This is a genomic window from Dyella sp. BiH032 (assembly GCF_031954525.1).
Lineage (GTDB): Bacteria > Pseudomonadota > Gammaproteobacteria > Xanthomonadales > Rhodanobacteraceae > Dyella_D.
Map to the genome: position 1 here is coordinate 3651055 of NZ_CP134867.1, position 56386 is coordinate 3707440.

The 56386-nt window shown below is 68.4% G+C and carries 50 protein-coding genes and 1 pseudogene (2 of these 51 running past the window's edge); 29 read left to right on the forward strand and 22 right to left on the reverse strand.

Annotated elements, in window-relative coordinates:
- Positions 1-3, forward strand: the 3' end of a protein-coding gene (locus tag RKE25_RS16080; RefSeq protein WP_311839104.1) for a DUF1737 domain-containing protein. The gene continues 186 nt to the left of window position 1, outside the view; 3 of the gene's 189 nt are visible here — the last part of the coding sequence; its start codon lies beyond the left edge, outside the window; the stop codon is at positions 1-3.
- A gap of 203 nt (positions 4-206) precedes the next feature.
- On the opposite strand, the gene RKE25_RS16085 is transcribed toward RKE25_RS16080, so the two are convergent.
- Entirely contained in the window at positions 207-458 is a 252-nt protein-coding gene (locus tag RKE25_RS16085; RefSeq protein WP_311839105.1) for a hypothetical protein, read from the reverse strand.
- Positions 459-821: 363 nt separating this feature from the next.
- Between RKE25_RS16085 and RKE25_RS16090 the strand changes: the two genes are divergently transcribed.
- Entirely contained in the window at positions 822-2399 is a 1578-nt protein-coding gene (locus RKE25_RS16090; protein ID WP_311839106.1) for a beta-xylosidase, read from the forward strand.
- 254 nt (positions 2400-2653) lie between these two features.
- On the opposite strand, the gene RKE25_RS16095 is transcribed toward RKE25_RS16090, so the two are convergent.
- Positions 2654-2974, reverse strand: a complete 321-nt coding sequence (locus tag RKE25_RS16095) for a hypothetical protein (protein WP_311839107.1) — start codon at positions 2972-2974, stop codon at positions 2654-2656.
- Between the two features lie 64 nt (positions 2975-3038).
- Positions 3039-3494, reverse strand: a complete 456-nt coding sequence (locus tag RKE25_RS16100; protein WP_311839108.1) for a helix-turn-helix domain-containing protein — start codon at positions 3492-3494, stop codon at positions 3039-3041.
- A gap of 195 nt (positions 3495-3689) precedes the next feature.
- Between RKE25_RS16100 and RKE25_RS16105 the strand changes: the two genes are divergently transcribed.
- Both RKE25_RS16105 and RKE25_RS16110 read left to right on the forward strand, forming a co-directional pair.
- Positions 3690-4610 carry an alpha/beta fold hydrolase gene (locus tag RKE25_RS16105; protein ID WP_311839109.1) on the forward strand — a complete coding sequence of 307 codons (921 nt, stop codon included), beginning with the start codon at positions 3690-3692 and terminating at the stop codon, positions 4608-4610.
- 222 nt (positions 4611-4832) lie between these two features.
- The gene (locus RKE25_RS16110) at positions 4833-5225 is read left to right on the forward strand and encodes a VOC family protein (protein ID WP_311839110.1); all 393 of its coding nucleotides are present in this window, start codon (positions 4833-4835) and stop codon (positions 5223-5225) included.
- Here RKE25_RS16110 and RKE25_RS16115 read toward each other — a convergent pair whose 3' ends face one another.
- On the reverse strand, positions 5226-6581 hold the full coding sequence (locus RKE25_RS16115) for a serine hydrolase (protein ID WP_311839111.1): 1356 nt from the start codon (positions 6579-6581) through the stop codon (positions 5226-5228).
- 142 nt (positions 6582-6723) lie between these two features.
- On the opposite strand from RKE25_RS16115, the gene RKE25_RS16120 reads away from it, so the two are divergent.
- From RKE25_RS16120 to RKE25_RS16135, 4 genes are read left to right on the forward strand one after another with little or no spacing between them, the layout of a single operon-like run.
- Positions 6724-7065, forward strand: a complete 342-nt coding sequence (locus tag RKE25_RS16120; RefSeq protein WP_311839112.1) for a metalloregulator ArsR/SmtB family transcription factor — start codon at positions 6724-6726, stop codon at positions 7063-7065.
- Entirely contained in the window at positions 7062-7553 is a 492-nt protein-coding gene (locus RKE25_RS16125; protein ID WP_311839113.1) for an ArsI/CadI family heavy metal resistance metalloenzyme, read from the forward strand. The genes RKE25_RS16120 and RKE25_RS16125 overlap by 4 nt, the downstream gene beginning before the upstream one ends.
- A gap of 26 nt (positions 7554-7579) precedes the next feature.
- Complete coding sequence (locus RKE25_RS16130) at positions 7580-7963, forward strand: arsenate reductase ArsC (protein ID WP_311839114.1); 384 nt, start codon at positions 7580-7582, stop codon at positions 7961-7963.
- Entirely contained in the window at positions 7960-8658 is a 699-nt protein-coding gene (locus tag RKE25_RS16135) for an aquaporin (protein ID WP_311839115.1), read from the forward strand. Before RKE25_RS16130 ends, RKE25_RS16135 begins: the two co-directional genes overlap by 4 nt.
- A gap of 44 nt (positions 8659-8702) precedes the next feature.
- Here the strand turns inward: RKE25_RS16135 and RKE25_RS16140 are convergent, their stop codons facing one another.
- On the reverse strand, positions 8703-10286 hold the full coding sequence (locus RKE25_RS16140) for a hypothetical protein (RefSeq protein ID WP_311839116.1): 1584 nt from the start codon (positions 10284-10286) through the stop codon (positions 8703-8705).
- Between the two features lie 234 nt (positions 10287-10520).
- Positions 10521-11717: an aminotransferase class V-fold PLP-dependent enzyme gene (locus tag RKE25_RS16145; protein WP_311839117.1), complete on the reverse strand. Its 1197-nt coding sequence runs from the start codon at positions 11715-11717 to the stop codon at positions 10521-10523.
- Between the two features lie 211 nt (positions 11718-11928).
- On the opposite strand from RKE25_RS16145, the gene RKE25_RS16150 reads away from it, so the two are divergent.
- A complete protein-coding gene (locus RKE25_RS16150) occupies positions 11929-12480 on the forward strand; it encodes a hypothetical protein (RefSeq protein WP_311839118.1) in 552 nt (183 codons plus the stop codon).
- 85 nt (positions 12481-12565) lie between these two features.
- Here the strand turns inward: RKE25_RS16150 and RKE25_RS16155 are convergent, their stop codons facing one another.
- The 5 genes from RKE25_RS16155 to RKE25_RS16175 all read right to left on the reverse strand — a co-directional run bounded on the left by RKE25_RS16155 (position 12566) and on the right by RKE25_RS16175 (position 18364).
- Positions 12566-14005, reverse strand: a complete 1440-nt coding sequence (locus tag RKE25_RS16155; protein ID WP_311839119.1) for a nitrilase-related carbon-nitrogen hydrolase — start codon at positions 14003-14005, stop codon at positions 12566-12568.
- Positions 13989-14570 carry a TetR/AcrR family transcriptional regulator gene (locus RKE25_RS16160; protein WP_311839120.1) on the reverse strand — a complete coding sequence of 194 codons (582 nt, stop codon included), beginning with the start codon at positions 14568-14570 and terminating at the stop codon, positions 13989-13991. Before RKE25_RS16160 ends, RKE25_RS16155 begins: the two co-directional genes overlap by 17 nt.
- A gap of 126 nt (positions 14571-14696) precedes the next feature.
- Positions 14697-15089 (reverse strand): STAS domain-containing protein, encoded by a 393-nt coding sequence (locus RKE25_RS16165; RefSeq protein ID WP_311839121.1) that lies wholly within the window; start codon positions 15087-15089, stop codon positions 14697-14699.
- 13 nt (positions 15090-15102) lie between these two features.
- Complete coding sequence (locus RKE25_RS16170) at positions 15103-17403, reverse strand: SpoIIE family protein phosphatase (protein ID WP_311839122.1); 2301 nt, start codon at positions 17401-17403, stop codon at positions 15103-15105.
- 124 nt (positions 17404-17527) lie between these two features.
- Entirely contained in the window at positions 17528-18364 is an 837-nt protein-coding gene (locus tag RKE25_RS16175) for a helix-turn-helix transcriptional regulator (protein WP_311839123.1), read from the reverse strand.
- Positions 18365-18503: 139 nt separating this feature from the next.
- On the opposite strand from RKE25_RS16175, the gene RKE25_RS16180 reads away from it, so the two are divergent.
- Positions 18504-18989 (forward strand): hypothetical protein, encoded by a 486-nt coding sequence (locus RKE25_RS16180; protein WP_311839124.1) that lies wholly within the window; start codon positions 18504-18506, stop codon positions 18987-18989.
- A 156-nt stretch (positions 18990-19145) separates the two neighbouring features.
- The gene (locus RKE25_RS16185; protein ID WP_311839125.1) at positions 19146-20432 is read left to right on the forward strand and encodes an MFS transporter; all 1287 of its coding nucleotides are present in this window, start codon (positions 19146-19148) and stop codon (positions 20430-20432) included.
- A gap of 113 nt (positions 20433-20545) precedes the next feature.
- Here the strand turns inward: RKE25_RS16185 and RKE25_RS16190 are convergent, their stop codons facing one another.
- The gene (locus RKE25_RS16190; RefSeq protein WP_311839126.1) at positions 20546-23503 is read right to left on the reverse strand and encodes a triple tyrosine motif-containing protein; all 2958 of its coding nucleotides are present in this window, start codon (positions 23501-23503) and stop codon (positions 20546-20548) included.
- Positions 23504-23662: 159 nt separating this feature from the next.
- Between RKE25_RS16190 and RKE25_RS16195 the strand changes: the two genes are divergently transcribed.
- Positions 23663-24097, forward strand: coding sequence for a GNAT family N-acetyltransferase (locus RKE25_RS16195; protein WP_311839127.1), 435 nt, complete (start codon positions 23663-23665; stop codon positions 24095-24097).
- Positions 24098-24208: 111 nt separating this feature from the next.
- Here RKE25_RS16195 and RKE25_RS16200 read toward each other — a convergent pair whose 3' ends face one another.
- The 3 genes from RKE25_RS16200 to RKE25_RS16210 form a co-directional block, all read right to left on the reverse strand.
- Entirely contained in the window at positions 24209-27673 is a 3465-nt protein-coding gene (locus RKE25_RS16200) for a methylmalonyl-CoA mutase family protein (RefSeq protein WP_311839128.1), read from the reverse strand.
- Positions 27674-27770: 97 nt separating this feature from the next.
- A complete protein-coding gene (locus RKE25_RS16205; RefSeq protein WP_311839129.1) occupies positions 27771-28892 on the reverse strand; it encodes a PepSY-associated TM helix domain-containing protein in 1122 nt (373 codons plus the stop codon).
- Positions 28893-29789: 897 nt separating this feature from the next.
- Positions 29790-30770 (reverse strand): transporter, encoded by a 981-nt coding sequence (locus RKE25_RS16210; RefSeq protein ID WP_311839130.1) that lies wholly within the window; start codon positions 30768-30770, stop codon positions 29790-29792.
- A 118-nt stretch (positions 30771-30888) separates the two neighbouring features.
- Here RKE25_RS16210 and RKE25_RS16215 point away from each other — a divergent pair, with 118 nt between their 5' ends.
- Positions 30889-32367: a PLP-dependent aminotransferase family protein gene (locus RKE25_RS16215; RefSeq protein WP_311839131.1), complete on the forward strand. Its 1479-nt coding sequence runs from the start codon at positions 30889-30891 to the stop codon at positions 32365-32367.
- A 1-nt stretch (position 32368) separates the two neighbouring features.
- Here RKE25_RS16215 and RKE25_RS16220 read toward each other — a convergent pair whose 3' ends face one another.
- The gene (locus RKE25_RS16220) at positions 32369-32980 is read right to left on the reverse strand and encodes a YceI family protein (RefSeq protein ID WP_311839132.1); all 612 of its coding nucleotides are present in this window, start codon (positions 32978-32980) and stop codon (positions 32369-32371) included.
- A gap of 165 nt (positions 32981-33145) precedes the next feature.
- On the opposite strand from RKE25_RS16220, the gene RKE25_RS16225 reads away from it, so the two are divergent.
- Positions 33146-34018 (forward strand): energy transducer TonB, encoded by an 873-nt coding sequence (locus RKE25_RS16225; protein WP_311839133.1) that lies wholly within the window; start codon positions 33146-33148, stop codon positions 34016-34018.
- 19 nt (positions 34019-34037) lie between these two features.
- On the opposite strand, the gene RKE25_RS16230 is transcribed toward RKE25_RS16225, so the two are convergent.
- Both RKE25_RS16230 and RKE25_RS16235 read right to left on the reverse strand, forming a co-directional pair.
- Positions 34038-34811, reverse strand: a complete 774-nt coding sequence (locus RKE25_RS16230) for a LytTR family DNA-binding domain-containing protein (RefSeq protein ID WP_311839134.1) — start codon at positions 34809-34811, stop codon at positions 34038-34040.
- Positions 34808-35899: a histidine kinase gene (locus RKE25_RS16235; protein WP_311839135.1), complete on the reverse strand. Its 1092-nt coding sequence runs from the start codon at positions 35897-35899 to the stop codon at positions 34808-34810. Before RKE25_RS16235 ends, RKE25_RS16230 begins: the two co-directional genes overlap by 4 nt.
- Before the next feature lie 185 nt (positions 35900-36084).
- Between RKE25_RS16235 and RKE25_RS16240 the strand changes: the two genes are divergently transcribed.
- The gene (locus RKE25_RS16240; protein WP_311839136.1) at positions 36085-36414 is read left to right on the forward strand and encodes a hypothetical protein; all 330 of its coding nucleotides are present in this window, start codon (positions 36085-36087) and stop codon (positions 36412-36414) included.
- Between the two features lie 14 nt (positions 36415-36428).
- Here the strand turns inward: RKE25_RS16240 and RKE25_RS16245 are convergent, their stop codons facing one another.
- Both RKE25_RS16245 and RKE25_RS16250 read right to left on the reverse strand, forming a co-directional pair.
- A complete protein-coding gene (locus tag RKE25_RS16245; protein ID WP_311839137.1) occupies positions 36429-37370 on the reverse strand; it encodes an alpha/beta fold hydrolase in 942 nt (313 codons plus the stop codon).
- 20 nt (positions 37371-37390) lie between these two features.
- Positions 37391-37993: a TetR/AcrR family transcriptional regulator gene (locus RKE25_RS16250; RefSeq protein WP_311839138.1), complete on the reverse strand. Its 603-nt coding sequence runs from the start codon at positions 37991-37993 to the stop codon at positions 37391-37393.
- A gap of 109 nt (positions 37994-38102) precedes the next feature.
- Between RKE25_RS16250 and RKE25_RS16255 the strand changes: the two genes are divergently transcribed.
- From RKE25_RS16255 to RKE25_RS16265, 3 genes are all read left to right on the forward strand, one after another.
- Positions 38103-38921, forward strand: a complete 819-nt coding sequence (locus RKE25_RS16255; protein ID WP_311839139.1) for a M48 family metallopeptidase — start codon at positions 38103-38105, stop codon at positions 38919-38921.
- 138 nt (positions 38922-39059) lie between these two features.
- Complete coding sequence (locus RKE25_RS16260; protein ID WP_311839140.1) at positions 39060-39389, forward strand: hypothetical protein; 330 nt, start codon at positions 39060-39062, stop codon at positions 39387-39389.
- Positions 39390-39507: 118 nt separating this feature from the next.
- On the forward strand, positions 39508-39861 hold the full coding sequence (locus RKE25_RS16265) for a YXWGXW repeat-containing protein (protein ID WP_311839141.1): 354 nt from the start codon (positions 39508-39510) through the stop codon (positions 39859-39861).
- A gap of 144 nt (positions 39862-40005) precedes the next feature.
- Here the strand turns inward: RKE25_RS16265 and RKE25_RS16270 are convergent, their stop codons facing one another.
- Entirely contained in the window at positions 40006-40749 is a 744-nt protein-coding gene (locus RKE25_RS16270; protein ID WP_311839142.1) for an AraC family transcriptional regulator, read from the reverse strand.
- A gap of 140 nt (positions 40750-40889) precedes the next feature.
- Between RKE25_RS16270 and RKE25_RS16275 the strand changes: the two genes are divergently transcribed.
- From RKE25_RS16275 to RKE25_RS16315, 9 genes and pseudogenes are all read left to right on the forward strand, one after another.
- Positions 40890-41825 carry a 4-hydroxyproline epimerase gene (locus tag RKE25_RS16275; RefSeq protein WP_311842413.1) on the forward strand — a complete coding sequence of 312 codons (936 nt, stop codon included), beginning with the start codon at positions 40890-40892 and terminating at the stop codon, positions 41823-41825.
- Positions 41822-42928, forward strand: coding sequence for an FAD-dependent oxidoreductase (locus RKE25_RS16280; protein ID WP_311839143.1), 1107 nt, complete (start codon positions 41822-41824; stop codon positions 42926-42928). The genes RKE25_RS16275 and RKE25_RS16280 overlap by 4 nt, the downstream gene beginning before the upstream one ends.
- Complete coding sequence (locus RKE25_RS16285; RefSeq protein ID WP_311839144.1) at positions 42925-43170, forward strand: (2Fe-2S)-binding protein; 246 nt, start codon at positions 42925-42927, stop codon at positions 43168-43170. Before RKE25_RS16280 ends, RKE25_RS16285 begins: the two co-directional genes overlap by 4 nt.
- The gene (locus RKE25_RS16290) at positions 43163-44452 is read left to right on the forward strand and encodes an FAD/NAD(P)-binding oxidoreductase (RefSeq protein WP_311839145.1); all 1290 of its coding nucleotides are present in this window, start codon (positions 43163-43165) and stop codon (positions 44450-44452) included. Before RKE25_RS16285 ends, RKE25_RS16290 begins: the two co-directional genes overlap by 8 nt.
- Positions 44449-45354 (forward strand): dihydrodipicolinate synthase family protein, encoded by a 906-nt coding sequence (locus tag RKE25_RS16295; RefSeq protein WP_311839146.1) that lies wholly within the window; start codon positions 44449-44451, stop codon positions 45352-45354. The genes RKE25_RS16290 and RKE25_RS16295 overlap by 4 nt, the downstream gene beginning before the upstream one ends.
- A 1-nt stretch (position 45355) precedes the next feature.
- Positions 45356-46966 (forward strand): aldehyde dehydrogenase (NADP(+)), encoded by a 1611-nt coding sequence (locus tag RKE25_RS16300; protein WP_311839147.1) that lies wholly within the window; start codon positions 45356-45358, stop codon positions 46964-46966.
- Positions 46963-48168, forward strand: a complete 1206-nt coding sequence (locus RKE25_RS16305) for a Xaa-Pro peptidase family protein (RefSeq protein WP_311839148.1) — start codon at positions 46963-46965, stop codon at positions 48166-48168. Before RKE25_RS16300 ends, RKE25_RS16305 begins: the two co-directional genes overlap by 4 nt.
- A 91-nt stretch (positions 48169-48259) precedes the next feature.
- Positions 48260-49951 (forward strand): annotated as a pseudogene (locus RKE25_RS16310) (DUF885 family protein); the annotation flags it as partial.
- Between the two features lie 33 nt (positions 49952-49984).
- The gene (locus RKE25_RS16315; protein ID WP_311839149.1) at positions 49985-51400 is read left to right on the forward strand and encodes an amino acid permease; all 1416 of its coding nucleotides are present in this window, start codon (positions 49985-49987) and stop codon (positions 51398-51400) included.
- Positions 51401-52035: 635 nt separating this feature from the next.
- Here the strand turns inward: RKE25_RS16315 and RKE25_RS16320 are convergent.
- Positions 52036-52449: a universal stress protein gene (locus RKE25_RS16320; protein WP_311839150.1), complete on the reverse strand. Its 414-nt coding sequence runs from the start codon at positions 52447-52449 to the stop codon at positions 52036-52038.
- A 288-nt stretch (positions 52450-52737) separates the two neighbouring features.
- On the opposite strand from RKE25_RS16320, the gene RKE25_RS16325 reads away from it, so the two are divergent.
- Complete coding sequence (locus RKE25_RS16325) at positions 52738-55095, forward strand: twin-arginine translocation signal domain-containing protein (protein ID WP_311839151.1); 2358 nt, start codon at positions 52738-52740, stop codon at positions 55093-55095.
- Positions 55096-55432: 337 nt separating this feature from the next.
- Positions 55433-56386, forward strand: the 5' end (the start) of a protein-coding gene (locus RKE25_RS16330; RefSeq protein WP_311839152.1) for a glycoside hydrolase family 127 protein. 999 nt of this gene lie beyond the right edge of the window; only the first 954 of its 1953 coding nucleotides appear in the window; its start codon is at positions 55433-55435; its stop codon lies beyond the right edge, outside the window.

Genomic DNA, 56386 nt, shown 5'->3' on the forward strand with positions numbered 1-56386 from the left:
TGAATGGCTCGGCGGCTCCGCCTTCCTCGTCTTGATGCTCTGGATCAGCTGAGCGTGCACCCACAGCCTCGTGAAGGCGCGCATGCCGTCCTCGCCAATCTCCATTCGCGGAATCCGTCGTCGTAGTTCCGCATTCCCGCGAATGCACTTTCACCGGGGCGTTATGCAGGCGCCGTCGCCACGCGGCGGCTCAGGCGAAACCAACCTTACAGCAGGCCTAACGCGCTCGCGGCGGACTCGGCCGCGCGCATCGCCGACGCGCGGCTGCGCGCGACATCGCCGCGAATATATGCGTCCGCACCGGAAGCCAGCACCTCCCATTCCCAGGCGGACTGGTCGCGCGCCGGCCATACCGCCAGCGACAATGCCTCGCCCGGACGCGTCGCCGCATTCAGTTCGCGCAACCACACCTCATACCCGGCCATGCTGGCCGCGCGCCAATCGATGTTGCCGCTCATCGCTCACCTCCACGGAATGGCCGAGGCGATTCACCGGCTTCGGCCGACCGCCAAGTTAACCATGGCTCTCCATCACGACTAGCCGGCCATGCGTACATGGACTTGTTAGCGTGGCTCATCAATCCGCGCGGATGGCGGCCGGCCGGTTCACTGCCACGGCATCCCTCCGGTCACATCGTCGAGGGCCGCCGATCATGCCATTCGTGACGGGTGGCGGTCATGCGGCCTTTCCGTCGCGCGGCATTTTTTTGCGATATCCGCCGCGCCGCTTTACGTTTTGCGGTGCTTGCGCCTGTGCCCTGCTCTTCAACGATGACGGCACCGATACGATCCTTCGATACCAACACCGGGAGAGGGTTCGCGATGACATGGAGCAAACCATGGGCCACTGCGGCGGCGCTCACGCTCGCACTGGCGCTGCCGGGCCAGCCTCGCGCAGCCGATGCGGCTATCCGCGCGATTGCCATCGACGTCACCAAGCCCACCACGCTGCGCAGCGGTTTCGAGACCTTCTCCATCGGTTCGGACTACCCCGGCACCTTGCTGCGCGATGACAGCCTGGCACAGCTCAAGACGGTGCAGGAGGAACTGGGTTTCCGCTACATCCGCTTCCACGCAATCTTCCATGACGTGCTGGGCACGTACCGGGAGGAACACGGCAGGCCCGTCTACGACTGGGCGAAGATCGACGCGCTCTACGACCGCCTGCTCGCCATGGGCATCCGTCCCTTCGTCGAACTCGGCTTCACGCCGGAAGCGATGAAGACGTCGGATCAGCACATCTTCTACTGGAAGGGCAACACTTCGCATCCGGATCCGACGAAGTGGGCCGCTCTGGTCGAAGCCTTCGCGCGCCATCTCGAACAGCGCTACGGCCGCGACGAGGTACGCCGCTGGTATTTCGAAGTCTGGAACGAACCGAACCTGGCCGGTTTCTGGGAAGGCGCCGATCGGGCCGCCTATTTCGCGCTCTACGACACCACGGCACGCGCACTCAAGCAGGTCGATCCGCAACTGCGGGTGGGCGGCCCCGCCACCGCAGGCGCCGCCTGGGTGCCGGAGTTCATCGCTCACGTGACGAAGGCTGAGGTGCCGATCGATTTCGTCACCACACATACCTATGGCGTCGACGGCGGTTTCCTGGACGAGAACGGCAAGGAGGACACCAAGCTCTCGACCTCGCCCGACGCCATCGTCGGCGACGTTCGGCGCGTGCGGGAACAGATCCAGTCGTCCGCACGCCCCGGACTGCCGCTGTATTTCACTGAGTGGAGTACCAGCTACACGCCGCGCGATGCGGTGCACGACTCGTATGTGAGCGCGGCCTACATCCTCAGCAAGCTCAAGGCGACCGACGGCCTCGCGCAAGGCATGAGCTACTGGACGTTCAGCGACCTGTTCGAGGAACCCGGCCCGCCCACGGCACCGTTCCAGGGCGGCTTCGGCCTGGTCAATCCGCAGGGCATCCGCAAGCCGGCGTACTTCGCCTACAAATATCTCCACGAACTAGGGAAGCGCGCGCTGCCGTCGAGCGACGACGAAAGTGTCGTGACCTGGGACGGGAAAACGCTCAAGGCGCTGGTGTGGCACTTCCGGCAACCCGAACAGGCGCAGAGCAACCGTTCGTTCTACACGCGCGTGCAACCCGCCGCGCCCGCGCCGGACGTCCGCCTGGAATTGGGCGGGCTGCCACCCGGCCATTATCGGGTGTCGATCCGGCGCACCGGCTTCGATGCCAACGACGCCTATACCGCCTACCTGCGCATGGGTTCGCCGTCGGCATTGAGCGCGGCGCAGCTGCGTCAGCTAAGTGACTTGACCACCGACAAACCGTCGACGAGCGAACTGCGCGTCGGCAAGTCCGGTACCGCCAAAGTCGCGCTGCCGATGCGCGACAACGACGTCGTGCTATTGGAATTGGCACCCGTGGCCCGGCCGTGAATTGCTGCCGACTGATCCACGCATGGCCGACCCGGCCGGCAAGCAGCCAAAGTCCGTATCCGATGGTGTGCGACGCCCCCCACTTCTCCTTCTCCCCTCCGGGGAGAAGGCCGGGATGAGGGGCGGGTGCTCGCGGGAACGCGGCTAAATCCATAGCGCCCGCAGTTGGGCCGAAGCCGCAGGTCGCCCAAACAGATACCTGGCGCGTAGCCGGCACCGTCGGAGTTCGCTGACGCTTACCCAACCTCGATCGCTCAAGACGCAAAGTCCGAATAGATCGATAGCGCGAAGAGCACCATGGAAAGCTGAAGAAGCAGCTTCTCGGCAAACCCCATGCCGGTGCCACGCCGATGGAAATCCGTGGCGATCTGCCCCGGTGTCCATCTGAGGAATTTCCAGCGGCGGCCGATCGACATGCCGCCAATCCAGCATGCCACTCCCGCCAAGGCGAACAAGCGGCCACGCACGGCACCCGTTCGCGCCCAGGCCAGGGACACGAAAACGACTGCACACCCGATGGCCACGATGAACAGGCCGACGCTACGCCGGTCGTAAAGGCCAAGCCATTCCCGCATTGTCATGCTCCGCATTCGGCGACTGGCGGATCATAGGCCATACGCATCCACGGTCACCCTCGCTTCACCGGCTCCTTGCAGGCATCCGAATCTCGGCGTCCTCCGGCTTCAATGCACGGCCGTCCTGCGCCGTGGGCACCATGCGCTGCAGGGCTCGGCCGGTCTGCCGGTCCACCAGCCGCACATGCGGCTCGCCGCGCGCGAAGAAAAACGCCTCGCCCCACTGCCGCAGCGCCACCAGCACGGGAAACAGACCGCGCCCTTTCTCGGTCAGCACGTATTCCTGATACGGACTCCCGTCGACGGCCGGCAATGCTTCCATGATGCCGTGCGCGATCAGATGCCGCAGGCGCGCCGCGAGGATGTTCTTGGACAGGCCCAGGCTCTTCTGGAATTCGCCGAAGCGGCGCAGGCCATCGAAAGCGTCGCGCACGATCAGCAGCGACCAGCCGTCGCCGATGGCGTCCATGGGGCGGGCGACGCCGCACAGCGAGTCTTCCTGGGTGACGCGTTTGACCATGTTCGTGTTCGCCGGCTCGAATGTGGTTGCAAGATAGAACCACGCCTGATACAAAGGCAACAGGTTTCAACATGAAACCGATGTGACCGCCTGCAATCTCCGGCGGTCGCATACCGACCTTCGCAACCGTGAGCGCCTGCGCTGGGCGAGGGCAAGTCGCACCCGCATGCCGGCCCCTCTCTTCGAGAACAGACCATGGTCCAACCAGACGAAACCTTCGACGGCAGCTTTCCCTTCGCCCCGCATTTCACCCAGGCGCCGGGCTTCGCCATGCATTACGTGGACGAAGGCTCGCATGACGGTGAGGTGCTGCTGTGCCTTCATGGCGAACCCACCTGGGGTTATCTGTTCCGCCATCTGATCGCAGCGCTGAAAGCCACGCACCGCGTCGTCGTACCCGACCACATGGGCTTCGGCAAGAGCACCACGCCGCCGGGTCGCACGTACTGGCTGAAGGACCACATCGATAATCTCGAACACTTCGTGCTGGCACTCGATCTGCGCGGCATCACGCTAGTGCTGCATGACTTCGGCGGACCGGTCGGCATGGGGCTGGCGGCGCGCCATCCGGACCGCATCCGGCGCGTCGTCGCAGTCAACGGCCCGACACCGTTCGGGCAGGCTAGCGCCGCCGACCGATTGGTGGAGAACGCCAGAGAAGCGCCGTGGTTCCAATGGATTCTGCGCGCCGAAGCGGAAGGCCGCCTCGATGGCGTGCTCGGCGAGCTGGGCTACAACATCCTCAGCACGCTCAAGCTCAACGGCTTCGAGAACAACGCACTCATCGACGACGCCTGGCTGCGCGCCTATGGCTCACCCTTCCCCACGCCGGCCGATTGTGCCGGCGCGATCGGCTGGGCCAAGGGTTTCGCTCTCGGCCTGCATCAGGTCGAAGTGCCGGACGAACGCGCGCTCGGCCTCATCCGCGCCCTGCCCGCCATGGCGATCTGGGGCATGGCCGACCGCACGCTGCATGCAAGGCATTTCCTGCCGTTATTCGAAGAGCTTTTCCCCGATGCGCCGGTGCATCGATTAGACGGCGTGGGACATTACAGCTTCGAGGACGCGCCTGCAGCGATTTCACGATTGATCGCGACTTTCCTGCAGGAAAGCTGAGACTCGACCAGCACAGCCCACCACACCGTGCCGGGTGTCCAATGCGACGATGGCCGTTCCGGCGACCGGCACATGCGTCCATCCCAGGGTTACGGAACAATCCCCGCAGTCGGCAGCACGACGCCCAGGCTGCCGTGCTGCGCCATGCGACCTGCGCCCGGACATCCTGCTCGTCTGAGCCGATGAGCATCGGGTCATCCATGAAGCATTGAGGTGGTGGTCATGAAGACGTTCCTGCAAAGCGTGCATCCGGTGCTGATGGCGCGCGACGTCACGGATTCCATCCGGTTCTACGGGGGCCTGGGTTTCACGCTGCTGTTCCAGGACACGCCAGAGCATCCCAAATACGCGGGCATCCAGCGTGACAACGTGGAGTTGCATATCCAATGGGGCGATCCAAGCCAATGGGCTTATCCAACGGATAGGCCTGTCTATCGCTTCGTCGTCGAGGATGTGGACCAGCTTTATGAAGAGTTTGCGATCAGCAGCCACACCGACAGCGAAGCGAGCGGGCGCAGTCCATGGGCCGCGCCGGCCGAAACGCCCTGGGGTACGCGCGAATTCCACGTACGCGATCCGGGAGGCAATATCCTCCAGTTTTATCGGGTGCTGTGATCAATCCACCATCCGTGGCGCCGGATGGTCCCCATGCTGGTGCAGTACCAGCCCGCGCACCTTGCCGTCCGCGCCACGCTGGAAGCTGATGCCGACGCCGATGCTCCAGAGGTGGAACTCGTCCCTTGCGCTGGCTGACAGCTCGGCGGCGTCCTGGCCGGTGACCTGTACGAACAGGCGATCGCCGCGGCGTGAGATGGTCGCGATGACGTCCTTCGCGAGTTCATAGCGGCCGACGTATTCCTCCAGCGTTCCCACCGGCAACGTCACGCGCAGGTGCGGCGGCGCCAGTTCGGTCGAGGGCGCCAGGACAGCCATGCCGATGTCGTCCATCGGTTCCGAGCGATTGCCGAGCACCACCACGCCACGCTTCCGGTCCTGCGTGAAGCCGATGAAGCTGGCGAAGCCGCCGGTCATGCCGTTGTGCCAGACGACGTCGCCGTCCCGCGTGTGCTGTGTCATCCACGCCAGGCCGATGCGCTGGCCTGCCGACGCCATATCGGCACGCGCCTGCTGGGCCAGCTGCATGGCGGGGTACAGCGGCGTTTTCAGCGAGCCCATGTTCGCCTGTAGATAGCGCTGCATGTCACGCGCACTGCTGAGCACGCCACCGGTCGGGGCCAGCACCTGGAAATGCCAGTGCGGCACTGGCCTGCCTTGGTTGTCATGCCCGTCGGCCAGCTTGCCGCCGTGCACTTTCTCAGGAGCGAGCACGGTATCGCGCATCCCCAGCGGATCGAGCACGCGAGCCTTGACCGCCGCGGCGTAGCCATGCCCCACCTTTTCGCCCAGCGCATAGCCGAGCAGGCCGAAACCCGTGTTCGAATACTCGTAATGCGCGCCAGGATCGTCCTGCAGCGCGTAGCCGGCGAGGAACTGCTTCAGCTGCGCCACGCCGTACTTGGCATAAGGATCGGTCAACTCGGGCGACAGCTTCAGATTCGCCGGCAACCTGGGCAGGCCGGAGCGCTGAGTGGCGAGGTCCTCCAGCGTGATCGCCTTGCCGGCGTGCGATGGGATGCGGAAGCCCGGCAGCAGCGAGGCCACCGGCGCATCGAGCTTCAGCTTTCCCCGCCGTACCTCGTCGGCCAGCAGCGTGGCCGTCATGGTCTTGGTGATGGAGCCGATCTCGAACACCGTATCCGCGGCCGGCACCTCGCCGTTGCCCAGCTTGCCGAAAGGATAAATGGCCGCCTGGCCGTCCTCGACCACCACGATGGCAAGGGCTGAGTACTGCCCAACCTCCAGACGAGCCTCGATGGCGCGTTCCACCTTGGCGGGCAGTACGGGCGCCTGCGCGGCGTAAGCCTGTATTGCAAGACAGCCCAGAGCGATGGCGATCCCCGTCCTGCGCATGGCGTGATCCGTTCCGCGGTGGTGGCAGCGTAGCGTAGCGGTCCGCCCACGATCAGGCATGCGCGGGCGATCACAGTCATCGGCCGGCGCTATGACTTCCGGCCACTTGCATCATTTCCATAATTCTGGAAATATCGAATCCATGGATACCGACACCGCGCTCGCCGCACTGGCCGCCCTCGGCCACGAAACCCGCCTCACGGCTTTCCGCGAACTCGTCCAGGCCGGCACCGATGGCCTGGCCGTCGGCGAGTTGCGCGATCGGCTGGGCGCGCCCGGGGCCACGCTGACGGCGCACCTCAACACCTTGCGTGCGGCATCACTGGTAACGGACGAGCGCGAAGGCCGCGTCATCCGCGTTCGCGCCAACTATGCGCAGATGAACGCGCTGATCGGCTACCTCACCGAAAACTGCTGCGCGGGCGACGGAAGCTGCACGCCCGCCGGCTCCTGCAAACCCTCCAAGGGAGGCAAGAAGGCATGAACCGTTTCCACGTGCACCTCAATGTCGCGGACCTCGCGTCGAGCATCCGCTTCTACACCACGCTGTTCGCCGCCGAACCCACCGTGCGCAAGGACGACTACGCCAAGTGGATGCTGGACGACCCCCGCGTGAACTTCGCCATCTCCCAGACCGGGCGCACCCCGGGCATCGACCACCTGGGTATCCAGGCGGAGAACGGCGACGAACTCGCCGCGCTGGGCCATCGGCTGGATGCCGCCGGCGGCACGGTAACCCCGGAAGCCGGCGCGGTCTGCTGCTACGCCCAATCGGACAAGCTGTGGACCGCAGACCCCCAGGGCACGCGCTGGGAAACCTTCCACACCGTCGGCGAGGCCACCTCGTACTACGCCACGCAGGCCATGTGCGGAGGGGAGAACGCGAACTGCGCTCCCGCGGCCAAGGCGGAAGAACCTGGCAAGACCGGCAGCCTGCGGTCGTGCTGTGCGCCGGGTTCGGGCTGCTGCTGATCGTCCACCTCCGCATCGGGCCTTCCATGAAACGCGTACTTTTCGTCTGTGTCGAAAACGCCAACCGCAGCCAAATGGCCGAAGCCTTCGCCCACCTATACGGCGGCGATGGCATCGAAGCGCAAAGCGCAGGTTCCCGCCCTTCCGGCCAGATCAACCCCAAGGCCGTGCGCTTCATGGCGGAACTGGGTTACGACCTGAACCGGCATGCGTCGAAGTCGCTCGACCAAGTCGAAGGTGCGTTCGACGCGGTGATCACGATGGGCTGCGGCGACAGTTGCCCTTGGGTGCCCGCCACGCGGCGGGAGGACTGGAACCTGCCCGACCCCAAGCACATGGACGACGAGGGCTACCGCGCCGTACGCGACGACATCGGCGCGCGCGTCAAGCAGCTCCTGGAAAGCCTGTGACGACACTAGCCCGCCGCCTTGCGGCCGAAGGTCTCGGTACCGCGCTGCTGCTCGCCACCGTGACCGGCTCCGGCGTCATGGGCACCACGCTCGCGCCGGGCAATCCCGGCCTGGCCTTGCTCGCCAACGCTCTGGCCACGGCAGGGATGCTCTATGTGTCGATCGTGACGCTGGGGCCGCTCTCCGGCGCGCACTTCAATCCGGTCGTCACGCTGGTTGCCCGCCTGCGCGGCGCCTTGCGTACGCACGAAGCCTTGGCGTACATCGCCGTGCAGATCCTCTCCGCCTGCGCCGGCGTGTGGCTCGCCCATGCCATGTTCGGCCTGCCGGCGATCCAGCCCGGCACCCATGCGCGCACCGGTGCGGCGCAATGGCTGAGCGAAAGCGTGGCGACCTTCGGCTTGCTGTTCACCATCCTGCTCGGCGGACGCCACCGTCCCGCCGCGCTGCCCGCGCTGGTGGCGGGCTACATCTTCGCGGCCTACTGGTTCACGGCGAGCACGTCGTTCGCTAATCCGGCCGCGACGATTGCCCGCTCGCTGACGCAGACGTTCGCGGGGATCCGGCCAGCCGACGTGGGGGGATTCGTGGTGGCACAGGTGGTCGGCGCCGTGGCCGCGGCCATGGCCGCAGGATGGCTGTCATCGAACGCCCCCGCGACCGATTCGCCCGCCGACGAGGCAGCGACGGCGTAGCATCGGCCCGCCCGCAAGCGGCAACATCGCCGGGCCAGCCAGCCTCAGGTACGGAGGCCAGACACCAACTCCACCGGCAGCCCCGCGTCTTTCAACGCCTCCAGCAGCACATGCCAGGCCGTGGGGCGCATGTGCATGCCAATCAGATGCAAGCCGTCAGTGACAATGGGTGTCGCGGCCACGGAGCGGCGCAGTTCGAGCAGCGATTCCGGCTGCACGAGCGCACCGTTGGGACCCAACGGCATGACCATCTCGCCCGTATGCAGCAGATGCGCGTCGGCGATCCAACTCATGGTCATAGGCTGTTCGCCCTCGCTGACGGGATACAGCACGATGGCGTTATGCCCGCTTCCCAGCCGGGTGGCCGTGGACACGGGACGGATGACGGGTGCGACCGGATGCATGGCCAGCGCGTCGGGCGCCAGGGTATGCGGTGCATCGAGCATGGCGCGTATCACGCTCACGTTGCGGTCGCGCACATAGATGGGGATGCCGCGCGCCGCATACTCGCGCACGCCGGCCACATGCCAGAAGAACGCGGTAGAGGTGACCAGCGCCTTCACAGGCATGCCGGGGAAGCGCCGTGAGGCTTCGTCCAGCACCTTGCGCGAGTAGCCCGTGGAAATAGGGGCGTCGATGATCACCAGGCCATCGTCCTGCCGCACGATGGTGCTGAACCACGAGCCGGGAATCTGCACCACGCCCGGCGCGATCTCGGCGATGGGCGCCTTGGGGTCCGGCGCCCGCCCCGCGGGCTGCCCGAGCGCCAGATCGTCCACGGTCGCGCGCGAGAGTGGCGCCTCCGTCGGCGGCATGGCGAAAGCCTCCGCGTCCAGCGCCGCCTCCACGCGAAGCTCGCTGCGTACGGTCGTCTTCAAGTGCACGCCATTGCGGGACAGGTCCGATTGCACGGGATAACGCACCCCATTGAACACGGCGTAATTCATCCATTCCACGCGATCGTGCGCATCACCCATGGCGTTGTAGGCAATGTCCGCTCCATTTGCGCGCTGAAACACTCGCGTGACCTCGACCGCACTGGGCAATCCCGTGGCGGCGTCCAGGAACAGGCGCACGGGAAAGCGCCCATCGTGGAAGGACACGACATGCTGCGCGATGCCATGCGCGGCGACGTCTTTTTCCTTGGTCAGATCCCTCGCTTCCTCGGCGAGAAGCAGGACGGTCAATGGCTCCTCCACGCGCCACGCGGGCGGCGCCTGCTCGCGCACCGTTCTGGGCGGATGGCCCTCGGCGACCCAGTCCGTACGCTCTTCGTCCTGCGTCAGCAGCGTTCGCGTGTGCAGCGACGCCGGCGCGGCGCCGGCGCCGAACTGGCTGGCGTCGACCAAACGGCGATGACCGCGCAGGTCGTCCCATACCGACGCCCGAGAAGCACCTTGGAACACATAAGGCGCGTCCGGATGATCGAATTCCACGATGTCCCATTCCGCGTTGATGGTCTGCGCCCGCAGCCCCGCGACTTGATGAAGATCATGCGCCTGGCCCATTGCCTTGAGGGCATCGGCGACCAGCGCGCGAGCCGTCGCGTCGGACGCCTGGACCGGCGCGGCGAGCGGCAGGCTTGCCGCTATCGCGAGAGAGAAACCCACCGATATCGAGAAACGCATGAGAACTCCGGCGATCGTCCCGCCCAGCGGCGAGGAGCAATGAATCCACCGGACAGTGCGCATCGCAGATGCGATTTGCATGAAGCGTGTGACGAGCGGCGCCGCACATGTGACGGGCGGCGCGTGCACGATGGCCAACGCAGCAAGCTATCGCCGGCGACGGCGATGGACACCACTCAGTCGACGGGCATGCCACGACCTTCACGATGAAGCTCGGGAACGCCAGTCAGTGCCTTACGCCGACAGCAGCCAGGCCGCGCAACGCTCCACGTCCTCGCCCGCATGCCAACCGTGGAAGGCGATGCGCAGATAACCTTCCCGCAGGCTGGTGCTGATCCCGCCCGCATCGGCGGCTTTCAGCAGGCGCTCGGCGTGTTCCCCCGACGGCGCGAACGAAAGCGTAGAACCAACCCGGCCGGCCCGAACCAAGTCGCCCAGGCGACGCGCTTCGGCAGCCCATATCGGCGATGCCGCAAGGCGGTCGAGCAATGCCCGCTGCAGAACGGTCACGTGCGACTGGATGGCCGCCGCCCCACCATGGTCGATCAGCATCTGAAGCGAACCGGCGAGTGCGGCACACGAAAGGATCGACGGGCTGCCCGGCTCCAGACGCCTCCCGTCGGAAGCCCACGGCGTGTCGGCATCGGCCTGCACGCCAGCCTGTGAGAACGCTTCCGGCGCCGACAACCAGGTACCCTGCGGCAGCAGCATTTGGCGGAGCGCGCCGTCGGTCCACAACAACCCCTGCCCCTGCAGGCCGAGCAGCCCCTTGTGCCCGCCGGTGGCGAACGCGCTCACGCCGTCGAACGACGGCACCATGGTACCCGCGCCCTGGATGCCATCCACTACCAGATGCACGCCGCGCGCGCGGCAGCCGCGGCCGAGCTTTGCCAGATCCAGACGGAAGCCGTCCTGGTAGCGCACCCAGGAGACGGACATCACCCGCGTATCGGGCGCAATGGCGTCCAGCAGGCGCTGTTCCGGATCCGCGCCTGCGTCGGGCGGAGCGGCGGCATCGCCCGTCTGCCCCGCCCACAGCGCTACCTCGCGGCAACGCACGCCTCGCTGCGCCAGCGCCAGCCAGGGCAACCGGTTGCTGGGGAACTCGCCCACGGGAATCAGCACCTCGTCGCCCTCCTTCCAAGGGAAGCCCAGCGATACCGTTTCCAGCCCCGTGGTGGTGCACGTCGTGAGGCTCATGTCCTCCTGGTCGACGCCGAAGAACGCCGCGCCGGCACGACGAAGCGAAGCCTGGATGTCCAGGAAATCCTCGCTCCAACGCAGAGACCAGGGCTGCAGCTCGGTGGCGAGCAGCGCGGTCAGCCGCTGCACAGAGGCGCGGGGGACGGGGCCGTCCTTGCAGTGGGCAAGCCAGAGGACATCGGCGGGCAGGTCGAAGAGATCGCGGGGAAACAGCGGGGGGATGGTCACAACGTGTGTTCCTTGATGGGTCGTTCCGCAACGTTTGAGGCTCACCGCGTTTGACCGCCGAAGCCAACAGGCCGCTTCGCATACCGGACAGCCGCATCGGATATCGGAGCGGCCGTGCCAAGCGGGACGTGACGACAGGCCCGATTCTAGCGGCGCGACGCCAAGCCATCGCCGGCCTTATGCTAGCGGCGCCACAGGGGAGACCTAGCGCATGGAGCCGACGCCGGAGCTGACATTCAAGGCCATGAGCGAGCGCATCGATGCTTTACCTGAACACCCCAGCATGACGGTAGGGCCGTCCAAGACGGAAAAATACGGCTACGCTGTCGCGCTGTCGGGAAGCGACGATAAGCCATCGTTCCGGAGAGGCGAGATCATGGGCATCGGGTTCGGGCGGCTGGGCCGCGTCCTGTTTGCGTTGCTTGCATGTGTCGATAGCGCGACGTTGCTGGCCGGCGGTCCGACGCCACCCGACCAGCACTGGACGCCCACCGTCGAGCTGGCGGCCGGCACCGAACCCTGGCTGCGCATGCCTGCCGGCACGAAACTCGATGATTACTCGCGCTACTACTACGGCAAGATCGAGCAGGGCCGCAGGCTGCTGATCGGCGTGTTCGTCAGCGACGGCAAGCATCGCGGCGTGCAGATCACTACCGAAGAGAAGGCGCCGAGAATACTTGACGGCGGCTGCTATCAGATCACCGTGGTCTACGACGTGGACGCCAAGCAGACCGTCCGGATCAGGTGCAACGGCTTCGGATAGATTCCACCACGTCACCCTCCTGCCCTGCTGGCCTCCGCGCCCGGCTGTTTCGCCATGCCCTGCGATCATGATTCCTGATCGCCGCTCAGCGCCCCTCCGCTCCCGCACGGCCCGCCGGTATCCATGCCAGCACCAGCGTTACCGCCAGCAAGGCCAGATCGAGCCACGCGAACCAGTCGCCCCATTGGGCGTACAGCGTCCGCGAGGCCCGCAGCGGAAGATCGCCGACCACCTCGGCGTCCTGCTGTTCGCTCGATGCCTCGGCCACCACGCGGCCGCGATCGTCGCTGAGCGTCAACCGGCCCGAGCGTGCCGCACGGGCGATGGCGAAGCCGCTTTCCACGCCGCGCATGATCGCCATGCGCCCGTGCAGCCAGCCATCGACGCCGAAGTCCCAGGCGGGCACCAGCAGCAACTGCGCGTTGCGTGCGGCGTAGGCGCGGCCGATATCGTGGAAGTCCATGTCCTTGCAGATGGCCAGACCGATGCGCGGCCAGCCGTCGAGCATGGTGTAGCCGCTGCCGGGCGTGTATTGGTCTTCGAAGCCCGGAATCAGATGGTGCTTGGCGTACGTCGCCGGCGAAGCGAGTTCGCGACTAAGGACCCATAACGCATTGCGCTCGCCGCCCGGTGCGTCTTTCGCATCGATGCCGGCCGCGAGAAGCAGGTCGTGGCGGCGCGCCGCATCGGCGAATGCCGGAACCGTCGTCTCCGCGGTGGCGAAGGCAGTCTCCGGCGTGACCACCACGCGCGCACCGGCCGCGGCGAGGCGATCAACAGCGCCGACGTAGCGATCCACCAGCGCCTGCCCCGCAGGCGACGCGAGAGCGGGCCGGATGGGTTTCTCGATGGAGGCCAGCCCGATGCGCAACGAATCCGTGACGGGCGTGTAGAGGCGTGCCAGGCCGAAGGCCAGCGTCGCGCCCATGGCAAGGACGAGGACGGCGCCCACGGCGAGACGCGTCCGCTCCGTCACGCCGCGGGTCAGCATCACGGCCAGCGCACCCGGCACGAGCAGCAGCAGGAAGCTGATGCCCCACAGCCCGGTGACGGAAGCGATCTGCAGAACCGGCAGCACGTCCATCTGCGTATACGCGAGGCTGCCGAAGGTGCCATGCGGCGATCCGAGCGCGCGTCCGTACTCGAGCGCCACCCACAGCGCGGGCATGGCCAGCGCCGCCGCAATGCCGCGGCCGCGCAAGACCAGTCGGCGATACAGCCACAGGCACAGCGCCAGCAGCACGCCCGGGAACACCGTGATCGGCACGATCACGGCCAGCGGCAAGGCAATGACGCCATGCAGGTAATGCCACTGGCTCAATGCTCCCAGCGTGCCCGCGGCCAGGGCCGCAAGCATCAGCCAGCGCGCCTGCATGCGCGGCGCGAGCCAGGCCAGCGGCAACGGCGCCAGCCAGGTCAGCCAGGGCAGCGGATGCAGGCTGGCGCCGAAGTAGTAAAGAGCCGCGGAAAGCACCGTCGCGGCGAAGGCTGGCCCGGCGCGGCGGGCGTCAACGTTTGAGGCCATCGAAGGCGATCTCCAGCGAATGAAGATAGAAGGCGCGGAATCGACCGGCGTCGTAGCTGAAGCGGCCGGCGCGGTAGAGCGAGATCAATCCATGCGCCAGCGCCCACAGCGTCATGGCGGCGTCCCAGGGATCGACCTCGCGCAGCAGCCCCCGCTGGATGCCTTCGCTGAGGCGATCGGCGATCACGTTCAACGTCGGCGACCGCCGGGCGCGGAAGTCTTCCGGAAACCGGCGCGCATCGTCGCGGCGCACGGAGAAGGCGTGGTCGAACATGTGCGGGTGTTCGAGCGCGTAGTCGAGGTAATGCTCCAGCGACTTCATCAGGCCCTGGAGAAAATCCCCGTCACGCGCGCGCGCGTCCCATTCCACCGCGACGTTGGCGAAGCTGTCGTCGGAGATGCGCTTGAGCAGCGCATCGCGGTTGGGGAAATGCCGGTAGATCGCCATCGGCGTGATGCCCACCGCTTCGGCCACGCGTCGCATGGTGACGGCGTCCGGGCCCTCGCGGTCCATGAGCTTGTGGGCGGCGCGGAGAATCTTGTCGGCGGTGGTCGGCCTCGGCATGTATACAGTGTATACATGGAGTTCCATGCACGGATAGCGTGACGAACGGCACGGGGCCGCTCACATGCAGAAAAAAGCGCCGGAGTGGGGAACGCGACGGAGCGCGCGCCCTACAACCCGATCACGTCACGCGTCGTCGTCTCCGCCATCCACCATCTTCCGCTGGATGCGGTCCAGGTATGCGTCCAGTTCTTCGACGCTGGAGAACACGTCGGTCACCGGCACCGCCTTGACGATCTCGAACACCTTGCGCACCTGCGGCTGCGGGTTGACCAGCAGGGTGTGGCCGTCGCGCGCGCGCATGGCCTTGCGGATCTTGGCGATGCTGCGCAAGCCCGCGCTGCTGATGTAGTCGAGCGCGGACAGGTCGAGTACCACGGTGCCGCCGCCCGCCATCTGCTCCAGCGCGGGCGCCGCGGCGGCGTCGAATTCGCCGAACGTCATGGCGTCCAGTCGTCCGTGCAAATGCAGCGTGGCGCGCTCCGGCGAAAGACCATCGGTATGCAGACGGAAGGTCATGGTCGTGCTCCGTTCAATGGGGATAGATGAAGCGCAGCTGCAGGTGGTTGCCCTGCTCGTCGTGCGCGTAGCTGAAGTCGCTCGCCATGGCGCGCACCAGGTGGATGCCCAGGCCACCATCGATGTCCCGGTCGGCGAGGTCGCCAGTCAGCTCGGGCGACGGCGACAGCAGCGGATTGAAGGCCTGGCCGTCGTGGTGGAGCTCCACCAGCACGGCATCGTCGGCCAGACTCATGCGCAGCTCGATGTGCGCCTCGCCTTCCGCGGGACGGCCGTGCTCGACCATGTTGACCATCAGCTCTTCGAGCACCAGCCGTACGTCGGCGCGCACGCCGGCGTCCACCGCGGCGTCGAGCAACCGCGCCTCGCATTGCTCCAGCACGTCGAACACCGCTTCCATGGAAGCGGGCAAGGTCAGCTCCAGCATGGACGCACTCCCTTCCGCCCCGGCATGGTGCCAGCGTAGTGCAAGCACGGTGATGTCGTCGGCCTGTCCGTGGCCGGCGGCGAAGGCTTCGACGTCCGCGAGCAGGTAACCGGCCGGGTCGCTTTCGTCCGATGCCGCGTAGCGGTCCAGGCAGGCGAGCATGCGGTCCTGGCCGTACATCGCCAGGGCGCCGTCCGTCGCCTCGGTGATGCCGTCGGTGTACATCAGCAGCGTCTCGCCGGGGCGCAGGCGGATGCGCCGCGAGGTGTACGTGGCCTCCTCGTCCAGGCCAAGCGCCGGGCCGGTCTCCAGGTCCAGCAGACGCGGCACCTCGTCGCCCCACAGCACGGGCGGCTCGTGGCCGGCGCTGGCCATCGTCAGATGGCCGGTCGCGGTATCCAGCAGGCCGCACAGCAGGCTGACGAACATGCAGCCGTCGTTGTTGCGGCACAGGTCCTGATTGAGCAGCTGGAGCAGCTGCTGCGGCGACTGCGCGCGCGGCGCCAGCGCCTTGGCCAGCGTAATGGCGCGGGCCATGAACAGCGCGGCGGGAATGCCCTTGTCCGAGACGTCGCCGACCATCACGTAGAAGCGCTGGTCGTGCAGCATGAAATAGCTGTACAGGTCGCCCCCGACCGTACGCGCGGGCTTGAGCACCGCATGCAGCTCGAAGTTGTTGCAGCGCGCATCGAGGAAGTGCGCGCCGGGCAGCAGCGCCGTCTGGATCTGCTGCGCGATCTCCAGCTCGCTGGCCAGGCGTTGCTGCTCGCGCGCCACCCGGCCCAGCTCGGCGATGTGGTCGGCCAGCTCGTGGCGCATGCGGTCGAAGGCGTGCGTGAGCCGCCCTACTTCGTCGCGCCGGCGCACCGCGGGCAAGGCGAAATCGAGCGCGCCCCTGGCCACCTGTTCCGCGCGATCGGTGAGCACGCCCAGCGGGCTCAAGGTGCGGCGGGTGACCACCAGCGTGAGCAGCGTCAGCGTCAGCAGCGCCAGCACGCCGACGCCGATGGCGATGGAGAACGTGCGCCGGACGCCGGCGTAGATGCGGTCCTCCGGCAGGACCAGCCCGACCTGCCAGCGCGTGCCGCCGATGGGCGCGCGATAGATCCAGGCCGGCGCGCGGCCCGTGGAAGTGCCGGCTTCGCGGATCGGCCCGTTGCCGCCCGCGCTGAGGCCTGCCAGCCGTTCGTCACGTATGGGTTGCCCGACCTGCACCGGATCGTCATGGGCAAGGTAGATGCCTTTCTGGTCGATCACGAAGGCTTCGGTGCCGTGCGGCCGGTTCAGCGACTGGAGCACGCCTTGCAGCCATTCCAGCGTGACGTCGGCGTTGAGCACGCCCACCGTCTTCCCGTCCGCGCGGATGGCGGCGGAATAATTGACCAGCCGGCGCTGCCGCGACTGCGAGAAGAACGGCTGTTGCCAGCAACCGGATACGCAGCCCAGCCCGGCGTGGAACCACGCCTGTTCCCAGTAAGGCACCGGATCCTTGCGCAGATCGCGGACGGTCAGCGCGCCGTCCGCCAGGCGGCTGACGAATGGCGAGCGCACCGGCGCATCCACGCCGGACGACGGTGCGACGTAGGCCGCGGCGAGGCCCGCCAGGTCGGCGTTGTGGTCGATGGCGTCGCGGATGAGCGGCTCGGCGTCGTCCGGGCGCGGGCCGATGAGGGCGGCCAGCATCTGCGCTGTGTCGGCGACCTTGTCGAGCCGGTGCTGGATGCTGTGACTGGCCTCGCTCGCCAGCGCGGCGGATTCGCGATGCGTCTGCTCGAGGATTTGCTGCCGGACGAAACGGAACAGCACCGCCCCGCCCACGACCACCACCAACAGGGTTCCTGCCAGGACCCCGAAGGCCAGACGCGACGCCATGCTGCGCAAGACCATGCGCGAATCCCCCATGAAGGCGGCTATCTAGCCACCCGGCATCACACCTCGCAAGTGACGGCGATCATATTCGTGAACGACAGCGGCTTTTTAGCCGTCTAAACGCAGCGCCCTCAGCCGGACCTCAGCTCTGGAGAGCGGATGAGCGGATCAACTGCCGCACGCGCTCGGCGTCCTCCGGCGTCGCCGGGTGGTAAACGACCATGGAGAGGTCGGAACGTCCGTCGATCGTGAACGCCGAATACTCCATAGCGAGGAGCCCGACCACCGGGTGCCGCAGCAGCTTGGTGCCCTCGCCGTGCTCGCGCACTTCCTGGTCGCGCCACAGCGCGGCGAACTCGGGGCTGCGCTCGCACATTTCCTCCACCAGCGCCTGCACGCTGTGCGCGGCACCGGCCCGGGCCGCATCCAGGCGGAACGCCGCGACCACGAAACGCGCGACGCTTTCCCAATCTGCCTGGTGCGCGCGCACGCGCGGGTCGCCGAACATCAGGCGCAACACATTGCGCTGCGCGGGTTCGAGCTTGCCGTAGTCGGTAAGCACGGCCGCCGCCGCGCGGTTCCAGGCCACCACGTCCCAGGTGGCGGTCTTCACCAGCGCGGGACTGAACTCCAGCGCATCGAGCACGCGCTGCAGCCGCGGGGTGATGCTGTCGTTCGCCTGGTAGCGGATCGCGGGCGGGCGCCCCAGCGCGAGCAGGAACAGATGCTCGCGCTCCAGCTCGGTGAGCATCAGCGCGCGGGCGATACGGTCCAGCACCTCGTTCGAGGGCGAACCGCCCCTGCCCTGTTCCAGCCAGGTGTACCAGGTGGCGCTGACGTTGGCCCGCTGGGCGACTTCTTCGCGCCGCAGGCCGGGAGTGCGCCGGCGGCCGGGTGGATAACCCAGCGCCGCGGGGTCGAGCCTTGCCCGGCGATCCTTGAGGTAATCGCCGAGCAAATGGGTGTCTGGTGCGCGCATCCTATGAGTCCGCATACCCGTATAACGCCACTACTTCATCGCCTCCGTAGGCGGCCCACGATACCGCGCATCCCTGACCTGGAGGTGCATAGTGCGTGTCTTTGTCACTGGAGCCACAGGCTTCGTCGGCTCCGCCGTCGTGAATGAATTGCTCGCCGCCGGGCATACTACGGTGCTCGGCCTGGCGCGTTCGGACAGCGCCGCGGCGGCGATGGCCGCGCTCGGCGTGGACGTCCATCGCGGTTCGCTGGAGGAACCGGAAAGCTTCGCCGCAGGCGCGGCGGCCAGCGGCGGCATCATCCACACCGCCTTCAATCACGACTTCTCGCGCTTCGTCGACAACGCCGCTGCCGAATTCAAGGCGTCGCAGCCATGGGCGAAGTGCTCGCGGGAACGAAAGCGCCCGCTGATCGCCGAAGTGATCGGCCGCAGGGTCGGCCTGCCCGTCGTGTCGATGTCGCGCGAAGAAGCGGCGGACCACTTCGGCTTCCTCGGGCATTTCTTCGGCCTGGACATTCCCGCATCGAGCGCGAAGACGCGCGAACGGCTCGGCTGGCAGCTCACCGGGCCGGGCCTGATCGAGGACATCGACCGCGAGGCCTATTTCCCGCGCACCGCGGCATGACAGGTCGAACACGGGTCGCGATGAGCTCACGGACGTCGCGACCGGCAAGGACCGCCGGCACGGGTTCCGTCGGCGGCCCCATGAGTGGAGCAATTTGACAGCCCGGGTACGCCGGATCGCGTTAGGATCGGTGTTCTGTCTCCAGCGGCCGTCTGCATGACCTGGACCGAAAAGCCCGGCGCGAGCGAAATCTCGCGCGCTTCCATGACGGTTGCCGCGCTGTCGACCATCGTGGAGTGGTACGACTTCACGCTGTACCTCTACTTCGCCACCGTGCTGTCGCGCGTGTTCTTCGGCGGCGGCCAGAGTTCGCTGCTGGCGACCCTGGCCGGCTTTGCCATCGCCTACGGGATGCGTCCGCTCGGCGCGATGGTGTTCGGCCACGTCGGCGATCGCATCGGACGGCGTCGCACGCTGCTGCTGTCGATGATGCTGATGACGCTGGCGATGCTGGCCACCGCGCTGCTGCCTTCGCGCGAGAGTATCGGCCCGGCGGCGGGCCTGCTGCTGATGCTGCTGCGCTGCTTCATGGCGTTCTCGGTCGGCGGCGAATACACCGGCGTGGTGGCCTATCTGCTGGAAGGTGCGCGCGAAGACCGGCGCGGTTTCGTCACCTCGCTGGCATCGGCGGCCAGCGAGGTCGGTGCCCTGCTCGCCGTCGGCGTGTCGGCCTTGACGGTGAGTGCCATGAGCACCGCGCAGCTCGACAGCTGGGGCTGGCGCATTCCGTTCTTCGTGGGCGCGGCGCTGGCCGGCTGCGTGTGGATCGCGCGCTCGACCATGGAGGAATCGCCGGACTTCGTGCGCCAGCTGGAGCAGCGGACCGTGCCGGCGTCGCCGCTCAGCCACACGCTCGCCCATCATCGCCCTGCCCTCTACCGCACCTTCGCGATCTCGGCGCTGGGTTCGATCACCTACTACGTCGGCATCACCTACGTGCCGGCGTTCCTGAGTTCGTCGGGCATTCTCGCGGAGGAGCGCTCGCTGTGGCTGTCCACGCTGGCGGCGGTGGCGGTGATCCTGGTGACGCCGCTGGTCGGCGCCTTGTCGGACCGCGTGGGCCGGCGGCCGGTGCTGGTCTGGCTGGCGGTGGCCGGCGCGCTGCTTCCGCTGGCGACGTTCGAGCTGATGGCGCGCGGCGCCGAAGCGCAGATCGCGCTGGGCGCGATCGTGCTCGCCTGCATCGCGGGCGGCGTCAGTGCCGTGGGCGCACCGGCGACCGCGGAGCAGTTTCCCGGCGAAGGCCGCCTGAGCGGGCTGGCGCTGGGCGTGACGATGGCGACGGCGATCTTCGGCGGGCTGACGCCGTTCCTCGCCGAGTTGCTGATCGCCCTCACCGGCTGGAAGGCCGTGCCGGGGGCGATGATCGCCATCGTCGCCGTGGCAGTGCTCCCGGTGCTGCTGCGCATGCCGGAGACGCGGCCGGCGCTGCGCCGGGCGTGATCACGGCTGTTCCGGCGGACGGCGCATCGCGGCAGCGAAGGCCTTCTGCCACAAGGGTTCGCCAGGAAGCGGCAGACGGTACGAGGCCCTGATCTTGCGTCCTTCGCGGTGTCTCAGCGCGCGCGCTCCGCCGGCCGTCGCGCCCAGCGCGGTACGAACAACCTGACTTCAGTGCCTTTGCCTGGCCGCGAGTGCCATCGCAGGCGTGCGCCGATGCGCTGCGCGCGTTCGCGCATGCCGTCCATGCCCCAGTGGCCTTCGCGACCGCCCGCGCGCCGCAGCGCGGGGTCGATACCCTGGCCGTCGTCGCTCACCGAGAGGCGCAGGCCGAACCAGCAGCGGGCGAGCTCGACCCGCACGCGGGAGGCGCCGGCGTGCAGGTAGGCGTTGCGGATCGCTTCACGGCCGATTTCCAGCACTTCGCCGGCGACGGTGGCATCCAGCGCGAAGGAGCCGCGTTCGCTCAGCGCGAATGGCACGCCATAGGCAGCGGCGTGTTCCTCGCCCGTGTCGCGCCATGCGTCGGCAAGGTTCTCGCTGGCGATGCCGACCTGCCGCAGCACAATGATGCGATCGCGCCCTTCGCCGAGCAGATCGCGGGCCCGGCCGGCGGCGGTTTCCATGTCCCGGCGGTGCTCGGCGGAGAGCGAGGTATCGGCCGCCCAGGTCTGCACGCGCAGCAGCAGGCCATGGATGCCCTGCAGCAGCGTGTCGTGCAGTTCGCGCGCGATGCGTTCGCGCTCGGCGTGGCGGGCTTCGATCATCGCCCAGGCGCGGGCGTGGGCGTAACGGGCGCGCAGAACCAGCGCCAGCCATACCAGCAGCAGCGCCAGCGCGATACAAACCGCGCGGAACGGCGCGCTTTCGTACCAGGCGGGACGGACGACGAGCGCGATGCTGGCGTCGTCCTTCGCCGGCACGCCGTCTTCGTTAAAGGCCTGGACGCGAAAGCGGTACGTGCCCGGCGAGAGGTTGGTGTAGGACGCACGCCGGCTGTCGCCCGCGTCCTGCCAGTCCTCGTCGACGCCATCGAGCCGGTAGCGGAAATGCACGCGCTGCGACTGCGTCATCGACGCGGCCGTGTAGGCGATCTCGATGCGCCGGGTCAACGGCGGCAGCGCGAGCGAAGCCTGCGCCGGATAGTGCGTGTCGCCGGCGAGCACCTCGTCGATCGACACCGTCGGCGGGGTCCGGTTTTCCAGCACGCGCGCCGGGTCCAGCCAGGACACGGAGGTATGGGTCGCGAACCACAGGCGCCCGCTCCTGTCCTGCAGCAGCGTCGGCAGCGGCCGGATCGAGGAAGGCACGCCGGTGCGCCCGTCATCGGCGCCGAACCGGTGGAACGGCATGCGATAGGTGTCGTCGCGCAGGGCCCGGGCCACGTCGTCGCGCGCCAGCTGATAGGCACCGTCGAAGCCGTTGAGCCACACGTCGCCTTGCGCGGTTTCCAGCAGGCCGCTGATGCCGCGGAAGCTTTCGCCGCCCGTGCCGAGCATGGGCACGAAGCGGTCGCCGCGCAGCGCGAACAGGCCGTTGTCGCCGCCGATCCACACCCGGTCGCCATGCACCAGCACGGCGGTGATGCTGCCGGCCTGCAAACCGTGACTGGCGTCGTAGCGCTGCAGGCCGTCGCGCGATTGCACGAGCAACGTGTCGTGCGGATAGCCGAACCAGAGCCGCCCTTGTCCGTCGTTGAGCATGCGCAACGGCGCGCCCTCGGGGAATCCGCCGCTGCCGTCCCGCCGCGTCCATTGCCCCTGCGCGTAGCGATAGAGGCCGAAGCCGGACGCGCCGACCCAGAGCCCATCCTCGTCATCCAGTGCGAGCGCCTGAAAGCGGCTGCCGACGGTCTCCAGCGCCGGCGGAAGCGGGATGGCGCGGACGCGGCCATCGCGGTACGCGAACAGGCCGCGGAAACCGGCCAGCCAGAGCGTGCCGTGCCGGTCGCGCAGGCTCGCGATGACCGCGTCCGGCAGCGCCGGCTGCGGCACCGGCGCGTCGCCGCCCAGCGCGAACGGCGGCATCCAGGTGTTGCCGGCCCAGACTTGTCCGTCATCGCCCGGCATCAGCGCCGGACCGACGAAATGCCCGGGAAACGCCACCGGATGCAGCTTGCTCGCGCGGAACTGGTCGAGGCCCCGGCTGGTGAGTACCCAGACGTTGTGTTCGCGGTCTTCGAAGAAGCCGGTCACCTCGTCGCTGGACAGGCCGTCCGCCTGGGTGAAGCGCTCGACGACGCGCCGTACCTTGCCCTGCGCGTCGGCGATCCAGCGGTTGCGTTCGAGCCCCTTGTCGACCGACACCCAGAGCGCGCCCGAGGAATCGGCCATCGCCGCGCCGACGCTGGCGACGTCGTACAGGCGCGGCGGATCGCCGAGCCGCTTCCATAGGGTTTCGATGCCAGCCGCGCGATCCATGCGCTGGAATCGCGTGCTACCGGGCGCCAGCGTCCAGGCACCGGCGACGTCGATGATCCACAGCGTGCCCCCGACCATGCGCAGGCTCTCCGGCTGGCTGCCCGCGTATCCCATGGCCGCGCCGACCGTTTCCCAGCCATCGCCGGACTGCCGCGCCACGCCCTTGGTGGTAGCAATCCACAGCCGGCCGTCCGGGCCGCGCGTGACGGCGAACAACGTGCCGTCCGGGATGTCCTTGCCGGGCTGGTAATGAATCAGCTTGCCCGCGCGCGCATACGTGAGGCCGCCCGTGAGGTAGCCGATCCACAGGCCGCCGTCTTCGTCGCCGTACAGCGCCATGATGCGCGGGCTGGGCAGGCGGCCGAGCACGTCGTCGAACCGCACGCCGTCGAACCGGACCAGGCCCCGCGAACCACCGAACCACAGAAAGCCGTCGGCGGTCTGCGCAGCGCCGCGGAAGGTCGACGGCGTGCCTTCGCGCCCGGCATAGAGGGTGTGGTGCAGTTCGGCGAGCGGGCGGTCGAGCGGACTGTCGGCCACCCGCGGCATGACGGCCACGTCCTGCGCCTGCGCTGCCACGCAGGCAAGTGCGAACGCCAGGAACGCGCACAGGCTGCAGACGAGCCGGAAAGCCCGCCGACATAAAAGATTCATGGGATGACCGTACCTCTCGACAATGGTCCGGCGCCACGCTCGAGGCCGCCAGGACACCCGAACCATGCCAGCAAGTCCTTGTGCACTGCAATACGTTCCTTGATCTAATGCGGGCCTCATCGCGCTCTGCCGCGACAGCCGCCATGCCAGGAGACACTCGTGATCGAGCTGAGAGACGCCCTCGCCGCCGATGCCGACGCCATCGCGCAACTGCTCGACGTGCTGGGCTACCCGGGCACCGCGCCCTTCATCCGCACACGCATCGCGCAGCTGCTGGCGCATCCGGACGCGCGCCTGGTGGTGGCGGCCGATGGCGCCCGCGTCGTCGGCGTGATCTCGCTGCACTTCCTTCCGCAGCTGGCACTGGCCGGCGACTTCTGCCGCATCAGCTATCTGTGCGTGGACGAAAGCGCGCGCGGCGGCGGCATCGGCGCGATGCTGGAGGCACGCGCGGCGGCACTGGCGCGGGCGCGCGGTTGCGATCGCATCGAACTGCATTGCCATGCGCGGCGGACCGACGCGCATCGGTTCTACGAGCGGCAGGGCTACTCGGAGTCCCCGCGGTACTACGCAAAATCGATGACCGACGCCTGAGAGGGCGGCAGGTTCGAGCCTTCGCGGCATGGGAAGCGCGAGGCATCGTCAGGCAAAAAAAGAGGAGCCCTGCGGCTCCTCTTCCTTACCTTTCCGGCCTTGCTTCCCCGCTTACATGTTCCGGCGGTACTCGCCACCCACGTCGTACAGCGCGTGGCTGATCTGGCCCAGCGAGTTGTACTTCACCGCCTCCATCAGCTGCTCGAACACATTGCGGCGTTCGCGCGCGGTGTTCTGCAACGCCTTGAGGCTGTTCGGGGCCAGGCCGTTGCGGGCTTTGGCGAAGGCCTGCACGTTGTCGATCTGCTGACCCTTTTCCTCTTCGGTAGAACGGATCAGCTCGATCTCGGTGGCGATCTCGCCGCCGTGGTCCTTGGGCAGGAAGGTGTTCACGCCGATCAGCGGGAGACTGCCGTCGTGCTTCTTCTGCTCGTAGTACATCGACTCTTCCTGGATCTTGCCGCGCTGGTACATGGTGTCCATCGCGCCAAGCACGCCGCCGCGCTCGCTGATCGCCTCGAACTCGCGGTATACGGCTTCTTCCACCAGGTCGGTGAGCGCATCCACCACGAAGCTGCCCTGCCACGGGTTTTCGTTGAAGTTCAGGCCCAGCTCGCGGTTGATGATCAGCTGGATGGCCACCGCGCGGCGCACGCTCTCCTCGGTCGGCGTGGTGATCGCCTCGTCGTAGGCGTTGGTGTGCAGGCTGTTGCAGTTGTCGAACAGCGCATACAGCGCCTGCAGCGTGGTGCGGATGTCGTTGAACTGGATCTCCTGCGCGTGCAGCGAGCGGCCGGAGGTCTGGATGTGGTACTTCAGCATCTGGCTGCGCGCGCTGGCGCCGTAGCGCTCGCGCATGGCGCGTGCCCAGATGCGACGGGCCACGCGGCCGATCACGGTGTACTCCGGATCCATGCCGTTGGAGAAGAAGAACGACAGGTTCGGCGCGAAGTCGTCGATGTGCATGCCGCGCGCAAGGTAGTACTCGACGATGGTGAAGCCGTTGGACAGCGTGAAGGCCAGCTGGCTGATCGGGTTCGCGCCGGCTTCGGCGATGTGGTAGCCGGAGATCGACACCGAATAGAAGTTGCGCACCTTGTGGTCGACGAAGTACTGCTGGATGTCGCCCATCATGCGCAGCGCGAACTCGGTGCTGAAGATGCAGGTGTTCTGCGCCTGGTCTTCCTTGAGGATGTCCGCCTGCACGGTGCCGCGCACTGTCTGCAGGGTTTCTTCCTTGATGCGCGCATAGGTTTCCGCATCCACCAGCTGGTCGCCGGTGATGCCCAGCAACCCCAGGCCCAGGCCTTCGTTGCCCTTGGGCAAGTCGCCGGAATACTGCGGGCGGCCGCGCGGATACAGCGCGGCGATCTTCTTCTCGGCTTCGGCCCAGCGCGCGGGATCGGCCTTGAGGTGCTTCTCCACGTTCTGGTCGATCGCGGTGTTCATGAACATCGCGAGGATGATCGGCGCCGGGCCGTTGATGGTCATCGACACCGAGCTGGTCGGCGCGCTGAGATCGAAGCCGGAATACAGCTTCTTCATGTCGTCCAGCGTGGCGACGTTGACGCCGGAGTTGCCGATCTTGCCGTAGATGTCCGGACGCGGCGCCGGGTCCTCGCCGTACAGCGTGACCGAATCGAAGGCGGTGGACAGGCGCGTGGCCGCGCCGCCCTGGCTCAGGTAATGGAAGCGGCGGTTGGTGCGCTCGGGCGTACCCTCGCCCGCGAACATGCGGGTCGGGTCCTCGCCGGTGCGGCGGTACGGATACACGCCGCCGGTGTAGGGGTAATGGCCCGGCAGGTTCTCGCGCATCAGGAAGCGCAGCAGATCGCCCCAGTCCTTGGTCTTGGGCGGCGACACCTTCGGGATCTTCTGGTGACTGAGCGATTCGCGATAGTTCTCGACGCGGATCGTCTTGTCGCGCACCTTGTACTCGTTGTACTCGTCCGTGACCGACTTGTAGCGCGCCGGCCAGTCGTGCAGCAGGTGCACGGCTTCGTGGCTGAGCTCCTTCAGCGCCTGGTTGTAGCGCTGGCGCAGCGTGAGCAGGGTGCGGTCGGCTCCTTCCTCATGCAAGGACTCGCTGTCGTAGCGTGCCAGTTCGCGCGGCAGACGCGCGTCGCCCAGGTCCTTCAGCGATTCGTAGTAGTGCTGCGCCTTGCTGGCGAACTGCGCCTCGCGCTCGATCTCGCTGTTGATGCCGCGGCCCTGCTCGGCGATCTCGGCCAGGTAGCGCACGCGGCTGCCCGGAATCAGCACGGTGGCACGCGGCTCCTTCAGCGAGGTGTCCAGCTCCGGCGTCCACTTCGGCGCGGGCAACGCGAGCTTGTCGCGCAGCAGCCGGCACAGGTTGCTGAACATCCAGGTCACGCCCGGATCGTTGAACTGGCTGGCGATGGTCGGATAGACCGGCACCTCCTCGTCCTTGAGGGCGAAGGCGGTGCGGTTGCGCTTCCACTGCTTGCGCACGTCGCGCAGCGCGTCTTCGGCACCGCGCTTGTCGAACTTGTTGAGCACGACGAGTTCGGCGAAGTCCAGCATGTCGATCTTTTCGAGCTGACTGGCGGCGCCGTAGTCGCTGGTCATCACGTACATCGGGAAATCGACCAGGTCCACGATCTCCGAGTCGCTCTGGCCGATGCCGGCGGTTTCCACGATCACCAGGTCGTAGGGCTGCGCCTTGAGGAAATCGATGCAGTCATGCAGCACCACGCTGGTGGCTGCGTGCTGGCGGCGCGTGGCCATCGAGCGCATGTACACGCGATGGCTGCGCAGCGAGTTCATGCGGATGCGGTCGCCCAGCAGCGCACCGCCGCTGCGGCGGCGGGTCGGGTCGACCGCGAGCACCGCGATGCGCATGTCCGGAAAGGCATGCAGGAAACGCAGCAGCAGTTCGTCCACCACCGAGGACTTGCCCGCGCCGCCCGTGCCGGTGACGCCGAGCACGGGCGTCTGCTTGCCGGCCATCTTCCACTGCTTGCGCAGGTGGTCGAGCTCCGCCTCGGGCAGGTGGCCTTCCTCGATCGTCGAGAGCAGGTGGCCGATGGAGATTTCATCGTCGATGTCCACCCGCGGCGCGACCGTGGCCTTTTCCGCGTTGGCGCGCTTATCGGCGGCCTCGCGGGTGCGGCGCATGACGTCCTCGATCATCTCGGTGAGGCCGAGCTTCATGCCGTCGTTCGGGTGGTAGATGCGCTCCACGCCGTAGGCCTGCAGCTCGCGGATTTCCTCCGGGGTGATGGTGCCGCCGCCGCCGCCGAACACGCGGATGTGCGCGGCGCCATGCTCCTTCAGCATGTCCACCATGTACTTGAAGTACTCGACGTGGCCGCCCTGGTACGACGAAAGCGCGATGGCGTCGGCGTCTTCCTGCAGGGCGGCGCGGACCACGTCCTCCACCGAGCGGTTGTGGCCCAGATGGATCACTTCCGCGCCCTGCGACTGAATGATGCGGCGCATGATATTGATCGCCGCGTCATGGCCATCGAACAAGCTGGCGGCTGTGACGAAGCGCAGGGGACGGCTTTCGTGCACTGCAGCACTCGCGGAAACGTGCTGGGCGGGGGAACTCATGGCGACTCCGACTTCGATGTGCGTAAGACGCGCAATTCTAGTGGCAGTCGCCGTTAAGCGCTTGCTGCAACGCGTGTACCGCCGCGTACGGGACGCGCTAGCGCGACGCCAGTCGCGCGTGCTTGAGGTGGTATGTGCGCGTGCGCCAGAACAGGAATCCGGTGACCAGGAAGAACGCGGGCAGCACGCCGGTGACGGCAATCACCAGTTGCCACGGCAAGCCGCCCACGCCACCGGAATGCACCGGATAGATCTTGTCTACCAGCTTCGCGCCCGCTCCTTGCGTCTGCGCGTCGTACACCGACAGCACGGTGGCCGTGTAGGGATCGACCACCACGACGCTGCGCCCCGCGGCATTCCATTCCTCCGGCCCGCGCGCGCGGATGATGAGCGCGGCGTTCTTCGCGCCGGGCATGGCGATGCGGTGCAGCTCCGCCGCAGGCAAGGCGGCCTGCGCCGCTTCGAGCGACGCGCCCCATTGCATCGGTGCGTCGCGAGGTTCGACCGCCGGCGCTTTCGGTGGAGGGCTCGGGTCGCCGAACAGGGCGGCGAGCGCGGTGCGCGTCGTGTCCTTGTAGATCAGCGTCACACCCGTGAGCGTGCTGAGCAGCAGCAAAGGAAACGCCAGCGCGGCGACGCTCTGGTGCCAGCTGCGCCAACGGCGCGTCGGCGGCTGGGCATACATCCGCACCGCGTGCCGCCAATGCCCTCGCCGCGGCCACCACAGGACGAGGCCGATGAGAATCAGCAGGAGCTCCGCCACGCCGATGACACCCAGCGCGGCTTCGCCGTTCTTGCCGCTCAGCAGGTGCGTGTGCAGGTCGCGCAGCCAGAGCACGGCGTCATCCGCCTTGGAGCGCGTCATCAACTCGCGCCCGTCGGCCGGATCCAGATACACCCGCACCTCCCCCGCCAACGAGACCTGCCAGACCGGCAGCTCCGCACTCGGCAGTTCGACGCTGCGCAGCGGCGCCGGCCAATGCGCGTCGTGAATGCTCCGCAGCACTACCGCTTTCTGCTCCGCGGTGGGCAAGGCATGGCGGAACAGCTCCGGATGCTGCCAGCGCAACCACTCCGCCTGCCAAGCCAGCACCGTCCCCGAAAGCGCCAGCACGGCAAACACCAGCCCGACACTCAGCCCCAGCCACAGATGCAGCTTGCGCAACAGATCGCGGAAGCGCCTCGGATGGCGGGCGGGCGGATGTGAGGGGTTGGACATGAAGGGCGGGAGATGTGGAACCGGGGCGCGACCTTAGCACATGGATGAGAATGGCTCTCATCTTTGGGCAAGGAATTAACGCGGCCGCGAGCACCCACCCCTTATCCCGCCTTCTCTCCCACGGGGACTACCTTCGGGTCGCCCGGAGGGGAGAAGGAGAAGTGCGTACCGAGGCAAGCAAGAACAAAAACAAGAGCGAGCGAAGCGACGCTCCGTGTGGCTCTTGATCTCCCGGGTTCCCTTCGCGGCGGTGAGGGCTGGACGATCAGGCCGCCGCAGGCGGGCGGGGACAGGGACGTCCCCGCCTTTTCGATCAGGGCAGGATGCCCTGTCGAAAAGCCCGGCCAGCCCTCAACGCACCCGCAGCAGCGAAGGCTGCGGAGGGCGCCGCGCAGGGGGCCCTTCTTCTTGGTTACTTCTTCTTGGGCAAGCAAGAAGAAGTAACTCGCTCTCCGGCAGGAGAGCGAAACCCTCGCCCGAGAGGGCGAGACACGGCTGGCGACCACCTCGCGACAACCGAGCCGTGTCGCCTCTGGGTGACTCGCTACGCTCGCCCCTTCGGAGCCGCCCTCCGGGCGTTCTCCAAGCTACGCGCTCCGTCCGGGCTACGCCGGAATGACGAGAATGGGAGCGCGAGGCGACCCTAAGCGCCCATTGGGGTTCGCAGCCTCACCCCAACCTGCGCCACCTCGCTCCGCGAAGGCCAGCCTGCGCCCACATGACGCCATGAAGGCATGAGATAACCCCATCGCGGTTCGCGAGCGAACCCGACCTACCCCTCCAAACAAGCTGGAGCGAACCGCCGACGAAGGGGGACATGAACGCCGGAATCACGCCCCGGCGCTGGGGACTCGCCGGCGGCTCGCACCAACCTGCAACCTGATGAGGCATGAAACCTCAATGCACATAATTGAGCGCAATCGCCGGCGTCACCGAACGCTGCGTGTTGTGCCCGCCCGCAACCACCCTCACCCCGAACAACACCCCCACATTCGGCGACCAGTTGTACTCGATCGCCGGCGCATACCCCACCGCATCGCTGCGTCCCGACTTGCGGTTCACGCGCAGCGGCTCCGCCCCCGGCAGGAAGTCGAAACCCTTCACCACCGTGTCCCCGTTGTGGCTATACGTCAGGTCCAGCGCCAACACCCAGCGCGTCGTCAGGCTGTACTCGACTGCCGCGCCGACATACACGTTGCGCCCGGCACGCGCATGGCCCTGGAAATACTCGCCCGTGCCATAGGTGCTGACACCCGCCACGTCCGCGCGCCCGGGCACCGTACCGGTGACGTTGAGGCGCGCGCGCAGGATGCGTCCGTTCGGCATCCAGAAGTAGCTCTGCATGTTGACGCCTAATGTGGTGGCGTACGCGCCGCCGCCCATGCCATTGGCCGGGCGCCGTCCCAGGCGGTCGTAGCGACCGGTGGGCACGGTCTCCTGCAGCATCAGCGAGACGGTGGGCACCCAGCTCCCTTCGTGGAAGCGGATCAGACGGTACTGCGCCTGCAGGATCTGGTCGCCCAGGCCGATGCCAGAGCTGTTCGGCGCGCCGCTGACGCGGTTGTAGCCGATGATCGGAATCATGCCGACAGTAAGCCGGTCAGTCAGGCCGTACAGCACGTAGGCGCGGGAACCGAACGCATCCACGCCGGGCGTCGTCACGTCATAGATGTAGGGCTCGATCAGCACATGGCCGGCCGGCAGGGTTTCCGCGCCATTGGCCAGCATGGGTCCGGTCCACCAGGCATCGTCGCGCGCCTGCCGGATGGGCGCGACCGCGTCCTGTCCCATCGCCGCCGACGACGCCAGCCCGGCCAGCAGGCCTGCCGCCAGATGCCGCCGGAAACCCTTCTTCGTTGCCGCACGCCGCACGCCCACGTCGTCTCCGTCGTTTCGCCCCGGCCACGCGGCCGGCGGCGTGACACTACGGAGGGCAGTGGCCCGGGCGAATAGCCACTTGGCTATGATCTGGCATGACCACTTGGAGCCAGCCGCCATGCCGCGCGCGTCCACCTCATTCCTGCCGCCGATCGCCCTCGAACCCGGCAGCGGCGTGCCCATCTACCAGCAGCTGTCGGACTGGTTCCGCCGCGCCATCGCCGACGGCCAGCTGCGGCCCGGCCAGCGCGTACCCTCCACGCGCAGCCTCGCCAGCGAGCTGAGAGTGTCGCGGCTGCCGGTGCTCAGCGCCTACGAGCAGTTGCTGGCGGAGGGCTACCTGCAGAGCTTCGTCGGCGCCGGCACCTGCGTGGCCAGCTCCATTCCCCAGGAAACGCCGAAGCCGCCCCGCCCCCGCGCGAGCACGGCCGCCCGGCCGCTTCCCGCCGGCGCCGCCCGCCGCGTGGCGCAACGCGTGGCGACGATGCGCGGCTATGAGCAGACCTGGCTGGACAGCCAGGGGGCGTTCCGCGTGGGTCTTCCGGCGCTGGAGCATTTTCCGTCGGCGCTGTGGGCGAAGCTGCTCGCCCGGCATGCGCGCGCACCCAGCGCGGAGGCGCTGGTCTACGGCGATCCGCGCGGCTGCCCGCAGCTGCGCGAGGCCATCGCGGACTACCTCGGCGCGGTACGCGCCGTACGCGCCGATGCCTCCCAAGTGTTCATCACCACCGGCTCGCAGCACGGTGTGCAGATCTGTGCGCATGCGCTGCTCGACGCGGGCGACCGCGCCTGGCTGGAGGATCCCGGCTACCCCGGCGCGCGCCAGGCTTTCGGCACCGTGGGTGCGCAGGTGGTGCCGGTACCGGTCGACCAGGAAGGCCTGGACGTGGCCGCGGGCATCCGCCGCGCGCCGGACGCGCGGCTGGCCTACATCTCCCCCTCGCACCAGTTCCCGCTGGGCATGACGATGAGCGCCGCGCGGCGCATGCAACTGCTGCAATGGGCCGCGCGGGCCGGCGCCTGGATCGTCGAGGACGACTACGACAGCGAATACCGCTTCGGCGGCCGTCCGGTCGCCTCGCTGCAGGGGCTGGATACGGAGGCGCGCGTGATCTACGTCGGCACCTTCAGCAAGGTGATGTTCCCTTCCCTGCGCCTGGGCTACATGGTGGTGCCGAAGGACCTGGTGCCCGCCTTCGCCGCCTGCCGCGACGCGCTGGACACCTGCACCTCCACGCTGCCCCAGCTGGCGATGAACGACTTCATCCGCGAAGGCCATTTCGCACGCCACATCCGCCGCATGCGCATGCTGTACGCGGAGCGCCGCGCGGCTCTGGTGGCGTCCATCCGCACCCACCTGCCGGACCTGCTCGAAGTGATCGGCGCCGAAGCGGGCATGCAATTGGTGGCGCTGCTGCCGCCCGGCGTGGACGACGTGGCCTTGTCGCGCCGCGCCGCGCAGATGGGCGTTTCGGCGCGGCCGCTATCGCCGTGCTACGCCGCGCCGCCCGCGCGCGGTGGCGTGATCATGGGCTATGGCGGCGCCGACGCCCGCGCCCTCGACGAGGCGGTGCGCCGGCTCGCGCGCTGCCTGTGACTCAGCGCTCCGCCACCTTGCTGCCGGCCTCATCGACGATCGCCTCCACCTGGATGCGCAGCGCCACGTCCATCTTGAAGCCGTAATCCTTGCCGGCGCCCATGCCGAACGCATCGCGCTGGAACGTGGCGCTGGCGTCCGCACCGCACAGCTCGCGCTTGAGCAGCGGGTGCGGCATGCACTTGAACGAATGGACGGTCAGTTCCAGCGGCCGCGTCACGCCGTGCAGGGTCAGCTCACCCACGACCTTGGTCGGCTTGCCGTCGACGAAGCCGGTGAGCTTGCCCTTGTAGGTAGCCGTCGGGTACTTGGCGGTCTCGAACAGCTCGGGCCCGCGCGCTGCTTCGTCCATCTTGTCCAGGCCGAAGTTGGCGCTGTTCATGTCCACCGTGATGTCGACCGTACCGGTGCCGGCGGCCTTGTCCAGGGTGACCTTGCCGCTGGTGCGGTCGAACTTGCCGCGCCACACCGAGAGCCCGCCGAAGTGGTCGGCCTCGAAGCTTGGGTAGGTGTGGGCAGGGTCGATGGTGTAGGTCGCGGAGGCGGCATGGGCGGCGGTGCCGGCCAGGGCCAGGACGGCGAAGGCCAGGGTGCGCAGGGATTGGCTTTGCATGGTGGAGCTCCTTGGGAAATGACAGGTCGAAGGCGATATTCGCCGGCCCGCTCGGCCGGCTCCATGGAACGACGAACCATGGCGGGCAAATTCGACATGAACCATCTGGCGACCCGGGAAACGGCGCGCGATACTGCCGGCCCATCCCACGGACAAGGAACGTCGATGAAGCGGTTGGCCATGCTGTTGTCCTGCCTGATCCTGGGCGCGACGGCCCATGCGCAGAGCGCAAGCGCCGTGCGCAAGCACGCCGAAGCCAGCATGGTCGTTACCGGCAGCATCGTGGTGGGCCCGGACGGCACCGTGCATACCTGCACGCTGGACCAGCCGGACAAGCTCCCCGCTCCGGTCGCCGACCTCGTCCGCAACAACGCCGCGGCCTGGCGATTCGAACCGGTCGTTCGCGATGGCGCTCCCATCACCGCCCGGGCACCGATGAACGTGCGCGTGGTGGCAACATCGGAGGGCGACGGCAAGACCTTCGCCTTGCGCATCGCCGGGGCGACCTTTGGCGACGGTCCTTCCGAGGAACAGCCGCACTACAAGCGCCGGACGGCGCCTTCGTATCCCCAGGAGGCCGTGCAGGCGCGCGTGGCGGGCACGGTGTATCTGCTTGTGCGCGTCGGGCGCGACGGCACGGTGGAGGACGCGGCCGCCGAACAGGTCAACCTCACGGTAGTGGACAACGAGCGCGGCATGCGCCGGTGGCGCAAGGTGCTGGCCGACGCCAGCCTCAAGGCCGCGCGCGACTGGACCTTCGAGCCTCCGGTCGCCGGCTCGCATAAGGACGACGGCGAGTGGATCGTGCGCGTACCGGTCGCGTTCCACCTGCGCGAATGGGGCCGGCCGGACCGCTCCGGCGGCTACGGCGTGTGGGAGGGCTACATTCCCGGCCCGAAGGAGACCATCTCGTGGATGCAGGACTACCGCCTCCGCCACGCCGACAGCCGCGACGCCAGCTCCGATGCGCTCGCCGACGACAGCCTTCACCTCGTCGGCAGCGGGCTGCGGCTGACCACGCCGCTGGATCGCTCGTGAGATCCCGCAGCGGACGCTGCTACGGCGTCCGCTCCTGAAACCGCGCCAGCCCGCGGAACGTCTCGTGCTGGTAGCGGCTCATACGCAGTTCCTGCCCCGTGGTCAGCACCACCATGTGGTAGCCCTTGAACCAGGGATGGATCGCGCGGATGCGTTCGATATTGACGATGGCCGAGCGGTGCACGCGAGCGAAGTAGCGCGGGTTGAGCCGCTGTTCCAGCGAGGCCATCGTCTCGCGCAGCTCGTAGGTCTCCTTGCCGACGTGCAGGCGCACGCGATTGCGGCTGGCTTCGATCCAGTCGATACGCGCCACGTCGAGCAGGATCACGCTGCCGTCCAGCGGCACCGGCAGCCGCCGCGCATAACCCTGTTCGCGCCGCAGCTCGGCCAGCGCCTGCCACACCTGCGCCGAAGCCTGCCCGCCCTCGCCAGCCAGCCGGCGGCGGGCGCGGCGCAGCATGGCGTCGAAGCGTTCGCGGCTGAAGGGCTTGACCAGATAGTCCACGGCGTTGGCTTCGAACGCGCGCACTGCGTACTGCTCGTAAGCGGTGACGAACACCGTGGCCGGCAGGTCTTCCTCGCCCAGCGAAGCGGCCACGTCGATGCCGGACAGCTCCGGCATCTGGATGTCCAGGAACACCAGGTCGGGCTTCAGCCGGCGGATCGCTTCCAATGCGCTCGCGCCATCGCCGAATTCGGCGAGCACCGCGATGTCCGCTTCCTCGCGCAACAGCCGCGCGATGCTGTGCCGGGCGATCGGCTCGTCGTCCACGATGATGGCGCGGATGCTCATGCGGCCAGCCCCCGGTCCTGCGCCGCGGGCGCCATCGCGCGATACGGCAGCCGCAGCCGGCAGGCGACCCCGCGCGGCGCCAATGCGTCGATGTAGACGGTGGCCGCGGCGCCGTACAGCTCCTTCAGGCGCAACCGCGTATTGGAAAGGCCGATGCCGCGCGTGAATGCCTCGTCCGGCGACACATCCAGCGTGCCGTTACGGTTGCGCACTTCCAGGTAGAGGTTGTCGGCGTCGCGGTGCGCGAACACTTCTACGGTATCGCTGCCGGCATGTCGGCCGATGCCGTGGTGGATGGCGTTCTCCACCAGCGGTTGCAGGATCAGCCCGGGCACCGCGCCGTCGAGCGCAGACACGGCCGCGTCCACGCGCGTATCGAGCCGGTCCTTGAAGCGCACGCGCTGGATGCCGAGATACAGGTCGAGCAGCTCCAGTTCCGCGGCCAGGCTGATCTCCTGCCGCTCCTCGTCCAGGTAGGCGCGCAGCAGTTCGCTCAGGCGCAACAGCATGTCTTCGGCCACGCCGGGTTCGTCGCGGATGAGCGTCGATATCGCGTGCAGCGTATTGAACAGGAAGTGCGGTTGCAGCTGCATCCGCAGCACCTGCAGGCGCGACTGCGCGAGCTGCGCCTGCAACTGCGCCGATTGCAGCGTGCGCCGGTGCTTGTCGCGGTAGAAGCGCACCGCATGCCATCCCACCAGCAGGATCCAATAGACGAAGACATCCGTGATGGCGTACTTGCTGATGAACTGCGCGAGCTGGTTGGCCAGCGAAGGATCGCCCGGCTCGAACAGATGGCCGAGCAGCGCGCCGATCACCACCGCGAACACCGCAAACACCGCACTGCCGGCCGCATAGAGCGGCAGATAGCGCAAGCGCCGGCTGGATTCGAACGGAAAGCGCGAGGCCAGACCGAACACGCCCGGCGCCAAGGCCGCGAGCGTATACCACTGGATCATCGACCAGCGCAGATAGTCGGTGGTGTCCCAGGTGTGTCCCCCGACTGCGTCCGAGGCGTAGCCCTGCATGGCGAACAGCACGGCCGGGACAGTCCACGCGGCCATGTAACGCACGAATCGCATCGGCATCCCCGGCTCCATGAGGCGTCCGCATCCTACACAGAGTGAGCGCCATGGGAACAGGCTCGGACGTCACGGCTGCCGTCCGTCCCGCACTGGCTACGGTTCGTCCCGCATGGGCAACGCCATCACGCCCCTTTGCATCGGAATCCGCATGCCGCCGCCCTCGCGGCGAGCCCGAAGGAGAGCAAGCCATGTGGAGACGGGGACTTTTGTTCGCATGCGCGATGCTGCCGGCGGCGGCCGGCGCGCAGACGCGTTATCTGGAGATCTACAACGACGCGCCATCGAGCCTGGTATCGCTCGCCGCGGCGCCGGCAGGTACGGATGCCTACCGCGACCTCGCGCTGGGCGACCGGCCGTTGCAAGGCGGAGGGCATGCGGTGACGGTGGAGCTCGATGGCAAAGCCGGCTGCCGCCGCGACCTGCGCGCAACCTTCGCCGACGGGCGCCAGACGGTCAGCCGCGGCTTCGACGTGTGCCGATACCGCAGCTACCACACGGGACGGGTGTTGCCGCGCTGAAGTGCGACGGTGCGTCAGGCCACGCCGTACGGCAGGTTCGGCGTGGCCACCACGCGTTCGCCCACCGTCTCGCCGCGCAGGAACGCGAACGTCGCTTCCAGCACTTCTGGCGCATCGAGCACCTTGTGGTGTCCCAGGCCCTGCGTGGTGAGCAGGCGCGCGCCGGGCCAATAGCGCGCATAACGCTCGCCCTCTTCCCACGGCACGTCGCGATCGTCGAGGTCGTGCACCACCAGCCCGGTCTGCCCCAGCGCGGGCAGGTGCTTGTGCACCTGCAGCTCGCGCACGGTGACGCCGGTGCGGCGTTCGAGCCAGCCGTAGAACGCTTCGCGCAGATGGTCGCCCAGCCTCACGAAGCGGAAGAAGCGGCCGGTAGCGGCCTCCATGTCCGCGGCCGGCGCGATCAGCACCAGCCGCTGCGCATGCCAGTTCTCGCTCTGCGCCAGCGCCAGCGCGGCGCCACCGAGCGAATGGCCGACGGCGAGCGCCGCGGGGCCGTAATGCCCGCCGACCGCACGAATGGTCGCGATGAAATCGGGCAGCGTGCACAAGCGTCCGCTGCTGCGGCCGTGGCCGGGCTGGTCGAAGGCCACCACCGCGAGGCCCAGCTCGCGCAGGCGCGCCACCCAGGGCAGGAAGCGCAAGCCGAAGCTGGACCAGCCGTGCACCAGCAGCACATACGGCTGCGCGGACGGATCGCCCCACACGTAGGTGGCGATGGTCTCATCGCCCAGCTTCAGTTCGCCCTGCACCATCGCCTCGTCCGGCTGCGCCGCCTGCGCCCGCGCGCGGCTGCTGGCGAATGGCGTGGCGAACAGGCGCGCGGCGCGATCCACCGTGCGGCGCGGCGCCAGGCGCCCGCCGAGGGCGAAGCCCACGCGCACGGCACTGAGTTTCAGCAGGACGCCGGCCGATGGGCGGCCGTGGTGGCGATGGGAACGTTGCTTGCGCGGCATGGCGGGGCTCCTGGCGGGGATCAGGTGCGATAGCTGGCGAACAGGCGCTCGACCGCCGCGAGCGCGCGGCGACGCGCTTCCACGAAGCCGAACAGGCCGGCGTCGTGGTGCAGCACGAGCATGAAGGCGTAGATCTCGAAGGCGAGCTGGGTGGCGTCCGTATCGGCGGCCAGATGGCCCTCGGCGACCGCCAGGCCGATGGCCTTCTCCAGCTCGCCGCGCCAGCCGGCCTGCTGCCGGACCACCGCATCGCGCAATACGCCGTCGCGGCCGTCGTACTCGCTGACGGCGGAAAGCAGCACGCAACCGCGTTCGAAGCGATGCGCCCAGTCGCACCAGCGCTCGACCACCGCGCGCAGGCGGGGCAGACCGCGCGGCGCCTTCAGGGCCGGCACCAGCACGTTCTCCATGAAGCGGCGCGCGCCGAGCTCGAGCACGGCCAGCTGCAGATCCTCGCGGGAACCGAAGTGGGCGAACACGCCGCTCTTGGACATGTCCGCGGCCTGCGCCAGGCTGCCGATGGAGAGCCCTTCCAGGCCGTCGTTGCAGGCCATGGCATAAGCCCGGTCCAGGATCATTTCGCGAGTGGCGGCGCGCTTGCCAGTGGGAGCGGTGGTGTTCATGGCGCGAAAATAGAACGACCGTTCGTTCTTTTCAAGTGCCCGTCAGTGCTCCCTTGCCCGCCGGTCGCAAGGTTATGCTCCCGCCATGTCTTCCAGGGAGGTGAAACGCATGAAATTCCGCCGGCCGCTCGCATTGGCCCTGCCCGCATTGACCCTGGGCGTCCTGCTCTCCGGCTGCGTGACCTCGCCCACCGGCCGCTCGCAGCTGATGATGGTTTCCGATGGCGAGATGTCCAAGATGGGCCTGGCCACCTTCGACAACATGCGCAAGCAGGGCAAATTCGTCGAAGCGCCCAAGGAGCGCGCCTACGCCACCTGCGTCTCCAGCGCGCTGGTCGCGGTGCTGCCCCCGCCGTGGAACACGCAGCAGTGGGAAGTGCAGATCATCGACGACGACACGCCCAACGCCTTCGCCCTGCCCGGCGGGCGCATCGGCGTGAACCGCGGCATGTTCAAGCTCGCCACCGACCAGGACCTGCTCGCGGTCGTGCTGGGCCACGAGCTGTCGCACGTCGTCGCGCGCCATGGCGCCGAACGCGTCTCCGACAACATGGCCGCCCAGGCGGTGGTACTGGCCGGCAGCGCCTACGCCGCCAGTCGCGGCACTAATGCCGGCTACGCCGCGGCCGCGCTGGGCGTGGGTGCGGAAGTGGGCATCCTGCTGCCGTTCTCGCGCACGCAGGAAAGCGAAGCCGACACGCTGGGCCAGCGCTACATGGCGCAGGCCGGCTTCGACCCGCGGGCCGCCGCCACGCTGTGGCAGAAGATGGGTGCCCAGGGTGGCAGCGGCTCCAAGCCGCCGGCCTTCCTCTCGACCCACCCGGCCTCGTACAACCGCCAGCAATCGCTGACCAAGCAGGCCGAGCAACTGATGCCGGTCTATGAACAGGCCCGCGCCAGCGGCCATAAGCCCAACTGCACGCTCTGAACCGCGCTGCGCGGGAGCGGCCGCTCCCGCGCAACCCCACCGGCTTCTGAACGGCGCGCGCCCCGAGAAGTCAACAGCCGCCGGCGCCCTTCGTTTCTCCCGCTCAGGCCACTCGTTGCGTGGCCGAGGAGAAACCGCATGACACCGCTTGCACGCACGTTCGCCGTGCTGACTGCCCTGGGCCTGGGGCTGGGCGCTTCCGCCTATGCGCCCGACGCTGCCGCCCGCACCCAGGTCTCCGTGCAGATCGGCGTGGCGCCCCCGCCGCCGCGCTACGAAGTCGTCCCGCCGCCGCGCGTCGGTTACGTCTGGGCACCCGGCTACTGGCGCTGGGACCCGTACGTACGCCGCCACGTCTGGGTGGTCGGGCGCTGGATGCCCGCGCGCCACGGCTACTACTACCGCGCACCGCGCTGGGAGCACTACCACGACGGCTGGCGCTTCCACGACGGCTACTGGGGCCGCTGAACACGCAACGCGCACAGCGCGAACGCCTTGACGTTCGCGCTGTTTTTCACGGGCATACGGAGGGGCATGTCCCGACTTCCCTTCGTGGCCGCTTCACTTCCATCACGAGGCCCGATCCATGCAAATCCGTCTAGTTGCTCTCGCCATGCTGACCGTGCTCGCCAGCGGCTGCGTCGAAGAGCGCGTTGTCCACGACCGCCCCGTGGTGGTCGAGCGCCCGGTGGTGCGGCGCGAAGTCGTGGAAGAAATCGTCGCGCCGCAACCCCCGCCGCCGCGCGTGGTGGAAGTCGAGCCCGCGCCGCGCCCGGGCTATCTCTGGGCACGCGGCTACTGGCGCTGGACCGGACGCGAATACGTCGCCGTGCCAGGCCACTGGGAAGTGGTCCGCCCCGGCTACCGCTACGTGCATCCGCATTACGAATACCGCAACGACGGCTGGCACCTCAACGTCGGCGTCTGGGTGAACGGCTGACACCCATCCCCCTCTCCCCGCCGGGGAGAGGGTTGGGGTGAGGGGGCCCTACGAAGGGTGAGGGGCCCTACGAAGCGCGAAACTCGATCACCCTCGAACACGCATCCTTGACCAAGGCAAAGCGCCGCCTCCGTAAACCGGTCATCACGCCGGCCGTGCCGCCGCTTCCCGCCGCTCCTTTCCTGGCACCGCCACCATCGCCCGATAGTCCCGCGGCGTCATGCCCACCGTGGCCTTGAACTGGCGCGCGAACGCGCTCTGGTCCGCGAAGCCGCAGGCCAGGCCGATCGCCGCCACGCTTTCGTCGCCATGCAGCAGCCGCATCGCCGCCTCGATGCGCAACTTGGTCTGCACCTGCTGCGGCGTCAGCTGGAACACGCGCCGGAAATGCCGCTCCAACTGCGCCACCGACACGCCAGCCAGCTCCGCCAGCTTCGCCACGCGCACGGCTTCGGCGTAATGCTCCTGCAGGTAGGCCAGCACGCGCCGCAGACGCACGTAGGTGGGATGGCGGCCATCCGGCTTGCCCAGGTCGCGCGAGATGCCGACGATGCCCTGCACCTCGCCGCGCTTCAGCAGCGGCCGCTTGCAGGTCAGGCACCAGCCCGGCACGCGATTGGGGAACATGTGCACTTCGAGCTGGTTCTCGATCACCTCGCCATCGAGCACGCGGCGGTCCTGCGACGCGTAGGAACCGCCGAGCGTGGCGGGAAACAGCTCGACCACGCTGCGGCCGATGACGTCCGCGCGCTGCTTCAGCCCCAGCCTTCGCACCAGGGTGAGGTTGGCATGCGTATAGCGGCCCTGGTGGTCTTTCACGAAGAACACCACGTCGGGCAAGGCGTCGAACAGCGCCTCCAGTTCGTCGGCCGAAATCTTCATGTCCATCGCACGTCCTGCCGGGTTGCGAAGCCTTGTTGCGACCGCAGCATGGCACAAAACCGGCCTGAGACATTGTGCCGATTTCCGCATGGAGCGACGCCAAGCGTTTCTAGACGCTCCGCGCCCCGGCGGCGAGCATGATCGCCATGCATACCATCGACGTGATCGACTCGCATACCGGCGGGGAACCCACCCGCACCGTCATTGCCGGCTTTCCCGACCTGGGCGGCGGCAGCCTCATGGAGCAGCGCGAACGCTTCCGCCGCGACTTCGACAAGTGGCGCGCGGCGATCGCGTGCGAGCCGCGCGGCTCGGCCACGGTGGTCGGCGCGCTGCTGCTGCCGCCGCAGAGTCCGGACGCCTGCGCCGGCGTCATCTACTTCAACAACGTCAGCTACCTGGGCATGTGCGGCCACGGCACCATCGGCCTGGTGCGCACGCTGCAGCACATGGGGCGCATCGGCCCCGGGCTGCATCGCATCGAGACGCCGGTGGGCACGGTCGGCGCCGAACTGCACGAGGACGGCCGCGTCTCCATCGACAACGTCGAGAGCTACCGCCACGCCAAGGACCTGCGCGTCGACGTGCCGGGCTACGGCACGGTCACCGGCGACGTCGCCTGGGGCGGCAACTGGTTCTTCATCACCAAGGACACGCCGCTGCCGCTGGAGATCCATCACCAGCGCGAGCTGACCGTGTATACCGAGGCGATCCGCCGCGAACTGGAAGCCCAGGGCATCACGGGCGCCGAAGGCGGCGAGATCGACCACATTGAGATCAACGCCGATCTGCCCGGCAAGGCCGGCCGCAACTTCGTGCTGTGCCCGGGCCTGGCCTACGACCGCTCGCCCTGCGGCACCGGGACCAGCGCCAAGCTGGCTTGCCTGGCCGCCGACGGCAAGCTGGCGCCGGGCGAGACCTGGCGGCAGGAAAGCATCCTCGGCAGCGAGTTCACCGCCACCTACACGCCCGGCGCGCGCGGCGTGAAGCCGCGCATCACCGGCACCGCCTTCGTGGTCGCGCGCTCCACCCTGCTGTTCGACGAAGCCGACGCCTTTACCTGGGGCAGCGGCGCCGAATGACCGGCGCCAGCTACGACCTGATCGTGGTCGGCGCGGGCATCGTCGGCGCGGCCTGCGCAGACGCGGCCAGCGGCGACGGCCTGCGCGTGGCGATCGTGGAACCGGGTCCGATCGGCGGCGGCGCCACCGCAGCGGCGATGGGCCATCTGGTGGCGATGGACGACGATCCGGCCGAGCTGGCCCTGGCGCGCTATTCGCTGCGGCAATGGGAACACTTCGCCGATCTGAAGGAAGCCGAATTCAGCCGCTGCGGCACCTTGTGGGTGGCACGCGAAGAACGCGAACTCGCCTCCGCCTCGGCTCGCGCCGCGCGGCTGGCGGCGGCCGGCATCGAGGCGCACCTGCTCGATGCGCGCGAACTCTACGCCCAGGAGCCGGCGCTCGCCCCCGGCATGAGCGGCGGCATGCTGGTGCCGCGCGAAGCGGTGGTGTATCCGCCGCGCGTCGCGCGTCATCTCGTGCAGCGCGCGCAGTCGCGCGGGGCGGTGCTTTATGCCGGCCGCCGCGTGCAGTCGCTGCGCCGCGGCGGCGCGGCACTGGATGACGGCACCTCGCTCAGCGGCACCGTGCTGGTCGCCACCGGCTGTGCCCTGCCCGCCCTGCTGCCGCGCTTGCCGATGCGCGCGCGCAAGGGACATCTGGTGATCACCGACCGGTATCCGGGCCTGGTGCGCCACCAATTGCTCGAACTCGGTTATGCCGACAGCGCGCACGGCGACGCCGACAGCAGCGTGGCTTTCAATGTGCAGCCGCGCCCGACCGGGCAGATCCTGCTCGGCTCCTCGCGCGAATTCAGCGCCACCGACGCGGCCGTCTCGCCGGCGATGCTGCGGCGCATGCTGGAGCGCTGCTTCGCCTTCGTGCCCGCGCTGCGGGGTCTGCAGGCACTGCGTGCATGGACCGGTTTTCGTCCGACCACACCGGATGGACGCCCCTATCTCGGCGCCGTGCCCGGCACCGACGATCAGTGGGTGGCCGCCGGCCATGAAGGCCTGGGCGTGACGACCGCGCTGGGCAGCGCACGGCTGCTGCTGGACCTGATCCAGGGCCGCCAGCCGGCGATCGATCCCGCGCCGTACGCGCCCTCGAGGATGGTGGCATGAGCGCGCTCGTGCGCCTGCAGATCAACGGCCAGCCGGTCGAGGTGCCGGAAGGCGCCAGCGTCGCCGCAGCGATAGCGCAGGTGACGTTGCACTTCCGCACCTCGGTGAACGGTGCGCCGCGCGCGCCACTGTGCGGCATGGGCGTGTGTTTCGAATGCCGCGTGCGCATCGACGGGGTCGCGCATCAGCGCGCCTGCATGACGCCGGTGCGCGAAGGCATGCGGGTGGATACCGATGACTGAGCGCTACGACGTCCTGGTGATCGGCGCCGGCCCCGCGGGGCTCGCGGCCGCGCGGGCGGCCGCGTCGCATGGCGCGCAGGTCGGCCTGGTCGATGCGCAGCCGCGCGCGGGTGGGCAGGTGTGGCGCCACGACGTGCGCCATGGCGCACCACGCGCCGCGCGCGAGGCTATCGCCGCGCTGCGCGGCGTGACTCTGCTCGCGCAGCACAGCATCGTCGCCAGCGACGACGGCGCGCTCCGCGCGGAAACGCCGGATGGCTCAACCTTGCTCGGCTACAGGGCACTCGTCCTCGCCACCGGCGCACGCGAACTGCTGCTCCCCTTCCCCGGCTGGACGCTGCCCGGTGTCAGCGGTGCGGGCGGCCTGCAGGCGTTGGCCAAGCAGGGCTGGCCGGTGAACGGCAAGCGCGTGGTGATCGCCGGCAGCGGCCCGCTGCTGCTTGCCGCGGCAGCGACCCTGCGCGCGCACGGCGCGAAGGTGCTGGGCATCCACGAACAGGCCTCCGCCGCCAGTGTGCGTGCCTTCGCGGGGCAGCTGATCCACTGGCCCGCGCGCGCGCTTCAAGCCGTCGCGCTGCGCGCCAAGCTGACGGGCGTGCCCTACTGCTTCGGCTCCATCGTCCGCCGTGCGCACGGCGACGGCGCGCTGCGCATGGTGGAGATCGAAGACGCGCACGGCACGACCTGCGTGGACTGCGACCTGCTCGGGGTCGGCTACGGCCTCGTGCCGAATGTCGAACTCGCCCAGATGCTTGGCTGCGCGCTCGACCACGCCTCGGTCCATCCTCGCGTGCAAGTCGATGAACTCTTGCGCACCAGCGTGCCCTCCGTGTTCGCCGCCGGTGAAGCCGGCGGCATCGGCGGCCTCGCGGTGGCGCGCATCGAAGGCGCGATCGCCGGCCACCTGGCCGCCGGGCACCAGGACGATGCGCACGCCCTGATGCCGGAACGCGAACGCGAGCGCCGCTTCGGCGCACTGCTGGCGAAACACTTCTCCCCTGGTGCACGCGTGCACGCGCTCGCCATGCCGGACACGCTCATCTGCCGTTGCGAGGACGTCCCGCTCGGCGCCCTGGACGGCTTCGCCGACGCGCGCGATGCCAAGCTCGCCACGCGCTGCGGCATGGGCGCGTGCCAGGGCCGCATCTGCGGCGCCGCGCTCGCCGAGCTGGGCCGCTTCCCGCGCGGCGCCGGCCGCCCGCCCCTGTTTCCGGCCCGCCTCGCCACCCTGGCGGGGCTCGCCGACCTTTCCCCTTCCGAGAACACTGAGGTAACGCCATGAGCAACGCTTCCATCTGGCGCGGGGTGATCCCCGCCATCACCACGCCCTTCGCCGCCGATGGCCAGGTCGACCATGCCTTCCTCGCCAAGCATGCCAACCAGCTGATCGATGCCGGCTGCACGGGCATCGTGCCGCTGGGCTCGCTCGGCGAGGCGGCCACGCTCACGTTCGACGAAAAGATCGAGATCATCCGCACGCTGGTGAAGGCACTGAACGGCCGCGCCCCGGTGATTCCCGGCATCGCCGCGCTCTCCACCGCCGAAGCCGTGCGCCTGGCGAAGGAAGCCAAGGCGCTGGGCTGCTCCGGCCTGATGGTGCTGCCGCCCTACGTGTACTCCACCGATTGGCGCGAGATGGGCGCGCACCTGCGCGCGGTGATCGCCGCCACCGACCTGCCCTGCATGCTCTACAACAACCCCATCGCCTACAAGACGGATTTCGCGCCGGAGCAGATCGCCGAACTGGCGCGCGAATTCCCGAACGTGCAGGCGGTGAAGGAATCCTCCGGCGACGTGCGCCGCTTCGCCGGCATCCGCGCGCTGCTGGGCGACCGCCTGGAACTGCTGGTGGGCATGGACGACGCCATCGTCGAAGGCGTCGCGATGGGCGCGCGCGGCTGGATCGCCGGCCTGGTGAACGCCTATCCGAAGGAATCGGTCAAGCTGTTCGAGCTGGCGCGCGATGGCCATGCCGACGCGGCGCTGGAACTGTACAGGTGGTTCCTCCCGCTGCTGCGCCTGGACACGGTCCCTAAGTTCGTGCAGCTCATCAAGCTGGTGCAGGCCAAGGTCGGCATGGGCAGCGAACAAGTGCGCGCGCCGCGCCTGGCGATGGCTGGCGAGGAACGCGAAGCGGCGCTGCGTGTGATCGACCACGCCATCGCCCACGCACCGAAGGTGTGACATGGCCGTGCAACCCGATCCTATCCAGCCCGTTTTGATCGAAGGCGACTGGCGCGCGGCACGCGCGCCAGTCGGTCAGTTCCGCGCCGAAAACCCGGCGACGGGCGAACCGATCGGCCCGACCTTCCCCATCTGCGGCGCGGCCGATGTGGAAGCCGCGCTGGCCGCCGCCACGGCCGTGGCCGGCGAGCTCGCCGCCGCATCGCCGGAGCGCATCGCCGCGTTCCTGGAGGCGTACGCGGATGGCATCGAAGCGGATGTGGAAGCGCTGGTCGAGATCGCCCACGCCGAGACCGCCCTGCCCAAGCAGCCCCGCTTGGGCGCCGTCGAGTTGCCGCGTACCACGGGCCAGCTGCGCCAGGCCGCCAAGGCCGTGCGCAGCTACGCGTGGACGCAGCCGGTGATCGACACCGCGGCGAACCTGCGCTCGCATCTCGCGCCCCTGGGCAAGCCGGTGCTGGTGTTCGGCCCCAACAACTTCCCGTTCGCCTTCAACGCGATCGCCGGCAGCGATTTCGCCTCGGCCATCGCCGCGCGCAATCCGGTCATCGCGAAGGCGCACCCCTCCCATCCGGCCACCAGCGCACGCTTGGCGCGCATCGCCCACGAAGCGCTGCGCAAGAGCGGCCTGCCCGCCGCCGCGGTGCAGATGCTCTACCACTTCGACCACGCCATCGGCGCGACGCTGGCCGGCGATCCGCGCCTGGGCGCGATCGGCTTCACCGGCAGCCGCGCCGGCGGCCTCGCGCTGAAAGCCGCGGCGGACGCGGCGGGCGTGCCTGTCTACGTGGAGATGTCCAGCGTCAACCCGGTGTTCCTGTTGCCCGGCGCGCTGGCCGAACGCGGCGCGGCGCTGGCCCAGGAGTTCTTCACGTCCTGCACCATGGGCAGCGGCCAGTTCTGCACCAATCCCGGCGTGGTCATCGTGCCACGCGGCGCGGACGGCGATGCGTTCGTGGCCGCGGCCACGGCGCACTTCGCCGGCGCGGCGCCCAGCGTGCTGTTTTCGCGCGGCGTGCTCGACCACCTGCAGCAAGGCGTGGCGACCTTGCGCAAGGCGGGCGCGCAACTCCTCGCCGGCGGCGAAGCCGGCGCGCCCGGCTACCGTCATGCGCCAACGCTGCTTGAAGTGGATGCAGCGCAGTTCCTGCGCGAGCCGAAAGCACTGCAGACCGAAGCCTTCGGTCCGGTCAGCCTGTTGGTGCGCGTGGACGATGTGGCGCAGATGGCCCAGGTGGCCTCCGCCTTCGAAGGCAACCTCACCGGTACGCTTTACACGGCCGGCAACGGCGCCGACGACGCGGCATCGGCCGAGGTCGCACGCGCGCTGCGTCCGCGCGTCGGACGCCTGATCGGCAACCGCATGCCCACCGGCGTGGCCGTCAGTCCCGCCATGAACCACGGCGGTCCGTATCCCAGCACCGGCCATCCCGGCTTCACCGCGGTGGGCATGCCCGCCGCGATCCGGCGCTTCGCCGCGCTGCATTGCTACGACAACCTGCCCGAGCACCTGCTGCCGCCCGAGCTGCGCGACCACAACCCCGGTGGCGTGGCGCGGCAGATCGACGGCTGCTGGTGCGTGGACGACCTCGACGGAGCCGAGCCGGCATGAGCGCTGCACAGATCGGCGGTCTCGATCTTGCCCAGGCGCGCGCGCGGTTGCGTCCCTGGGCGACGCCCGCGCCGGCGATCGACTCGCATGAATATCAACAACGCCTGGAGCACGCCCGTGCGCTGCTGCGCGCGCAGCGGCTGGATGCGCTGCTGATCACCGCCGGCACCTCGCTGCGCTACTTCACCGGCGTGGCCTGGGGGGCCAGCGAGCGGCTGGTGGGCATGCTGCTCACCGCGCAAGGCGACCCCATCCTGATCTGCCCCGGCTTCGAGGCCGGCTCGCTGGCGGCCGTGCTCCGGATTCCCGCCGACGTGCGCCTGTGGGAAGAACACGAGGACCCGCAGCAGCTGGTCGCCGACGCCATGGCCGAACGCGGCGCCGGCAGCCTCGCGCTCGACCCCGCGGCGCCCTACGTCGTGGCCGAGCGGCTGCGCGCGGTGCTCGGCGGCAAGCCGGTGGCCGACGCCAGCGCGATCGTGGACGGCTGCCGCATGTGCAAGTCGTCCGCGGAACTGGCGCTGATGAAACAAGCCACCGCAATGACGCTGGAAGTGCACCGCCTCGCCGCTGGCCTCATGCGCGAAGGCATCTCGCGCACCGAGCTGGCGCTTTTCGTCGACGAGGCGCACCGCGCCATGGGTGCCGACAACGGTTCAACTTTCTGCATCGTGCAGTTCGGCCATGCCACCGCGTATCCGCACGGCATCCCCGGCGAGCAGTACCTGGAGCGCGACCAGCTGGTGCTGATCGATACCGGCTGCACCGTGCAGGGCTACCACTCCGACATCACGCGCACCTATGTCTTCGGCACGCCCACCGCCGAGCAGGCGCGCATCTGGGAACTGGAGCAGGCCGCGCAGCGCGCAGCGTTCGAAGCCGTGCGCCCCGGCGTGCACTGCGAGACCGTGGACGAAGCCGCGCGCGCGGTGGTCGAGCGCGCCGGCCTGGGTCCGGACTACCGCCTGCCCGGCATCCCCCACCGCACCGGCCACGGCTGCGGCATGGCCATCCACGAGATGCCCTACCTGGTGCGCGGCTCGCGCACCGTGCTGCGGCCCGGCATGTGCTGCAGCGACGAACCGATGATCGTGGTCCCCGAGCGCTTCGGCGTGCGGCTGGAGGATCACTTCTACGTCACCGAAGACGGCGCGGCCTGGTTCACGCCACCGTCGCCGGCCATCGACCAGCCCTTTGCATGAAGCACCGAGAGAGGAGCCGATGAAAAGACCGATCGCCACCTTCACCTGCGCCATCTGCCTCGCCATCGCTCCTCTCCTCGGCCACGCCGCCGACGATGCGGACGCGCGCTTCCGCGCCGTCTACACGCAGGAATGGCAGTGGCGGCAGGCGCAATTCGCCGGTGGCGACGACGAGGACGGCGGCGGCAAGCCGGCCGCCCATCTTCCCAAGGTGGATCCGGCCACGCAGGCCGCGCGCGAGCGCTACTGGGCCGACGTGCTGAAGCGCCTCGACGCGATCTCGCCGAAGGACCTGCGCGGCGACGATCCGGTCAACTATGCCGTGTACCGCAACCAGATCGAGACGCTGCTGGCGGACCAGCGCTTCCGCACCTGGGAGATGCCGTTCAACAGCGACACCGCGTTCTGGACCAACCTCGGCTTCACCGCGCGCAAGCCGATGCGTACCGCCGAGGACTATCGCCGCTACCTCGGCCAGCTGCACGACGTGCCGCGCTACTTCGACGAACAGATCGCCAACATGCGTGCGGGGCTGGCACGCGGCTTCAGCGTGCCGCGCGTGACGCTGACTGGTCGCGATCAGTCCATTGCCGACGTGGCGAATGCCAAGGGCGACGGCAACCTCTTCTACACGCCGTTTCGCCAAATGCCGGACAGCATCCCGGCCGCCACGCAGGAACAGCTGCGCGCGGAGGCCCGTACGGCAATCCGCGAGCACGTCGTTCCTGCCTACGCCAAGCTGCTCGACTTCATGCGCAACACCTACATGAAGCAGGCGCGCACCACGCTCGCGGCCGAAGCGATGCCGGACGGCAAGGCGTTCTACCAGGCGCAGATCCGCGAGTTCACCACGCTGGACCTGAGCCCGGAAGAGATCCATGCGATCGGTCAGAAAGAAGTGGCGCGCATCCGCGCCGAGATGGACGAGGCCATCCGCGACAGCGGCTTCAAGGGCAGCTTCGCCGAATTCCTGCATTATCTGCGTACCGACCCGAAGTTCTATCCGAAGAGCGCCGACGAGCTGCTCAAAGACGCCGCCTGGATCGCCAAGCGCGTGGACGGCAAGATCGGCCAGTACATCGGCCGCCTGCCGCGCCAGCGCTTCGCCATCGAGCCGGTCCCGACCGACCTGGCGCCGTTCTACACCGGCGGCCGCGGCGGCCCGGGCATCTACCTGGTCAATACCTACAACTTGCCCTCGCGCCCGCTGTACTCGCTGACCGCGCTGACCTTGCACGAGTCCGCGCCAGGCCATGCGATGCAGATGCCGCTGGCCGCCGAGCACGAGGGCCTGCCCGACTTCCGCCGCTACACCTATATCTCCGCCTATGGCGAAGGCTGGGCGCTGTACTCCGAACGCCTGGGCGTGGAGATGGGCATGTACGACACGCCCTACGACCGCTTCGGTTACCTCAGCTATCAGATGTGGCGCGCCTGCCGCCTGGTGGTGGACACCGGCATTCACCACCTCGGTTGGACGCGCGAACAGGCCCAGGCCTTCATGCGCGACCACACCGCGCTGAGCGAACACGAGATCGAGACCGAGGTAGACCGCTACATCGCCTGGCCCGGCCAGGCGCTGTCGTACTACCTGGGCGAGATGGCCATCGTCGACGCGCGCGCCAAGGCCGAGAAAGCCTTGGGCGAGCGCTTCGACCTGCGCGCGTTCCACGACACGGTGCTGTCGCTCGGCTCGGTGCCGCTGCCGGTACTGCAACAACGGGTGGACGCGTTCATCGCCGGGGGCGGCAAGTCGCCCTATGCGGAGGCGAAGGCACCGTAACGCACAACACGACGAGGTTTCGGGGAGGAACCGATGGCGCTGATCGACGACATCATCCGGCGCAAGCCGGTGGAAAGCCTGCAAAGCGAGGCGGACAAAGGCACCGGCCTGCGGCGCGTGCTCGGCCTGTGGCAACTCACTGCCATCGGCCTGGGCGGCATCATCGGCGTGGGCATCTTCGTGCTCACCGGCACTGTGGCGGCCACGCAAGCGGGACCGGCAGTGCTGCTGTCGTTCCTGCTCGCCGGCATCGCCAGCGCGGCGGCGGCGCTGTGTTACGCGGAATTCGCGGGGCTCATTCCCGTCTCCGGCAGCGCGTATACGTACGGCTATGCCGTGCTGGGCGAATTCGCCGGCTGGATCATCGGCTGGGATCTCCTGCTGGAATACGCGCTGATCGCCGCGGTGGTGGCGGTGGGCTGGTCCGGTTATGCGCAGGTGTTGCTCGACAGCGCCGGCCTGCCGCTGCCGACCTGGGCGCAGGGCGCCTGGGGCACCGCGCCGGGAAGAGTGGTGAATCTCCCCGCGATCGTGGTGTCCGCGGCCATCACCGCTCTGCTCGCGGTGCGCATGGAATGGGGCGCGCGCTTCAACACGCTGATCGTGGCGATCAAGATCGCCGGCGCCGCCCTGATCGTGATCGCCGGCGCCGCGTACGTGAAGCCGGAACGCTGGCATCCCTTCATGCCCTTCGGCATGCACGGCGTGGTGACCGGCGCGGCCGTGGTGTTCTTCGCCGTGTTCGGCTACGACATGCTGACCACCGCCGCCGAGGAGTCGCGCAACCCGCAACGCGACCTCCCGCGCGCCGTATTGCTGTCGCTGGGCATTGCGATGCTGCTGTATTTCGCCATCTGCCTGGTACTCACCGGCATCGTGCCTTACACCACGCTGGACAACGACGCGCCGGTGGCGAACGCCTTCATCCGCATCGGCATGCCATGGACGATGGCGGTGATCTCGCTCGCTTCGGTATGCGGCATCACCAGCGTGATCTTCGCCAACCTGCTGGCCGGCGCTCGCATCGGCTTCAGCCTGGGCCGCGACGGCCTGCTGCCAAGCTGGTTCGCCGGCGTGCACCCGCGCTGGCGCACGCCGCACCGCTCGACGATTCTGCTGGGCACCGTGACGGCCGTGGCGGCAGGACTGTTTCCGCTGGACGAATTGGCAAAGCTGGTGAACATCGGCGTCCTCGGCGCCTTCATCGTGATCTGCACCGCGGTGGCGGTACTGCGAGTGCGACAGCCGAACCTGCACCGCCCGTTCCGCACGCCCTGGGTGCCCTTCGTGCCGCTGGTGGGCGTCGGTTTTTCCTGCTGGCTGATCTGGGGACTGCCCGTCGTGACGTATGTGCGGTTCGGGATCTGGCTGCTGGTCGGGTGCGTGGTTTATCTGGCCTATGGGCGCAGGCATAGCAAGTTGGTGGTGGTGAAGGAGCGGGTGGGCTGAGGTGCATCTATAGCCTCCCATCCGCACGTCCCGCACTAGCTACGTTGTCGCAAGCACCCGCCCCTCATCCCGCCTTCTCCCCGGAAGGGAGAAGGAGAAGTGACGTACCGAGGCAAGAAAAAAAACGAGAGCGAGCGAAGCGACGCTCCGCGTTGCTTTTGATCTCCCGGGTTCCCTTCGCGGCGGTGAGGGCTGGACGATCAGGCTGCCGCAGGCGGGCGGGGACAGGGATGTCCCCGCCTTTTCGATCAGGGCATGGATGCCCTGTCGAAAAGCCCGGCCAGCCCTCAACGCACCCGGAGCAGCGTAGGCTGCGGAGGGCGCCGCGCAGGGGGCCCTCTCTTTTGGTTACTTTTTCTCTGGGCAAGCAGAGAAAAAGTAACTCGCTCTCCGGCAGGAGAGCGAAACCCCTCGCCCCTTGGGCGAGACAAGCAGACCACAAGGCGACAACCGAGCCGTGCCGCCACTGGATTCCGGCCTACGCCGGAATGACGAGGATGAAGGCTGAGGTGAACCTCAGCACCCGTTGGGGTTCGCTCACCCCAACCTACGTCCGGCCTGCGCCGGAATAACGAACAGGCCAGTGCGAGGCGCCCCTCAAAGCGCCCACGAACAACCGCCAAAAAAAACGCCCCCTACCGACACACCAACACCGGCACCCCACAATCCAACAAAACCTTCCGCGTCTCACTCCCCAACACCAGCGCCTGCACCCCACGCCGCCCATGCGACCCCATCACCACCAGGTCGCAACGCAACTCCCTCGCCGCGCGCACGATCGACTGCGCCGGATCGTTGCCATGCACAAGCACCACCTCGCAGGCGACTCCATGCCCGTTCGCCACCTCCTTGATGAAACGCAGGCGGGCCCGCGCCAAGCGCGTCTCCTCCTCCCCCACGGGCAGGCTCGCCGCGCTTCCGCCATGCGGATGCACCATGGCGAAACCTGTGACGCGTGCACCCAGCGCCGCGGCCAGGCGGACGCCCAGGCGCACGGCGCACTCGGAGTGCGTCGAACCGTCAGTGGGGAGCAGCAGGTGGGTGAACATGGCGTCCCTCGCCGCGCGCCGGGCGGCGCGGCGGTCGGAATCCACGCTAGCAAGGCGCTGTGCGCCGGCATTGATCTGGATCAATTCGTGCCCGCGCCCCCCGGTTGTGCGGTTTTCCGCATGACAGCGGTCGCATCCGTGCAAGACCGCCCATCGGGGCGCGTGGGAGCCTGCAACTCCAGGCCCGCGCACGGAAGCCGCCTCCCCCTCTTCCGCCTGTGTCTACGGCGCGTGCGCGGGCCTGTTTTTTCGAATGCGTCGCGCGGGGAGCGGGGCCGGGGGAGAGGAATGGATCGGCGCCGTTTTCTGCAAGGGCTGGCCGCGTCGGGCGCGGTCGCAGGCATGGGTGGGTGGAGCGTCGGCGACGCCGCGCCCGCCGGAGAACCCGCGCCGGCGACGCCTTCCGCGCCGCCGCGCCGGCTGCCGGCGGCAGCGCTTCCCACTGAAGGGCACGCGCGCATCGCTGCGTTCGACCTGGAAGGCGCGGCCTGGGCCGTGTTCGAGGACCTGCGCACGCCGGACGGCACGCTCACCCTGCTCGGCCCTGATGGCGGATGCGCGCTGGGCAAGCGTACCGAACCGTGCGCCGTCGAAGGCACGATGCCCTACCTGGGGCTCGCGCTGAAAGACATCGCGCTGGCGGACGCGGACCTTCTGGCGGCGCGCCTGCTCGAACGCGGCGAGCCGGATCCGGAACAGGTACGCCTCGCCGCGCCGCCGCTGGCCTCGGACCTGGACCCGAAGGACTACGCCGGCCGCCTGCCGTGGACCACCTTCGTCGGCACCGTCGCCTGCGCCGACACCATGCCGGTCTTTCCCAACGGCCGCACGCGCACCTTCCATCCCGAACAGGCGGTGGCGGCGCTGCGCGACGACAAGCTCGCCGCGCGGCGGCGCGAAGGCCTGCTCGGCGGCTGGCTGCCGGCGGTGCACAAGGTGTTCCCGCTGGGCGAAGGCCGCTGGTACGACGTGCTCGTCTTCGCCGATGTGGACGCGGCCGATCGCTTCGTCGTGCAGACCTGGCACCGCACCGCGCTGGTCGAGCACGGTCGCGTGAGCGAGGTGCACTACGGCCACAGCTACCCGGCCTATCCGCCCACGCGGCAGCCGCCTTCCGCCGCGGCGTTCTATCGCGCGCTGCTGCGCTTCCACGACACCTGGCAGCGCGAGCTCGCCGATGCGAGCGAACTGCACACGCCGGACGTCAGCTGGGCCGACATGGCGCGCTTCGCCTTCGCACGCGAGCTGGTGGTGCGCCCCGGCGGCAGCTATCCGAAGTACGGCGCTGTGGATCGCGACTACTACGGCAACGAGTACGACGGTTTCCAGGACACCTTCACCAGCTCGCTCTACGCCAACCTGGAATGGGGCCGCTTTGCCCAGGCCGCCACGGTGCTGGACGGCTATTTCGCCGATTTCGTCCAGCCCGACGGCATGATCAACATGCGCGGCGCCGAGACCGGGCAGTTTGGCCTCACCCTGTCATTGCTGGCGCGCTACCTGCGCTACACGGGCGACAGCGCGCTTCTGAGCAAGCATCGCGGCAAGATCGAAGCCACCGCGCGCATCCTGCTCGACCTGCACGACGCCAGCCTGCAGCTGCCCGAGCACAGCCCGGGCTACGGCCTCATCCACGGCTGGAACGAGTCGGATGCCTGCCTGTTCCCCGAGCCGCAGCTGTGGTGGAAGCCCTATTACGCCAACAGCGCGCTGGCGGCGCGTGGCCTGCAGGATATCGCGGCGGTATGGACGGCCATCGACCCAGGCGGCGCGGCCACCGCCCAGCGCTGGCAGCAGCGCTCGCGCACGCTCGCCGGGCAGGTCACGCGCACGCTGCGCGCCAATGTGCGCCACGATCTTCGCCCACCCTACGTCGGCCCGCTGCCCGGCGCGAAACTCACCTTCCGCCAATCGCTGACGCAGGAAAAGCCCAGCGAGCAGCAATGGCCGCACCGCGCCTATGCCGAACTGCTGCAGGCCGACGTGTTGCCGGACGACCTGGCCCACTTGGTGATCGACTGCATGCGCGGCCACGGCGCCACGAGCGCAGGCGTGGTCGCCAACGTCGCCCCGCCCAACCCGGAAGGGCGCGACATCCTCGGTTTCATCTCTTACGGCTATGCGCAGCAGCTCCTGCGGCTGGATCGCATCGACGAATACCTGCTGTTCCTCTACGCCCACCGCTATCACGCGCACACGCCGGGCAGCTGGACCGCCGGCGAAGTCTCGGACCTGAGCGGCGGCATGCCGCTGTTCTGCATGCCCGCGCAGCTGACCATCCCCTTGCTCCTGCGCTGGATGATGGTGTTCGACGACGGCGCGGGCGAGGTGCTGCATCTGGCGCGCGCCCTTCCCCGGCGGTGGATGGCGGGCAGCGAGCCTGTGGCGATGCTCCGCGCGCCGACGCGCTGGGGCCGCGTCGACGTGCAGTTGCGGCCCGATGGCCGCGGCGGGGTGGAAGGCGAGGTGCGGCTGCCGGATCGCGAGCCTCCCCGCACGGTGTGGCTCAGCCTGCGGGCGCCGGAGGGCAAGCGGCTCGGCGAGGTGCGCATCGATGGTGTCGCGGCCAAGGAACGGCAGGGGGAAGCGGTGCGGTTGACGGGTTCCGTCGGGCAGGTCGTGCGGGTTTCGGCAGCGTTTGTTTGATGGGGGCGTGGTGCGGTTAGCAGATATCCGGCCTCAAGTTCGCTGCGTGATCGACCCTCAGCTGCCAGGGTATGGTGATGAAGTCGCGTTTCGCTCCTTAGGGCCCCTCGCCCCCGACCCTCTCCCCAGAGGGGAGAGGGAGACAGCGTGGCTATGGCTCGTCACGATGCATACACGCGCATCGCACATCGCACGGAACCACTATGCGGAATTCCGCATGCGGGTCTTGCAAATACGACAAGACGCTCCGCACATGTGACGGCACGATGAAACCGTGCGCATCGGGGGATGCGTCGCTGATTGCCGGCCATGTGGCCGATACGAACGGGGAGAGGGCATGCCGTCTGGCTGTAGCGATCACCGCAGGCGATTCCTGAAGAACGCGGCCGTCGCGGCCGCCTCGCTCGCGGTACCACCGCGCGGTTTCGCCGATGTCGCCGATGTCGCCGATCCCGCCAAGCCCGGCCAGCACGCCGTTCGCGAACAGCCCGTGCGCCGCATGCAGGCTTTCGGCCTGGGCCAGGTGAAGCTGCTCGACAGCGACTTCTCCCGCGCGGCGGCGATCAACCAGCGCTATCTGCACACCCTTCCCGTCGACCGGCTCGCGCACAGTTTCCGCGTTCAAGCCGGATTGCCCTCCTCCGCCCGGCCGTTCGGCGGCTGGGAGAAGCCCGACTGCGAGCTGCGCGGGCATTTCACCGGCGGCCACTATCTGTCCGCCGCCGCTCTCGCGCATGCCAGCCTCGGCGATGCGCTGATGAAGCAGCGCGGCGACGAACTCGTCGCGGCACTCGCCGCATGCCAGCGTCCGAACGGCTATGTCAGCGCGTTCCCGGAAAGCTTCTTCGATCGCCTCAGCAGCGGCCAGAAGGTGTGGGCGCCGTTCTACACCATCCACAAGATCCTGGCCGGCATGCTGGACATGTACACGCTGACCGGCAACCGGCAGGCGCTGGACGTGTCCATCGGCATCGGCAACTGGACGGTGCGCTGGCTCAATGGCTTTTCCGACGCCGAGGTGGCGCACATCCTGAAGACCGAGTACGGCGGCATGAACGAGGCGCTGTACGAGCTCTATGCCATTACCGGCAACGAGCGCTACCGCGACGCGGCGCACCGGTTCGACCAGGCTTCGCTGTTCGATCCGCTGTCCGCGCATCGCGACGAGTTGCAGGGCCTGCACAGCAACACGCAGATCCCGAAGGTGCTCGGCGCCGCACGCCGCTACGAACTGACCGGCGAGCCGCGCTACCGCCGCATCGCCGAGTTCTTCTGGGAGACGGTGACGCAC

Excerpts from the sequence above, each read along its gene's own strand:
- RKE25_RS16085 (WP_311839105.1), bottom strand. The coding sequence starts at position 458 with ATGAGCGGCAACATCGATTGGCGCGCGGCCAGCATGGCCGGGTATGAG.
- RKE25_RS16090 (WP_311839106.1), top strand. The coding sequence starts at position 822 with ATGACATGGAGCAAACCATGGGCCACTGCGGCGGCGCTCACGCTCGCA.
- RKE25_RS16095 (WP_311839107.1), bottom strand. The coding sequence starts at position 2,974 with ATGCGGGAATGGCTTGGCCTTTACGACCGGCGTAGCGTCGGCCTGTTC.
- RKE25_RS16100 (WP_311839108.1), bottom strand. The coding sequence starts at position 3,494 with ATGGTCAAACGCGTCACCCAGGAAGACTCGCTGTGCGGCGTCGCCCGC.
- RKE25_RS16105 (WP_311839109.1), top strand. The coding sequence starts at position 3,690 with ATGGTCCAACCAGACGAAACCTTCGACGGCAGCTTTCCCTTCGCCCCG.
- RKE25_RS16110 (WP_311839110.1), top strand. The coding sequence starts at position 4,833 with ATGAAGACGTTCCTGCAAAGCGTGCATCCGGTGCTGATGGCGCGCGAC.
- RKE25_RS16115 (WP_311839111.1), bottom strand. The coding sequence starts at position 6,581 with ATGCGCAGGACGGGGATCGCCATCGCTCTGGGCTGTCTTGCAATACAG.
- RKE25_RS16120 (WP_311839112.1), top strand. The coding sequence starts at position 6,724 with ATGGATACCGACACCGCGCTCGCCGCACTGGCCGCCCTCGGCCACGAA.
- RKE25_RS16125 (WP_311839113.1), top strand. The coding sequence starts at position 7,062 with ATGAACCGTTTCCACGTGCACCTCAATGTCGCGGACCTCGCGTCGAGC.
- RKE25_RS16130 (WP_311839114.1), top strand. The coding sequence starts at position 7,580 with ATGAAACGCGTACTTTTCGTCTGTGTCGAAAACGCCAACCGCAGCCAA.
- RKE25_RS16140 (WP_311839116.1), bottom strand. The coding sequence starts at position 10,286 with ATGCGTTTCTCGATATCGGTGGGTTTCTCTCTCGCGATAGCGGCAAGC.
- RKE25_RS16150 (WP_311839118.1), top strand. The coding sequence starts at position 11,929 with ATGGAGCCGACGCCGGAGCTGACATTCAAGGCCATGAGCGAGCGCATC.
- RKE25_RS16155 (WP_311839119.1), bottom strand. The coding sequence starts at position 14,005 with ATGGCCTCAAACGTTGACGCCCGCCGCGCCGGGCCAGCCTTCGCCGCG.
- RKE25_RS16160 (WP_311839120.1), bottom strand. The coding sequence starts at position 14,570 with ATGCCGAGGCCGACCACCGCCGACAAGATTCTCCGCGCCGCCCACAAG.
- RKE25_RS16165 (WP_311839121.1), bottom strand. The coding sequence starts at position 15,089 with ATGACCTTCCGTCTGCATACCGATGGTCTTTCGCCGGAGCGCGCCACG.
- RKE25_RS16170 (WP_311839122.1), bottom strand. The coding sequence starts at position 17,403 with ATGGTCTTGCGCAGCATGGCGTCGCGTCTGGCCTTCGGGGTCCTGGCA.
- RKE25_RS16175 (WP_311839123.1), bottom strand. The coding sequence starts at position 18,364 with ATGCGCGCACCAGACACCCATTTGCTCGGCGATTACCTCAAGGATCGC.
- RKE25_RS16185 (WP_311839125.1), top strand. The coding sequence starts at position 19,146 with ATGACCTGGACCGAAAAGCCCGGCGCGAGCGAAATCTCGCGCGCTTCC.
- RKE25_RS16190 (WP_311839126.1), bottom strand. The coding sequence starts at position 23,503 with ATGAATCTTTTATGTCGGCGGGCTTTCCGGCTCGTCTGCAGCCTGTGC.
- RKE25_RS16200 (WP_311839128.1), bottom strand. The coding sequence starts at position 27,673 with ATGAGTTCCCCCGCCCAGCACGTTTCCGCGAGTGCTGCAGTGCACGAA.
- RKE25_RS16205 (WP_311839129.1), bottom strand. The coding sequence starts at position 28,892 with ATGTCCAACCCCTCACATCCGCCCGCCCGCCATCCGAGGCGCTTCCGC.
- RKE25_RS16215 (WP_311839131.1), top strand. The coding sequence starts at position 30,889 with ATGCCGCGCGCGTCCACCTCATTCCTGCCGCCGATCGCCCTCGAACCC.
- RKE25_RS16220 (WP_311839132.1), bottom strand. The coding sequence starts at position 32,980 with ATGCAAAGCCAATCCCTGCGCACCCTGGCCTTCGCCGTCCTGGCCCTG.
- RKE25_RS16225 (WP_311839133.1), top strand. The coding sequence starts at position 33,146 with ATGAAGCGGTTGGCCATGCTGTTGTCCTGCCTGATCCTGGGCGCGACG.
- RKE25_RS16230 (WP_311839134.1), bottom strand. The coding sequence starts at position 34,811 with ATGAGCATCCGCGCCATCATCGTGGACGACGAGCCGATCGCCCGGCAC.
- RKE25_RS16235 (WP_311839135.1), bottom strand. The coding sequence starts at position 35,899 with ATGCCGATGCGATTCGTGCGTTACATGGCCGCGTGGACTGTCCCGGCC.
- RKE25_RS16240 (WP_311839136.1), top strand. The coding sequence starts at position 36,085 with ATGTGGAGACGGGGACTTTTGTTCGCATGCGCGATGCTGCCGGCGGCG.
- RKE25_RS16245 (WP_311839137.1), bottom strand. The coding sequence starts at position 37,370 with ATGCCGCGCAAGCAACGTTCCCATCGCCACCACGGCCGCCCATCGGCC.
- RKE25_RS16250 (WP_311839138.1), bottom strand. The coding sequence starts at position 37,993 with ATGAACACCACCGCTCCCACTGGCAAGCGCGCCGCCACTCGCGAAATG.
- RKE25_RS16255 (WP_311839139.1), top strand. The coding sequence starts at position 38,103 with ATGAAATTCCGCCGGCCGCTCGCATTGGCCCTGCCCGCATTGACCCTG.
- RKE25_RS16260 (WP_311839140.1), top strand. The coding sequence starts at position 39,060 with ATGACACCGCTTGCACGCACGTTCGCCGTGCTGACTGCCCTGGGCCTG.
- RKE25_RS16265 (WP_311839141.1), top strand. The coding sequence starts at position 39,508 with ATGCAAATCCGTCTAGTTGCTCTCGCCATGCTGACCGTGCTCGCCAGC.
- RKE25_RS16270 (WP_311839142.1), bottom strand. The coding sequence starts at position 40,749 with ATGGACATGAAGATTTCGGCCGACGAACTGGAGGCGCTGTTCGACGCC.
- RKE25_RS16275 (WP_311842413.1), top strand. The coding sequence starts at position 40,890 with ATGCATACCATCGACGTGATCGACTCGCATACCGGCGGGGAACCCACC.
- RKE25_RS16280 (WP_311839143.1), top strand. The coding sequence starts at position 41,822 with ATGACCGGCGCCAGCTACGACCTGATCGTGGTCGGCGCGGGCATCGTC.
- RKE25_RS16285 (WP_311839144.1), top strand. The coding sequence starts at position 42,925 with ATGAGCGCGCTCGTGCGCCTGCAGATCAACGGCCAGCCGGTCGAGGTG.
- RKE25_RS16290 (WP_311839145.1), top strand. The coding sequence starts at position 43,163 with ATGACTGAGCGCTACGACGTCCTGGTGATCGGCGCCGGCCCCGCGGGG.
- RKE25_RS16295 (WP_311839146.1), top strand. The coding sequence starts at position 44,449 with ATGAGCAACGCTTCCATCTGGCGCGGGGTGATCCCCGCCATCACCACG.
- RKE25_RS16300 (WP_311839147.1), top strand. The coding sequence starts at position 45,356 with ATGGCCGTGCAACCCGATCCTATCCAGCCCGTTTTGATCGAAGGCGAC.
- RKE25_RS16305 (WP_311839148.1), top strand. The coding sequence starts at position 46,963 with ATGAGCGCTGCACAGATCGGCGGTCTCGATCTTGCCCAGGCGCGCGCG.
- RKE25_RS16315 (WP_311839149.1), top strand. The coding sequence starts at position 49,985 with ATGGCGCTGATCGACGACATCATCCGGCGCAAGCCGGTGGAAAGCCTG.
- RKE25_RS16320 (WP_311839150.1), bottom strand. The coding sequence starts at position 52,449 with ATGTTCACCCACCTGCTGCTCCCCACTGACGGTTCGACGCACTCCGAG.
- RKE25_RS16325 (WP_311839151.1), top strand. The coding sequence starts at position 52,738 with ATGGATCGGCGCCGTTTTCTGCAAGGGCTGGCCGCGTCGGGCGCGGTC.